Source organism: Catenuloplanes niger (assembly GCF_031458255.1).
GTDB lineage: Bacteria > Actinomycetota > Actinomycetes > Mycobacteriales > Micromonosporaceae > Catenuloplanes > Catenuloplanes niger.
Genome location: NZ_JAVDYC010000001.1, coordinates 9,068,082 through 9,124,561, shown reverse-complemented (window position 1 = coordinate 9,124,561; position 56,480 = coordinate 9,068,082). Strand labels below are relative to the sequence as shown.

50 protein-coding genes (2 of these 50 cut by a window edge) are annotated in these 56,480 nt (G+C 74.3%); 19 read left to right on the top strand and 31 right to left on the bottom strand.

The genetic code is table 11. The annotated features are described in order from the left end of the window. The 3 genes from J2S44_RS40055 to J2S44_RS40045 all read right to left on the bottom strand — a co-directional run. On the bottom strand, nt 1-1,357 hold the 5' portion of the coding sequence (locus J2S44_RS40055) for a serine/threonine-protein kinase (protein WP_310428400.1). 902 nt of this gene lie to the left of the window's left edge; the window shows 1,357 of its 2,259 coding nt (coding positions 1-1,357); the start codon lies at nt 1,355-1,357; the stop codon falls past the left edge of the window. 2 nt (nt 1,358-1,359) lie between these two features. Next, complete coding sequence (locus J2S44_RS40050; RefSeq protein WP_310428398.1) at nt 1,360-2,985, bottom strand: S1 family peptidase; 1,626 nt, start codon at nt 2,983-2,985, stop codon at nt 1,360-1,362. Nucleotides 2,986-3,125: 140 nt separating this feature from the next. Further along, a complete protein-coding gene (locus J2S44_RS40045; RefSeq protein ID WP_310428396.1) occupies nt 3,126-3,359 on the bottom strand; it encodes a DUF418 domain-containing protein in 234 nt (77 codons plus the stop codon). Between the two features lie 281 nt (nt 3,360-3,640). On the opposite strand from J2S44_RS40045, the gene J2S44_RS40040 reads away from it, so the two are divergent. The 3 genes from J2S44_RS40040 to J2S44_RS40030 are packed head-to-tail and all read left to right on the top strand — an operon-like array spanning nt 3,641 to nt 8,606. Beyond that, entirely contained in the window at nt 3,641-5,410 is a 1,770-nt protein-coding gene (locus J2S44_RS40040) for a flavin-containing monooxygenase (RefSeq protein ID WP_310428394.1), read from the top strand. Next, on the top strand, nt 5,407-6,936 hold the full coding sequence (locus J2S44_RS40035) for a hypothetical protein (RefSeq protein ID WP_310428392.1): 1,530 nt from the start codon (nt 5,407-5,409) through the stop codon (nt 6,934-6,936). The genes J2S44_RS40040 and J2S44_RS40035 overlap by 4 nt, the downstream gene beginning before the upstream one ends. Beyond that, the gene (locus J2S44_RS40030) at nt 6,933-8,606 is read left to right on the top strand and encodes an MFS transporter (RefSeq protein ID WP_310428390.1); all 1,674 of its coding nucleotides are present in this window, start codon (nt 6,933-6,935) and stop codon (nt 8,604-8,606) included. The genes J2S44_RS40035 and J2S44_RS40030 overlap by 4 nt, the downstream gene beginning before the upstream one ends. A gap of 84 nt (nt 8,607-8,690) precedes the next feature. Here J2S44_RS40030 and J2S44_RS40025 read toward each other — a convergent pair whose 3' ends face one another. Genes J2S44_RS40025 through J2S44_RS40015 form a run of 3 tightly spaced genes read right to left on the bottom strand, consistent with a single transcriptional unit; the run spans nt 8,691 to nt 11,707 of the window. Further along, nucleotides 8,691-10,298: a methyl-accepting chemotaxis protein gene (locus J2S44_RS40025; RefSeq protein WP_310428389.1), complete on the bottom strand. Its 1,608-nt coding sequence runs from the start codon at nt 10,296-10,298 to the stop codon at nt 8,691-8,693. A gap of 25 nt (nt 10,299-10,323) precedes the next feature. Further along, nucleotides 10,324-11,229 carry a cytochrome c oxidase assembly protein gene (locus J2S44_RS40020; RefSeq protein WP_310428387.1) on the bottom strand — a complete coding sequence of 302 codons (906 nt, stop codon included), beginning with the start codon at nt 11,227-11,229 and terminating at the stop codon, nt 10,324-10,326. 4 nt (nt 11,230-11,233) lie between these two features. After that, nucleotides 11,234-11,707 (bottom strand): DUF2243 domain-containing protein, encoded by a 474-nt coding sequence (locus tag J2S44_RS40015; RefSeq protein ID WP_310428385.1) that lies wholly within the window; start codon nt 11,705-11,707, stop codon nt 11,234-11,236. 236 nt (nt 11,708-11,943) lie between these two features. Between J2S44_RS40015 and J2S44_RS40010 the strand changes: the two genes are divergently transcribed. Continuing rightward, entirely contained in the window at nt 11,944-13,407 is a 1,464-nt protein-coding gene (locus J2S44_RS40010) for a PepSY-associated TM helix domain-containing protein (RefSeq protein WP_310428383.1), read from the top strand. A gap of 63 nt (nt 13,408-13,470) precedes the next feature. On the opposite strand, the gene J2S44_RS40005 is transcribed toward J2S44_RS40010, so the two are convergent. Together J2S44_RS40005 and J2S44_RS40000 are read right to left on the bottom strand one after the other, a co-directional pair. Next, nucleotides 13,471-13,953 carry a MarR family winged helix-turn-helix transcriptional regulator gene (locus J2S44_RS40005; protein WP_310428381.1) on the bottom strand — a complete coding sequence of 161 codons (483 nt, stop codon included), beginning with the start codon at nt 13,951-13,953 and terminating at the stop codon, nt 13,471-13,473. An 8-nt stretch (nt 13,954-13,961) separates the two neighbouring features. Further along, nucleotides 13,962-15,209, bottom strand: a complete 1,248-nt coding sequence (locus tag J2S44_RS40000) for an FAD-dependent oxidoreductase (RefSeq protein WP_310428379.1) — start codon at nt 15,207-15,209, stop codon at nt 13,962-13,964. A 142-nt stretch (nt 15,210-15,351) separates the two neighbouring features. On the opposite strand from J2S44_RS40000, the gene J2S44_RS39995 reads away from it, so the two are divergent. Continuing rightward, nucleotides 15,352-15,852 (top strand): nitroreductase family deazaflavin-dependent oxidoreductase, encoded by a 501-nt coding sequence (locus J2S44_RS39995; RefSeq protein WP_310428376.1) that lies wholly within the window; start codon nt 15,352-15,354, stop codon nt 15,850-15,852. Between the two features lie 67 nt (nt 15,853-15,919). On the opposite strand, the gene J2S44_RS39990 is transcribed toward J2S44_RS39995, so the two are convergent. Next, nucleotides 15,920-16,573, bottom strand: a complete 654-nt coding sequence (locus J2S44_RS39990) for a DUF4360 domain-containing protein (protein WP_310428374.1) — start codon at nt 16,571-16,573, stop codon at nt 15,920-15,922. Between the two features lie 462 nt (nt 16,574-17,035). Here J2S44_RS39990 and J2S44_RS39985 point away from each other — a divergent pair, with 462 nt between their 5' ends. Beyond that, entirely contained in the window at nt 17,036-17,680 is a 645-nt protein-coding gene (locus tag J2S44_RS39985) for a DUF4360 domain-containing protein (RefSeq protein ID WP_310428371.1), read from the top strand. A gap of 68 nt (nt 17,681-17,748) precedes the next feature. Here J2S44_RS39985 and J2S44_RS39980 read toward each other — a convergent pair whose 3' ends face one another. After that, the gene (locus J2S44_RS39980; RefSeq protein WP_310428369.1) at nt 17,749-17,925 is read right to left on the bottom strand and encodes a hypothetical protein; all 177 of its coding nucleotides are present in this window, start codon (nt 17,923-17,925) and stop codon (nt 17,749-17,751) included. A gap of 409 nt (nt 17,926-18,334) precedes the next feature. On the opposite strand from J2S44_RS39980, the gene J2S44_RS39975 reads away from it, so the two are divergent. Then, the gene (locus tag J2S44_RS39975; protein ID WP_310428365.1) at nt 18,335-21,442 is read left to right on the top strand and encodes an ATP-binding protein; all 3,108 of its coding nucleotides are present in this window, start codon (nt 18,335-18,337) and stop codon (nt 21,440-21,442) included. 51 nt (nt 21,443-21,493) lie between these two features. On the opposite strand, the gene J2S44_RS39970 is transcribed toward J2S44_RS39975, so the two are convergent. The 4 genes from J2S44_RS39970 to J2S44_RS39955 all read right to left on the bottom strand — a co-directional run bounded on the left by J2S44_RS39970 (nt 21,494) and on the right by J2S44_RS39955 (nt 27,291). Then, on the bottom strand, nt 21,494-22,357 hold the full coding sequence (locus J2S44_RS39970; protein WP_310428362.1) for a universal stress protein: 864 nt from the start codon (nt 22,355-22,357) through the stop codon (nt 21,494-21,496). 289 nt (nt 22,358-22,646) lie between these two features. Then, nucleotides 22,647-23,510 carry a universal stress protein gene (locus J2S44_RS39965; RefSeq protein WP_310428358.1) on the bottom strand — a complete coding sequence of 288 codons (864 nt, stop codon included), beginning with the start codon at nt 23,508-23,510 and terminating at the stop codon, nt 22,647-22,649. Between the two features lie 234 nt (nt 23,511-23,744). Further along, a complete protein-coding gene (gene ppdK, locus J2S44_RS39960; protein ID WP_310428356.1) occupies nt 23,745-26,399 on the bottom strand; it encodes a pyruvate, phosphate dikinase in 2,655 nt (884 codons plus the stop codon). A 19-nt stretch (nt 26,400-26,418) separates the two neighbouring features. Then, on the bottom strand, nt 26,419-27,291 hold the full coding sequence (locus tag J2S44_RS39955) for a universal stress protein (protein WP_310428354.1): 873 nt from the start codon (nt 27,289-27,291) through the stop codon (nt 26,419-26,421). A gap of 175 nt (nt 27,292-27,466) precedes the next feature. On the opposite strand from J2S44_RS39955, the gene adhE reads away from it, so the two are divergent. Next, entirely contained in the window at nt 27,467-30,127 is a 2,661-nt protein-coding gene (adhE, locus tag J2S44_RS39950; RefSeq protein WP_310428351.1) for a bifunctional acetaldehyde-CoA/alcohol dehydrogenase, read from the top strand. A 155-nt stretch (nt 30,128-30,282) separates the two neighbouring features. On the opposite strand, the gene J2S44_RS39945 is transcribed toward adhE, so the two are convergent. The 4 genes from J2S44_RS39945 to J2S44_RS39930 all read right to left on the bottom strand — a co-directional run bounded on the left by J2S44_RS39945 (nt 30,283) and on the right by J2S44_RS39930 (nt 33,307). Then, nucleotides 30,283-31,266 (bottom strand): NAD(P)-dependent oxidoreductase, encoded by a 984-nt coding sequence (locus tag J2S44_RS39945; RefSeq protein ID WP_310428348.1) that lies wholly within the window; start codon nt 31,264-31,266, stop codon nt 30,283-30,285. Between the two features lie 122 nt (nt 31,267-31,388). After that, on the bottom strand, nt 31,389-32,381 hold the full coding sequence (locus tag J2S44_RS39940; RefSeq protein WP_310428345.1) for an Acg family FMN-binding oxidoreductase: 993 nt from the start codon (nt 32,379-32,381) through the stop codon (nt 31,389-31,391). A gap of 2 nt (nt 32,382-32,383) precedes the next feature. Continuing rightward, a complete protein-coding gene (locus J2S44_RS39935; protein ID WP_310428342.1) occupies nt 32,384-32,653 on the bottom strand; it encodes a DUF1876 domain-containing protein in 270 nt (89 codons plus the stop codon). A 69-nt stretch (nt 32,654-32,722) separates the two neighbouring features. Further along, nucleotides 32,723-33,307: a hypothetical protein gene (locus J2S44_RS39930; protein WP_374727949.1), complete on the bottom strand. Its 585-nt coding sequence runs from the start codon at nt 33,305-33,307 to the stop codon at nt 32,723-32,725. Between the two features lie 196 nt (nt 33,308-33,503). Here J2S44_RS39930 and J2S44_RS39925 point away from each other — a divergent pair, with 196 nt between their 5' ends. Beyond that, the gene (locus J2S44_RS39925; protein WP_310428335.1) at nt 33,504-34,394 is read left to right on the top strand and encodes a universal stress protein; all 891 of its coding nucleotides are present in this window, start codon (nt 33,504-33,506) and stop codon (nt 34,392-34,394) included. A gap of 44 nt (nt 34,395-34,438) precedes the next feature. Continuing rightward, nucleotides 34,439-34,927 carry a universal stress protein gene (locus tag J2S44_RS39920; RefSeq protein ID WP_310428333.1) on the top strand — a complete coding sequence of 163 codons (489 nt, stop codon included), beginning with the start codon at nt 34,439-34,441 and terminating at the stop codon, nt 34,925-34,927. 51 nt (nt 34,928-34,978) lie between these two features. Here the strand turns inward: J2S44_RS39920 and J2S44_RS39915 are convergent, their stop codons facing one another. From J2S44_RS39915 to J2S44_RS39900, 4 genes are all read right to left on the bottom strand, one after another. After that, nucleotides 34,979-35,782 carry a nitroreductase family protein gene (locus tag J2S44_RS39915; RefSeq protein WP_445343967.1) on the bottom strand — a complete coding sequence of 268 codons (804 nt, stop codon included), beginning with the start codon at nt 35,780-35,782 and terminating at the stop codon, nt 34,979-34,981. After that, entirely contained in the window at nt 35,779-36,651 is an 873-nt protein-coding gene (locus J2S44_RS39910) for a universal stress protein (protein ID WP_310428331.1), read from the bottom strand. The genes J2S44_RS39915 and J2S44_RS39910 overlap by 4 nt, the downstream gene beginning before the upstream one ends. 139 nt (nt 36,652-36,790) lie before the next feature. Beyond that, complete coding sequence (locus J2S44_RS39905; protein ID WP_310428329.1) at nt 36,791-39,067, bottom strand: heavy metal translocating P-type ATPase; 2,277 nt, start codon at nt 39,065-39,067, stop codon at nt 36,791-36,793. Nucleotides 39,068-39,247: 180 nt separating this feature from the next. Then, entirely contained in the window at nt 39,248-39,628 is a 381-nt protein-coding gene (locus tag J2S44_RS39900) for an Hsp20/alpha crystallin family protein (protein WP_310428326.1), read from the bottom strand. A gap of 205 nt (nt 39,629-39,833) precedes the next feature. Between J2S44_RS39900 and J2S44_RS39895 the strand changes: the two genes are divergently transcribed. From J2S44_RS39895 to J2S44_RS39875, 5 genes are all read left to right on the top strand, one after another. Further along, on the top strand, nt 39,834-40,268 hold the full coding sequence (locus J2S44_RS39895) for a universal stress protein (protein ID WP_310428323.1): 435 nt from the start codon (nt 39,834-39,836) through the stop codon (nt 40,266-40,268). Nucleotides 40,269-40,368: 100 nt separating this feature from the next. Further along, nucleotides 40,369-40,746, top strand: a complete 378-nt coding sequence (locus J2S44_RS39890) for a hypothetical protein (RefSeq protein ID WP_310428321.1) — start codon at nt 40,369-40,371, stop codon at nt 40,744-40,746. Between the two features lie 92 nt (nt 40,747-40,838). Next, on the top strand, nt 40,839-41,300 hold the full coding sequence (locus tag J2S44_RS39885) for a pyridoxamine 5'-phosphate oxidase family protein (RefSeq protein ID WP_310428318.1): 462 nt from the start codon (nt 40,839-40,841) through the stop codon (nt 41,298-41,300). A gap of 123 nt (nt 41,301-41,423) precedes the next feature. Next, the gene (locus J2S44_RS39880; protein ID WP_310428316.1) at nt 41,424-42,404 is read left to right on the top strand and encodes an AraC family transcriptional regulator; all 981 of its coding nucleotides are present in this window, start codon (nt 41,424-41,426) and stop codon (nt 42,402-42,404) included. A 110-nt stretch (nt 42,405-42,514) separates the two neighbouring features. After that, a complete protein-coding gene (locus J2S44_RS39875; RefSeq protein WP_310428314.1) occupies nt 42,515-42,988 on the top strand; it encodes a GNAT family N-acetyltransferase in 474 nt (157 codons plus the stop codon). Between the two features lie 42 nt (nt 42,989-43,030). On the opposite strand, the gene J2S44_RS39870 is transcribed toward J2S44_RS39875, so the two are convergent. From J2S44_RS39870 to J2S44_RS39860, 3 genes are all read right to left on the bottom strand, one after another. After that, nucleotides 43,031-45,862: a DUF4132 domain-containing protein gene (locus tag J2S44_RS39870; protein WP_310428311.1), complete on the bottom strand. Its 2,832-nt coding sequence runs from the start codon at nt 45,860-45,862 to the stop codon at nt 43,031-43,033. 122 nt (nt 45,863-45,984) lie between these two features. Beyond that, nucleotides 45,985-47,451, bottom strand: a complete 1,467-nt coding sequence (locus J2S44_RS39865; protein WP_310428310.1) for a glycoside hydrolase family 16 protein — start codon at nt 47,449-47,451, stop codon at nt 45,985-45,987. A gap of 153 nt (nt 47,452-47,604) precedes the next feature. Beyond that, nucleotides 47,605-48,663 carry an alpha/beta fold hydrolase gene (locus J2S44_RS39860; protein ID WP_310428308.1) on the bottom strand — a complete coding sequence of 353 codons (1,059 nt, stop codon included), beginning with the start codon at nt 48,661-48,663 and terminating at the stop codon, nt 47,605-47,607. A gap of 54 nt (nt 48,664-48,717) precedes the next feature. On the opposite strand from J2S44_RS39860, the gene J2S44_RS39855 reads away from it, so the two are divergent. Further along, nucleotides 48,718-49,143, top strand: a complete 426-nt coding sequence (locus J2S44_RS39855; protein ID WP_310428305.1) for a MarR family winged helix-turn-helix transcriptional regulator — start codon at nt 48,718-48,720, stop codon at nt 49,141-49,143. Nucleotides 49,144-49,263: 120 nt separating this feature from the next. Here J2S44_RS39855 and J2S44_RS39850 read toward each other — a convergent pair whose 3' ends face one another. From J2S44_RS39850 to J2S44_RS39840, 3 genes are read right to left on the bottom strand one after another with little or no spacing between them, the layout of a single operon-like run. Further along, entirely contained in the window at nt 49,264-50,361 is a 1,098-nt protein-coding gene (locus J2S44_RS39850) for a PQQ-dependent sugar dehydrogenase (RefSeq protein ID WP_310428303.1), read from the bottom strand. After that, nucleotides 50,358-51,245 carry an SDR family oxidoreductase gene (locus J2S44_RS39845; protein ID WP_310428300.1) on the bottom strand — a complete coding sequence of 296 codons (888 nt, stop codon included), beginning with the start codon at nt 51,243-51,245 and terminating at the stop codon, nt 50,358-50,360. The genes J2S44_RS39850 and J2S44_RS39845 overlap by 4 nt, the downstream gene beginning before the upstream one ends. 28 nt (nt 51,246-51,273) lie before the next feature. Continuing rightward, nucleotides 51,274-52,011 carry an SDR family oxidoreductase gene (locus J2S44_RS39840; RefSeq protein WP_310428298.1) on the bottom strand — a complete coding sequence of 246 codons (738 nt, stop codon included), beginning with the start codon at nt 52,009-52,011 and terminating at the stop codon, nt 51,274-51,276. A 100-nt stretch (nt 52,012-52,111) separates the two neighbouring features. Between J2S44_RS39840 and J2S44_RS39835 the strand changes: the two genes are divergently transcribed. Next, nucleotides 52,112-52,720, top strand: coding sequence for a TetR/AcrR family transcriptional regulator (locus J2S44_RS39835; RefSeq protein WP_310428295.1), 609 nt, complete (start codon nt 52,112-52,114; stop codon nt 52,718-52,720). A 31-nt stretch (nt 52,721-52,751) separates the two neighbouring features. Here J2S44_RS39835 and J2S44_RS39830 read toward each other — a convergent pair whose 3' ends face one another. Then, nucleotides 52,752-53,951, bottom strand: a complete 1,200-nt coding sequence (locus J2S44_RS39830) for an FAD-dependent oxidoreductase (protein ID WP_310428293.1) — start codon at nt 53,949-53,951, stop codon at nt 52,752-52,754. A gap of 109 nt (nt 53,952-54,060) precedes the next feature. Between J2S44_RS39830 and J2S44_RS39825 the strand changes: the two genes are divergently transcribed. After that, entirely contained in the window at nt 54,061-54,537 is a 477-nt protein-coding gene (locus J2S44_RS39825; RefSeq protein WP_310428291.1) for a MarR family winged helix-turn-helix transcriptional regulator, read from the top strand. Nucleotides 54,538-54,565: 28 nt separating this feature from the next. Here the strand turns inward: J2S44_RS39825 and J2S44_RS39820 are convergent, their stop codons facing one another. Further along, the gene (locus tag J2S44_RS39820) at nt 54,566-55,039 is read right to left on the bottom strand and encodes a MarR family winged helix-turn-helix transcriptional regulator (protein WP_310428288.1); all 474 of its coding nucleotides are present in this window, start codon (nt 55,037-55,039) and stop codon (nt 54,566-54,568) included. An 85-nt stretch (nt 55,040-55,124) separates the two neighbouring features. Here J2S44_RS39820 and J2S44_RS39815 point away from each other — a divergent pair, with 85 nt between their 5' ends. Next, nucleotides 55,125-56,012 (top strand): alpha/beta fold hydrolase, encoded by an 888-nt coding sequence (locus tag J2S44_RS39815; protein WP_310428286.1) that lies wholly within the window; start codon nt 55,125-55,127, stop codon nt 56,010-56,012. A 169-nt stretch (nt 56,013-56,181) separates the two neighbouring features. Here J2S44_RS39815 and J2S44_RS39810 read toward each other — a convergent pair whose 3' ends face one another. Then, nucleotides 56,182-56,480, bottom strand: partial view of a TetR/AcrR family transcriptional regulator gene (locus J2S44_RS39810; RefSeq protein ID WP_310428284.1) — the 3' portion only. 277 nt of this gene lie beyond the right edge of the window; 299 of the gene's 576 nt are visible here — the last part of the coding sequence; the start codon falls outside the window, past its right edge; its stop codon occupies nt 56,182-56,184.

The following is a 56,480-nucleotide window of genomic DNA, read 5'->3' as shown; positions in this document are numbered from 1 at the left end:
CCGTCATGATCTCTGCCGGCTCCGGTGGCCGTTCCGCGCCGGCCGCCTCGCCGGGCGCGGTCCACCGGGTCAGCGGCGGCACCGATCCCAGGCCCGCGTCGATCAGCCGGGAGGTGGGCGCGAACCGGGCCGACGGCGACCGCGACTCGATGCCCTGCCGCAACCCGTTCAGCTCGTGCACCACGCCGGTGAGCTGCTCGGCGAACTCGGCCGCGTCCGCGAACCGCCGCTCCCGGTCCTCGGCGGTGGCGCGCCGGATCGCCCGCCGGAACGACTCGGCCGCGACCGATATCCCGCCCGGGTCCGCGCGCTCCAGCTCCGGTGACTTGTCGACGCCGGCGCTCAGCAGGTTCTCCAGGGTCTTGCCGAGGCTGAAGACGTCCGACCGTACGGTGGCGCCGTACTTCGCCAGCTCCTCCCTCGGCGGCGCGAACGGGGGCGTGAACGCGCCGCCGCGGCCCGGTGCCTCGGTGACGCCGCCGAGGTCGATCAGCACGATCCGGTCGGTGCCGCGCATGACGTTGTCCGGCTTCAGGTCGCAGTAGACCAGGCCCTGGTCGTGCAGGTACGCCAGGGCGGACAGGATCTGCAGGCCGTAGCCGAGCACGTGCTCCAGCGGCATCGCCACGCAGTCGACGTCGCGCCGGCCGCACCGGGCCCGGGCGCGCAGTGCCGGCACCCGCGCCTGCTGCAGCGAGTCGCCGTCGATGTAGTCCATCACGATGTAGCCGAGGTGCTCGTCCATCTCCGCGTCGTAGTGGGTGACCGCGTTGTAGATCCGGACGATGTTCGGGTGGTCGAGCCGGGTCAGGTACTGCCGCTCCCGGACCGCCATCTCGGCGGCCCGCGCGTCGTTCGTGTTGACCAGGCCCTTGAGCACCACGTACCGGTTGTCGAGGTGCTCGTCGCGGGCCAGGAACACCCAGCCGAAGCCGGAGCGGGCCAGCGGACCCTCGATCCGGTACTGGCCGGCGACCAGATCGCCCGGCTTCAGCCGCGGCTCCAGCGTGAACGGCTTGCCGCACTCCGGGCAGAAGCCCTTGGTCCGGGGCGCGCCGGACCCGGTGGCCGAGTTGAGCCGGCCCTGGCAGCCGGCCCGGCCGCAGCGGCGTACCGCGTCGAAGGCGGTGGACTGCATCATGATCCGGCTGGCCGGGTCGCGGGACGGCATGGTCGGCATCGTGACGATGCCGTTGACCGACCACGGCCGGCCCGCGGTGCCGCAGCCGGGCGCGCCGCAGCCGCCGGCCGGTGCGGACTGCGGTGCCTCCGGGAGCGGTCGGTGGTCGCACTCCACGCAGAAACCGGTCTCGTCGATCTCGCCGGTGCAGCCCGGCCGGTTGCATCTCATCGCCATGGCTACCGTCCGCCCTTGCCCCGGATCGCGGTCGCGTACTCGCGGACCGCCGTCTCCGCCGCGCGCAGATCGCACGGGTTCCGATGAAGCAGTCCGTACGCGACGCGGTGCAGCCGGTCGAGGTCGCGGTCCTCTGCGTGACCGGCCCGGATCGCCCGGTCCCGGTAGGCACCGAGCAGCTGCCGCAACTCGGTCCGCCGCTCGAGCAGCGCGTCGAACGCGGTCACGGACGCGGCCGCCCGGGACAGCGCCGCGGTGATCTCCTCCCGGAAGGAGGAGTGCCGGGTCCGCTGGGCGGCCTGCGCCCGCAGCCGGGTCGCGTCCCGAGCGGGGCGGGGCACGCCCGCGATCCGGCGCGCCGTGTCCAGGTACCGCTCCCACGTCGCCCGCTCCCGTGCCGCCAGCTCGTCCAGGCGCGCGTCCAGCCACGGGTCCGGCGGGACCGACTCGTAACCGCTGGCGGCCTGCTCCGCCGCGTGATGGGCGACCGAACCGCTCCGCCGGAAGATCAGCACGACGCGGATCCGTTCCTCCCGCGACTCGATGAGGTCCCGCAGCTCGTGCACCAGCCGCTCCGGCTCGTGCGCCTCGTCCACCCCGGACACCACGACGGTCATCGGTGGGGCACCGGCCGGGTCGTGCAGGTCCAGCCGGGACACGCCGGCCCGGCGCGCGATCAGCTCGATCAGCTCGTCGGCGCCGAGACCGGCCGCGTCCACGGCCAGGTCGACGCTGCCCGGCGGCACGTCCGGCCCGTCGATCCCGGCCGCCCGCAGCGCCGGTGCCTCGGCCCGGTCCGCGTTGAGCACCACCCGGTGCACGTCGACCGAGGCGGCGGACCCGGTGTCGCCGGCCACGACGACCAGCAGCGCCGGTGCGTCGTCCTCCTCGGCCAGCCAGCGGGCCAGGCGGTCGCCCGCGTCCGCCTGGCCGGGCAGCACGTCCGCGCCGCCGGTCGAGACCGCGATGCTGAGGAAACTGTCGTCGAGCGCGGGCGGGCCCTCGGCGAAACGGCGGATCATCGGCAGATAACCGATGATCGTGTCGACCGGGATCATCCAGGAGATCGCGACGCCCGCATTCGTGAACTCGCTGACCACCATGCCGATCACGCGCCCGGTCGCCGGGTCGACGACGCCGGTGCCGCTGAAACCGCGCTGCACCGGAACGCCTCGCCCGACCGGTTCCAGCTGCACCCACTCGCCGCACGGTCCACCGCGCGCCACCGGCCGCACGGCCGCCCAGACACCCGAGTCGATCGAGGCGGGAAAGCCGTACGCCAGCAGCTCCGCCGCGCCCGGCAGCGGCGCCGAGAGCAGCCTGGCCGTGCCGCGCCGGCGGGGCTCCGCGGCCCGCAGCAGGGCCAGGTCACCGCCGGTGCACTCGTCGCGCGGCACCCAGCCGCGCGGTGCCACGTCGGCCGGCACCCCGAGGTCACCGACCGGCAGATCGGCGAAGGTCACCCGCACCGGTGGCGGCACCCGGCCGGGCACCGGAAATGGATCGACGACATGCGCACAGGTCAATACAAGATCATCGGAGAGCAGAATTCCGGCACCGGCGGTCAGGCCGTCCCCGTCGCAGACACGCACCACCCACGGCGGCAGTGAGAACGCGTCGGCGGGCACGTCGCGACTCTATTCCGCGGGCGCAACCACCGCAGGAACACGCACCTCAGAATGGTGTCGCACTAAAGACATATCGAATAGGACATATACCTTTGCAATATGCCGTACCGGCGCCGTGATCGGCACATCGGAGCCGCGGATCACTCGTCGACGGCCGCGTGCGGCCGGCTCGGCACCGGCGTGGCCGGGGCGCGGCGCAGCGGGCGCCGGCACCACCGGGTGAGGCATCGCCAGGCCCACTCGGCCGGGCCGCACCGGGCGTGCCGCAGCCAGAGCGCGCTCCACCCGGCCTGGAGCAGGATGACGCCGACGACGGCGGGCAGGTCGTCGGCGCTGTCGATGCCGAGCGCCGGGCCGGCGAGCAGGAAGAGCACGGTCGCGCTCAGACAGCGCTCCGGGCCGCTGCCCGAACCGTACCGCGGCCGCCCGCTCGGTCACCGCGCCGGCCCGCGCCCGCCAGACCGACTTGACGGTCCCGCCCGGGCGGGTCACCGCGTCGCGCCATGATCGTCCACATCGGAGCACATCGACACCGGCCGGGCGGCGGCGCCCGGCGCCGTCGTGCCCCGGACCACACTCAAACTCAATCAGTTGACTTAAAGCGGTGGTCTTCGGTTGGCTGGACGTACCGGACCAACGACGCGAAAGGCCGCGAATGTCTGCTGAGCTGGAGTTCGACCCCGACGCCCTGCGCGAGAAGTACCGGCACGAGCGTGACCGCCGGATCCGCCCGGACGGCAGCGCCCAGTACCGCGGCGCCCGCGGCGAGTTCGGCTACTACGCCGCGGACCCGTACACCCCGCGGACCGAGCGCGACCCGGTGCGCGACCGGGTCGAGGCCGTGATCGTCGGCGGCGGGTTCGGCGGCCTGCTGACCGGCGCGGAGCTGCGCCGGGCGGGCCTCGAGGACATCCGGGTGATCGACGAGGCCGGCGACTTCGGCGGCACCTGGTACTGGAACCGCTACCCCGGCATCCACTGCGACGTCGAGTCCTCGGTGTACCTGCCGCTGCTGGAGGAGGTGGGCACCGTGCCGACCTGGCGCTACTCCCCCGGCGACGAGATCCGCCGGCACGCGGTCGCGATCGCGGAGCACTTCGGCCTCTACCGGGACACCATGTTCCACACCCGCGTCACGGAGCTGCGCTGGGACGAGACCGCGGCCGAGTGGCAGGTCCGCACCGACCGCGGCGACGACTTCCGCGCCCGGTACGTCATCGTGTCCAGCGGCACGCTGACCCAGCCGAAGCTGCCCGGCATCCCCGGCATCGAGTCGTTCCGCGGGCACACGTTCCACACCAGCCGCTGGGACTACGCCTACACCGGCGGCGACGCGGACGGCAACCTGCACCGGCTGGCCGGCAAGCGGGTCGGCGTGGTCGGCACCGGCGCCACCGGCATCCAGGTCATCCCGCACCTCGGCCGGGACGCCCAGCACCTCTACGTCTTCCAGCGCACCCCGTCGTCGATCGACGTGCGCGACAACCGGCCGCTCGCCCCGGACTGGACCGCCGGCCTGAAGCCGGGCTGGCAGCGCGAGCGGATGGACAACTTCCTCACCATCATCAGCGGCGGCCGGACCGACGTGGACCTGGTCGGTGACGGGTGGACCGCCACCGGGCACCTGCAGACCACGTACCTCACCGGTGCCCGGGCCGAGATGAGCGACGAGGAGCTGGAGCTGGCCGACTTCGCGAAGATGAACGCGATCCGCGCCCGGGTCGACGAGATCGTCACCGACCCGGCGACCGCGGCGAAACTCAAACCCTGGTACCGCTACATGTGCAAGCGGCCCGGGTTCAGCGACACCTACCTGCCGACGTTCAACCGGCCGAACGTCACGCTGGTCGACACCGCGGACACCGGCGGCATCACCCGGATGACCGAGACCGCGGTGGTGGTCGGCGACGACGAGTACGAGGTCGACTGCGTCATCTTCGCCACCGGCTTCGAGGCCGGGGTCTCCGGTGTCGTCTCCGGGACCATGCCGGTGTACGGCCGCGACGGCGTGCCGCTGCTGCAGACCTGGGCCCGCGGCCCGCGCACGCTGCACGGCTTCTACAGCCACGGCTTCCCGAACCTGTTCCACCTCGGCGCGCTGCAGAACTCGAACTCGGTCAACTTCGTGCACCTGCTGCACCAGCAGGCGGTCCACATCGGCGCCGTGATCGGCGAGGGGCGGCGGCGGGGCACCCGCTGGATCGAGCCGGCCGCGGCGGCGGAGGAAGCCTGGGTGGCCACGATCCGCGAGGTCGCGCCGGACACGCGCGCGTTCCAGGCCGAGTGCACGCCCGGTTACTACAACAACGAGGGCCGGCCCCGGCCGGTGAACAACTCCTACGGCCCCGGCCCGGTCGCGTTCCACGACCTGCTGCGCCGCTGGCGTGCCGAGGGCGGCTACGACGACGTGCTGGTCGGCGCGTGAGCCGCCGGCTGAACCGGCCCACGCCGCTGCGCGGGTCGAACGGCGCCGCGTTCGGCCCGGACGGCCGGCTCTACGTGGCGCAGTTCCTCGCCGGGCAGATCAGCGCCGTCGACCTGGCCACCGGCGACGTCGAGGTGATCGTGCCGCCCGGTGGCCCGGTCGAGGCGCCGGACGATCTCGCCTTCGCACCGGACGGTGCGATGCACGTCGTGGACCTGGTGCCCGGCCGGGTCTGGCGGCGCGCCACCGACGGCACGTTCAGCCTGGTCACCGACCGGGTGCGGCTGCCCAACGGGATAGCGTTCGCCGGTGACCGGCTGTTCGTCAACGAGATGATCCGGGACGGCCGGCTGCTGGAGCTGCGCGCCGGCGCCGAACCGGTCGTGCTGACCGGCGGGCTGGCGATGGGCAACGCCATGCAGACCGGCCCGGACGGCCGGCTGTACTACCCGCACATGATCACCGGCGAGGTGTACCGGATCGACCCGGACGGCGGCGAGCCGGAGTTGGTCGCGGCCGACGTGCACGAGCCGGTCGCGGTCCGCTTCGACCGGGCCGGCACGCTGCTGGTGCTGTCCCGCGGCGCGGCCGGCGTCGTCACCCGGATCGACCCGGACAGCGGCGCGCGGTCGCTGATCACCAGCGGCGTCGTCGGGCTGGACAACGCCGCGGTCGACGACGACAACCGCGTCTTCGTCACCAGCTTCGCCAGCGGCGGCGTCACCGAGCTGCACCCGGACGGACGCACCCGCGAGGTCGTACCGCACGGGCTCACCGGCCCGTGGGGGATAACGATCGACCTGGGCGGCACCGTGCACGCCGCCGACCACTACCGGCTGGCCCGCGCCCAGGAGCCGGACACGGACGTGGCCACCACGGAGCTGCTGCACTTCGCGCACGCCGTCGCCGCCGACGGTGACCTGCTGCACCTGACCTCACAGTACGGGCAGGTCAACACCTATGACCGACGATCCCGCACGGTACGGGCGAGAGCCGGCGGCCTGGACCAGCCGCTCGGGATAGCGGTCGCGGCGGACGGCGCGCTCGTCGTGGCCGAGTCCGGCGCGGGCCGGGTGCTCGCCATCGCCGCCGACGACACCGTGACCGTGCTCGCGGACGGGCTGGGCCGGCCGGCCGGCGTCGCGGTGCACGACGGCCACTGCTACGTCACCGACGAGGAGCGCGGCACGGTCGTCCGGCTCGCCGACGGCGTACCGCTGCCGCTGCTCGAGGGTTTGGACGCCCCGCAGGGCATCGCGGTCAGCGCCGGCCGGGTGTTCGTCGCCGAGACCGGGCGGCGGCGGCTCGTCTCGGCCGACGCGCGCACCGGCGGGGACCTGACCGCCACGGCGCTGCCCGCGGCCGCACCGCCGCACCGGCACCGGCCCGCACTGGTCGCGCACGGCCTGCCCGGTGTGCCGCGGCCGTTCGCCGGGCTCGCCGCGGCCACGGACGGCTCGCTGCATCTCGCGGCCGACGGCGAGGGCGCGATCCTGCGCCTGTCCGCGACCGGGGAACCGGCATGAGCACCGACCGGCGGCGGCTCCACCGGGCGCTCGGCGCGCTGCTGCTCGCGCTGTTCGTCTCCACGCTGAGCAGCACCGTCGTGGCCACCGCACTGCCGAGGATGCTGCTCGAGCTGGACGGCACGCCCACCCAGTACACCTGGGTGGTCACCGCGACGCTGCTGGCCGCGACCGCCGCCACCCCGATCTGGGGCAAACTCGCCGACCTGTACGCCAAGAAGTCGCTGCTCCAGGCCGCCGCCGCGGTCTTCGTCGCCGGGTCGCTCGCGGCCGGGCTCGCCCAGGACGCCGGTCAGCTCATCGCGGCCCGCGCGGTGCAGGGCGTCGGCGTCGGCGGGCTGCAGGCGCTGGTCCAGATCGCGATCGGCGCGATGATCCCACCCCGCGAACGCGGCCGGTACGCCGGGTACCAGAGCAGTGTCACCGCGCTGTCCACGATCGGCGGGCCGCTGGCCGGCGGGCTGATCGTGGACACCGGCTGGCTCGGCTGGCGCTGGTGCTTCCTCATCGGCGTGCCGTTCGCCGTCCTCGCGATGGTGTTGCTGCACCTGACCGTGCGGCTGCCGGTGGTGCGCCGGGCGGGCGTCCGCATCGACTACGCGGGCGCGACCCTGATCACCGCCGGGGTCAGCGCGCTGCTGATCTGGGTCTCGTTCGTCGGCGACGCGTTCGGCTGGCTGTCCTGGCCGACCGCGGCCCTGGCCGGTGGCGCGCTGGTGCTGCTCGGCCTGGCCGCATGGGTGGAGACCCGGGCCGCCGAACCGATCGTGCCGCCGCGCGTGCTGCGGCGGCGCGACACCGCGCTGGCCATCCTCGGCAGCCTCGCCGCCGGCACCGCGATGTTCGGCGCCGCGGTGTTCCTCACCCAGTACTTCCAGGTCGGTCGCGGGTACTCGCCGACCGAGGCCGGGCTGCTGACCATCCCGATGATGGCCGGCATCCTGGTCTCGTCCGTCGTCGGCGGCAACCTGGTCAGCCGTACCGGCCGGATCAAGCCGTTCCTGGTCACCGGCGCGATCGGGCTGGCCGCCGGGTTCGCGATGCTGGGCCTGGTCGACCGGGGCACGTCGCCGGTCCTGATCGGGGTCGCCATGGTGCTGGTCGGCGCCGGCGTCGGCCTGACGCTGCAGAACTTCGTGCTGGTCGTGCAGAACGCCGTCCCGCTGTCCGACATCGGCGCCGCCAGCGCCACCGTGTCGTTCTTCCGGTCGCTGGGCGGCACCGTCGGCGTCACCGTGCTCGGCGCGGTCCTGGCCCGGCAGGTCGCCGCGGACACCGCGGCCGGGGTGCCGGCGCCGGACGCCTACGGCGACGCCACCGGGCGCGTGTTCGCGATCTCGGCCGGTGTCGCGCTGCTCGGCGTGGTCGCGGCCGTGCTGCTCCGGCCCGTGTCGCTGCGGACCAGCCTGGACCTGCCGGACCCGCTCGCGACGGCCACGGTGGCCGCGGACGCAGCCGACGGCGCCCCACCGACCGGCACGACGGCCGGGAGCCGGACCGCGTCCGCGGGTGACGGCCCGTCCGGCACGACGGCCGGCAGCGGAGCCGCGCCCCCGGGTGACGGCCCGACCGGCACGACGGCCGGAAGCCGGACCGCGTCCGCGGATGACGGTCTCACCGGCACGACCGCCGGCAGCCGTGCCGCGCCCGCGGACGCGGCGGACCGCTGAGCGTCCACCACGCCCCGCGCGGCGGGTCCGGCGGTCCATCAGGACCGCCGGACCCGTGCCGGTGCGGTGGGCTGCCCCGGGAGGTCAGTAGACGAACCGGGACACCGACATGCGCAGGTCGTTGGACATCCGGGACAGCTCCGCGGCGGAGCGCTGCGCGTCCGCGACCGACTCGGCCGTGGTCCGCGCGTTCTCCGCGACGCTGTCGATGCTGGCGCTGATCTGGCCGGTCGCGCTCGCCGCCTCGGCCACGTTGCGGTTCATCTCGGCCGTGGTCGCGGACTGCTCCTCGACCGCGGACGCGATCGTGGTGGTGTAGTCGTTGATCCGGCTGATCACCTCCGCGATCTCCCGGATCGCGGTCACCGCCTGACCGCTGTCGTTCTGGATCGCCTCGACCCGGCGGGAGATGTCCTCGGTGGCCCGCGCGGTCTCCTGCGCCAGGTCCTTGACCTCGGTCGCGACGACCGCGAAGCCCTTGCCGGCCTCGCCGGCCCGTGCGGCCTCGATGGTGGCGTTGAGCGCCAGCAGGTTGGTCTGCTCCGCGATCGACGTGATCACCTTGATCACGTCACCGATCTGCCGGGACGACTCGCCCAGCGTGGCGATCGTCTGGTTCGTCGACTCCGCGACCGCGACCGCCTGCCCGGCCACCTCCGCGGCCGCGCCCGCGCTCTGCGCGATCTCGCCGATCGCGGCGCCCATCTCCTCGGAGCCGGCCGCGACCGTGGTCACGCCCTGCGAGACCTCCTCCGACGCGGCCGACACCAGGCGGGCCTGGCTGGAGGCCTCGTCGGCGTTCCGGGCGATCCGGTTCGCGATCGTCGAGGTCTCCTCCGCGGCGGCCGCGAGCCCCTGGGCCGCGTCGCCGACCGAGCCGATGACCTCGCGCAACTGGGTCTGGGCCCGGGTGAGCATGCGCGCCATCCGGCCGACCTCGTCGGTGGCGGGCACGTCCGCGACGACCGTGAGGTCCCCGCGTTCCATCGCGGCCAGCGACGCCTCCACCCGGGCCAGCGGCCGGACGATGAGCCGGGCGACGTAGAGCGCCAGCGCGATCGCGATCAGCAGGCCGACGACCAGCACGATGACGACCAGTCGCTGTGCCGCGTTCGCCACCGCCGTGTTGCTGTCCGCCTGCGCCTTCGCCCGCTCGGCCTGGGCGGCGTTCTCCGCGTCCATCGCGTCCGCGGCGGCCGAGATGACCGGCAGGAGGGTGGCGCGGTACTGGGTGGCGAAGCCGGCCGTGTCGCCGCGGTCGGCCAGCGGCATCAGCGTGTTCTGGGAGATGTCCAGGAACGTCGCGAAGTTGTCGGTGAACGCCTTCATCTGCGCCGGGTCGGCCGCGTGCGGCAGGTACTTCGCGACGCCGTCGGTGACCCGCGACTCCCGTTCCGCGATCTCCTCCTTCAGGTCGGCGCGGGTCGCCGTGGAGGCGACGCCGTACTCCAGCACCCGCCCGCGCATGCCCTGGAACGGCTGGTAGATCGCGGCCAGCTGGACCAGCGGGTCGACGCTGTCCGTGTACAGCGACCGGCTCTCCCGGTCCAGCACCTGCAACCGGCTGTAGCCGGTGTAGGCGATGGCCATGGCCGCGATCGCCATCGCCACCACGATCGACAGGATCTTCGTGTTGACCGGCAGGTTCGCGAACCAGTTCCGCGAGCGCGGTGCGGTGGTGCCGACCGACATGACGGGTCCCTTCGGTGAGTACGTACTACCGAGGCCCCATCGGACGCGACACCGCCCACCTGAGCGTTTCCGTGCCGGAACCGGCGTCGTCCGCGGTGCCGGCCGGCTGCGGCAGGCGCCACGGCACGCGGGGTGGCCGCCGGTGCGGGATGCGTGGCCTCGCCGGCCGGTCGCGGCGCCGCGGGTCCGCCGCCCGGTACCACTGCCGGCAGAACTCGACGATGAGCACCAGGTCGACGAGGTCCCCGCCGTAGTACATCAGCTGCGCACCGGCGCGGGCGTCACCGGCGAGCACGCCGGCCGGCGGGTGGCCGTAGAGGTGCTTGGCGAGGATCGCGTGCGCGGCCAGGAACGCGATCAGCGCGGCCGCCCGGACCCGGGGCCCGGGCCGGTGCGGCGCCGGGTCGACGCCGATGATCGCGGCGGTGAACAGGTAGCCCGCGACGACGACGTGGGCGTGCACCGCGACGTGCACCCACGGGTGTTCACCCATCGCCCGGTAGAGGCCGGTGGTGTAGAGCACCCACAGGCCGCCGCCGTTGAGCAGCGCGGCGGTGACCGGATGCGTGAGCGTGCGCAGCGGACGGCCGGCCAGCAGGTGCGACAGGGCCCGGGCGCGGGCGGGCGGCAGCGCCCGCAGGGCCAGCGTCACCGGCGCGGCGAGCACCAGCAGCATCGGGGTGATCATGCCCAGCAGCAGGTGCCCGGCCATGTGCGCGGTGAAGTCGTGGTGCGCGGCGCCGGCCGGCGGGCCGAGCAGCGCGGCGGCCGCGGCGACGTGCCCGGCGGCCCAGCAGGCGGTCCGCCCGGTCGGCCACCAGCCGCCGCGGCGGCGCACGGCCACCACGCCGAGCAGGTAGAGCAGCGCGGTGGCCGCCAGCACCACCGAGAAGAACCAGGCCGGTACGGGACCGGGGTGCGCGGGCGGCACGGCGTCAGGCGGGCCGGCGGCGGGCGCGCACGAGCAGCACCGCACCGGCGAGGACGAGCAGGGCGGCGATGACGTTCCACGTCCAGTCGTAGGCGGTGAGGTCGACGTCGTAGCGGATCTGGTGCAGTCGCATGACCTTGTGCTGCAGCGTGCCGTCGTAGAGCTGGAACCCGCCGGCACCGATCAGCAGGCCGCCCCACCAGCGCGGTGGGCTGACCGCGGCACGCCGGCGCAGGTCGGCGAAGAGGAACAGGCCCGCGACGGTGGCGAACCAGCTGAAGGCGTGGAACAGCCCGTCGGAGACCAGCCCGATCGCCGGCGTGGATTTGTCGTAGAAGTGGTGCCAGTGCAGCACCTGGTGAAATATCGCCTCGTCGACGAATGCGGCGACGCCGAGGCCGAGCAGCGCCCCGGAGAGCACGTTGCGGCCGCCGGACACGGTCGGCCGGGCGGTGGCGGTGCGGGCGGTGGCGGGCACGGGAAGACCTCCTCCTGCGGGCGGAGGAGTCGGTATGCCCCTCTCCCCTGTGGATAAACGAGTGCGGTGTGCCCGGGAACCGAATCGGCGCGCGGTACGACTACCCCGGCGGAGACCAGCACGTGACGCCGGTCTTCGCCGACGCTCCGGTGGTCGTGGGGAATCCGGGCGGTCGGCTGCCCCCGCCCGGAGGCCGGCGCCGTCGCGCCGGCGACACCCAAGACGAGGAAACGCCGATGTCCGTCACCCCCGAGGTCGCCGCGCCCGCTCCGGCCGCGGCACCCGTCCCCCGCCGCGTGAACGGCGGGTCCGCGCTCGGCGCGCTGCTGCTGCGCGTGCACTTCTACGCCGGCCTGATGATCGCGCCGTTCCTGGTCGTCGCGGCCGTCACCGGCCTGCTGTTCGTCGCCACGCCGACGCTCGACCGGCTCCTCTACGCGCAGGAGCTGCTGGTCGACGACGCGAGCGGTGCCACCGTGCCGGTGTCGCAGCAGCTCGCCGCCGCCCGGGCCGCACACCCGGAGGGCACGATCACCGGGGTACGGGTGAAGGGCGGCGAGTGGACGACGCACGTCGACTTCGCGGTGCCGGAGCTGGCCGCGGCCGAGAAGGTGCACACCGTCTACGTGGACCCGTACACCGGGGCGGTGACCGGGCAGCTGACCACCCAGTTCGGCTGGACGCCGCCGCAGGCCTGGCTGGACGTGCTGCATCGGGACCTGCACCTGGGCGCGGCCGGCAATCTCTACTCGGAGCTGGCCGCGAGCTGGCTGTGGGTGATCGCGCTCGGTGGGATCGTGCTCTGGTGGCGGCGCCGCCGTACCGTGCGCGGGCTCCTCGCTCCGGAACTGTCCGCCCGGCGGGGCGTGCGCCGGACCCGGGGCTGGCACGGCGCGGTCGGTGCGTGGCTGCTGGTCGGCCTGCTCGGCCTGTCCGCGACCGGGCTGACCTGGTCGAACTACGCCGGCGCGCACTTCGGGCTGCTGATCGACCAGATCCGCGGCGGCACGCCGTCCGTCTCGACCGCGCTCACCGGCGCGCCGGGCGCCGCGGCCGGCGGCCACCACGGCGGCGGCACCGCCCCGGCCACCGGCGCGGACCCGGCGGGCATCGACACCGCGCTCACGGTCGCCCGCGACAACGGTCTGGACGGGCCGGTCTCGATCGTGCCACCGGCCGACGCGAACACGGCGTGGAAGGTCAGCCAGACCGACACGCAGGTCCCGGAGCGGCTGGACAGCGTGGCCGTGGACACCACCACCGGCACGGTCACCGACCGGGTGGACTTCGCCGACTGGCCGTTCACCGCGAAGCTCACGAACTGGGGCATCAACGCCCACATGGGGCTGCTGTTCGGCGCGGTCAACCAGATCGTGCTGGCCGCGCTCGCGATCGGTCTGCTCTGCGTCATCGTCTGGGGCTACCGCATGTGGTGGCAGCGCCGGCCGACGCGCGACGGCCGGCGCGCCCTCGTCGGCGCCGCCCCGGCCCGGGTGGACTGGCGCGCGGTCCCGGCCCGGGCGGTGGTGGCCGGCATCCTGGCCGTGTTCGCGGTCGGCTGGGCACTGCCGCTGTTCGGCATCCCGCTCGCGGCGTTCGTCGTCATCGACGCGATCGTGGCCACGGTCCGTGACCGGCGCGGTGACCGGCGCGGCGCGCGACCGGAGACGCCGGTGTCACCGGCGCCGGCGGGCGGCTGACCGGAGACGCCGTGACCGCGGCCGGTGCGACCGCCGGCCCCGGTCGCCGCCCGCACCGGGACGTCAGGCCGGTCGCGGCGCGGTGTCGTGGTCGCGCAGGTGGTCCAGCTCGGCGAGGTACATCGCGCGCATCCGGTCGTAGTGCCGGACCAGCAGCGCGATGTCCTCGGCGCGGTAGCCCTCGACGAGCCGCTCCGCCCGCGCGGCGAAGCGCTCGTACGGCCGGTCCAGCTCGGCGGCCCGCTCCGGGCGCAGGGCGACTATCACCCGCCGCCGGTCGGCCGGATCGCGCTCGGCCGTCACGTAGCCGGCCTGCTGGAGGCGGCGGAGCATGCTGGTCACCGCGCCGGTGGTGAGGTTGGTCCGCTCGGCGACCTGCCCGGCGGTGGCGGGCCCGGCGTCGGCCAGGAAGTCCAGGCACTCCAGGTCGCTGACGGTGAGGCCGAGCCGCTCCGCGACGGCGTAGCGGAACACCATGGACAGCCGGGCGGCCTCCCGGCCGGCGCGCATCAGGTCGGCGATCGCGGCGGCACGCTCGTCGGGCATGCCCGCAATCATGCCTCCGGTACGGTGACCGGGTGCAGCCGAGGTAGCAGGCGGGTCAGCACCCAGTGCGGTGCGGCCGCGCCCCCGGTGAGGCGGCGCATCAGGCCGGCCGCGGTGTCGACGGCACGGAACGCGTACGGTGCCATCTCGTCCTGGTAGCCGGCGATCGCCTCCTCCACCGACATCGCGCCGGCTCGCGCCTCGACCAGCCGCCGGCCGAGCAGGGCGGCGTCGCGGAGCGCGGTGTTGCCGCCGTGCGCGCCGAACGGCGGCATGACGTGCACGGCGTCGCCCATCATCGTCGCCCGGGGCACCGCCCACCGTCGCGGGCGCCGGCCGGTGGCGAACAGGTTGAGCACGGTGGAGTCCAGCTCGGCCGTGTCGACCAGCCGCCGGATCAGCGGGTGGAAGTCCGTGCTCCACCGGGCCGCCAGGTCACGCAGCGCCAGCAGGTCGCCGCGGACGCCGGCCGGCACCTCGTCGCGCCGCAACAGCAGGCCCCACATGACGTAGTCGTCGCCGGTCGGCGCGTAGCCGCCCGGGGCCAGGCGGGCGAAGGCCTCGCGCGGGTTCTCGCCGAACCGCATGGAGGTGAAGAAGAACGCGCGGCCGGGCCGGTCGGCGAGGGCCAGGACCCCGCTGGTGCGCAGCGCGTCCGGGATGACGCTCACGCCGTCACGCCACAGCGGTGACCGGCCGTAGACGCCGGCCATCGGGGTGCTCTCCGGTTCCGCGTCCGGCATCAGCCGCGCGCGCAGCGCCGAGCCGACGCCGTCCGCGCCCACCACGACGGTCGCCGGGACGGACCCGCCGTCGGTGAACCGCAGCCGCAGACCGGCCGGGCCGGCGTCGTCCACCGCGACCGCGGACCTGCCGTAGTGGACGCGCCCGTCCAGCCCGGACAGCAGGATCGACCGCAGCGTCAGCCGGTCGACCTGGCGGGTCGCGTGCGGCTCGTCCTTGAACGTGATGGTGAACGCGTCCCGCAGCCGGCTGTCGGTGAAGCGCAGGTGGCCGCCGGGCTCGTCGCCGGTGGCCAGCGCCAGCCGGTACAGCGGGCGGGGCAGGCTCTCGCGCAGCGCGGCCAGCCCGTACCGGTCGAGGATGATCCGGTAGCCCTGCCGCCGGACGAAGGGGCCCGGGTCCCGCTCGTAGACGTGCACGTCGATGCCGGCGCGCATCAGGTACTGGGCGAGACAGAGGCCGGAGAGGCCGGCACCGGAGATCGCCACCGAGAAGTCGGTCGATATGCCCATGCGGTTATCTTAATGACTAAGATGTTTTCGGCAAGGCCGCCGGCATGCCACGCCGTCGGCGACCGGGCTCCGTCACCGGGCCGAACGGCCCTGCCCGGCACCCGCCGGACCCGGCACACTGCACCCGGCGAAGGAGGCGCACATGCGTCGATGGGTGACGGACCGGCTGTACGCGGCGAAGCGCCGGATGTACCCGCACGACCGGCCGGGGCGGCTCGCCCGGTGGCTGAACCGCCTGGACGCGGCCCAGTACGGCGCCGGCCTGCTGTCGCCCCGCCGGGCGGTGACGCTGGAGGTGACCGGGCGGCGCACCGGCCGGCCGATCTCGGTGCCGGTCGTGGTCGCGACGCTCGGCGAGGAGCGGTACCTGGTCTCGATGCTGGGCGAGCGGGCCAACTGGGTGCACAACGTCCGCGCGAGCGGCGGCCGGGCCGTGCTGCGCCGCGGCCGGCGCGAGCCCGTGCTGCTGACCGAGGTCCCGGCCGCCGAGCGCCCGCCGATCCTGCGCCGCTACCTGCGGCTGGCACCCGGGGCGCGACCGCACCTGCCGGTCTCGGCCACGGCGTCCGACGCGGAGCTTCGTACCGTCGCGACGGCCTTTCCGGTCTTTCGCGTCCGGCCCGATCCGGCGGCGCGCGATTGACACCCGGCGACGCGGAGGGCTCCGTGGAGCCCTCCGCGAGCGGGGACGAACCGACGTGGGTACGGCCTCAGCACCGCGTCCAGCTGAAGTTGAACAGGGTGTCGACGTCGCCCTCGCTCGAGTTCATCGACATGCTGCTGGTGCCGGCCGATCCGCCGGCGTCCACGCGCAGCTCGGTGTTGATGTTCAGGACGCGCTGCGCCGTGCAGGGCGTGTAGATCAGCACCGGGGCCACGTCCCTCGTCGACCAGTAGCCGCCGAGCGGGCCGGTGAAGGTCTGCTCGGTGCCGCTGTTCTCGGACGACCCCTGCCAGTAGTAGTTCGTGCGCTGCAGACCCGTCGCGCCGGGGTGGAGCCGGGCCCGGCCGCGGTACTCCGCCTCGGCGATCGCGAAGGTCCACCCCGCCGGCACCGTGATCAGGACGCCGATCTGGCAGTTCTTGCGACGCTCCGCCACGGCGGCGCCGCCACCCGCGTAGGCCACGAAGTCGTAGTACCTGATCCGGAAACCGGACTTGTCGGACTTGGTGATCACCGAGGCGGAGCCGGGCGGGCAGCCGGAGCCACTGGCGGCCAGCACCTCGACCGTGACGTTTCCGTCCGGGACCGCGTCCGCGGTCGCGTCGTCCGCGTGCGCCGGTGCGGACAGCGGCAGGGCCAGAACCGTACCGAGTGTTGCGGCGAGAACCGCGTATCTCGCGCCGGCGGGGTTTCTTCTCATTGCATTCCTTCCCGTTATGGTTACAAAATCAACCGGTGCCTCGCGGATGCCTCATCGCCAATCCGGCCCCCTCGCGCCGCCCCGTCAAGATTCATATGATGGGGAACGTCACCGCTCCGGCCGGTTGCCGCTAGAGAATGTATGCCGGACGGCACCCTCGGCACAAGCATTGGCGATAATCGATGTTGACGAAAGCCATGAAATCGATCCATATCGCAGTCCCAAGTGCGATAAACGGTCGTTTGCGCCCTTTTGGAAGCGACCGGCGGCACCCCTTGCCGATACCTTACGAGGTGATTGGTATACCAATTAACCCGCCTTTTGGTATACCAATTCGCCCCACGTCGGCGTCGCCATCCATTTACTGCACAATGCGACCAGAGTTCAAACATTGACGTGCATCTATGTCGCCTTTACCGTTGTCCCGGCGCGCGCACTGTCGTTCACAACGGAGGGAGTTCCATGCGTAAACTGCTGCAAGCCGGAACCGTACTGGCGCTGATCGCCGCCTCGCTGATCGCGGGCTCACCCGCGTCCGCCGGAAACATCCTGGACGATCCGCCCACCGACCACATCGTCATCGATCTCGTGGCGATGGCCGGTTCCGGCTGCCGGCCCGGCTCGGCGGCCGTCGCCGTCTCACCGGACAACACCGCCTTCACCGCGATCTACAGCGACTACCTGGCTCAGGCGGGCCCGGGCATCGCCACCACCGAGGGCCGCAAGAACTGCCAGCTCAACGTGCTGGTGCACGTACCTCAGGGCTTCACCTTCGCGATCACCAAGGTCGACTACCGCGGATACGGGCTGCTCCAGACCGGGGCCGTCGCCTCCCAGCGGGCCAACTACTACTTCCAGGGCATGACCCAGAGCACCTACATCAACCACGCCATCGCGGCGCCGCTCGACGACAACTGGATCGCCAGCGACGAGGTCCCGATCGCCGCGGTCGTCTGGCACCCCTGCGGTGAACTGCGCAACCTCAACATCAACACCGAGCTGAGGGTCTCGAAGGGCACCTCGACGGCGGCGAGCTTCGTCACCATGGACTCCACCGACGGCAGCATCTCCACCACCTACCACTTCGCATGGCAGCGCTGCCGGTAACGCGATCGACACGACAGAGGCGAGGGTCACCGGCCACCCGGCGGCCCTCGCCACCGCGCGTCACCGGATCAGGCGAGCACCGTGCCGCCGGTGACCCGGCCGGCGGCGGCACGCCCGGCGAAGGCCGGACGGACGCCGACCGCCGCCGCCGGAACCCACGATGACCGGATCAGCCCCGGTGGCCCGCCGGTGATCACGCCGACCGCCGCCGGCCGCACCTGAGCCGGGACGCAGACGTCGGCCACACGGCCGACCTGCCACGGTGCGCACGGGCGCCACGTCGGCCGGAGCACCGGCCCCGCGTCGACGGCGCGCACGTCCGGCACCGACTCCGCGACGTCGCGCCCTCCGCCGGGCCGGGATCCCACCGCACCGCTGGTGCCTCCGCCCTCGCTCCGCGGCGTTCTGCGCGACGCACTCCACACCGTCGCGACCGGCGCGGCCGCCGTTTCCGCAACGGGACCGTTTCCGCAGCGGGGCAGTGCGGTCGGGCCGGTCGGGAGTTACGCGTACGCCCGCATTCGATCATTCCGGGCCGCGGCGGGACCGGCCGCCGCCCACGCCGGAGGGAGGCCCTCGCCGCGAACGCACCGGAAGATGTGCGAAAGTCGGCTGGCCGGGTATGACACCACCGGCCAGAACAGGGGGTAACCGGTGACCGGCGATCTCTTCGCCTCGGGCGGCGAGACCGGGCGGCTGATGGCTGCCCTCGACTGGGCGCGCACCGACCTCGGTCCGGTGTCCGGCTGGCCGCAGAGCCTGCGCGCGGCGGTGCGGATCGTGCTGTCCTCGCGGTACCCGATGCTGCTGCTCTGGGGCCCGGACTTCACCCAGCTCTACAACGACGCCTACTCCGCGCTGATCGGCGACCGGCACCCGGCCGCGCTCGGCCTGGACGTGCGGATCACCCTCGCCGAGGGCTGGGACGTGCTGGCGCCGCTGATCAGCGACGCGATGGCCACCGGCGTCGCCAGCTGGGTCCCGGCGCTGCAACTGCTGCTCAACCGGTCCGGCTACCGCGAGGAGGCGTACTTCAGCGTCTCGCACGCGCCGGCCCGCGACGACGACGGCGTCACGGTCGGCGTGCTGACGGTGTGCAGCGAGGTCACCGAACAGGTCGTCGGCGAACGCCGGCTCCGCCTGCTGCGCGAGCTCTCGGTGCCGGCCGGCGCCGCCCTCGACGACGTCGCACGGACCTGCGCCGGCCTCTGCGACGTGATCGGCGAGCACCCGCTCGACGTGCCGTTCGCCGCCGTCTACCTGCGCGAGGGCGAGATCCTGCGCCGGGTCGCGACGACCGGTGCCGCCGCCCGGTCACTGCCGGCCGAGATCCACCAACAAGATCATTGGGGGGTACGGGCGGCAGCCTCGACCGGCACGGTCCAGGTGACCGAGGTCGGCGACCGGATCACCGTCCCCGCCGGGCCGTGGGGCGACCCGGTGCAGGTCACGTTGGCGCAGCCGCTGCCGTCGGCCGGGCCCGGCGAGCCGGTCGGCGTGCTGCTCGCCGGCGTCAGCCCCAGCCGCGCGCTCGACGACACGTACCGGTCGTTCTACGCGCTGCTCGGACAGCAGGTCGCGGTCGCGGTCCGCACGGCGCGCGCCTACCAGGAGGAACGCGCCCGGGCCGCCGCGCTGGCCGAGCTGGACCGGGCCAAGACCGACTTCTTCACCAACGTCAGCCACGAGTTCCGTACCCCGCTGACGTTGATGCTCGGGCCGCTGGCCGACGCGCTCGGCGACGACACCGCGCCGCTCAGCCCGGTCCAGCGCGACCGCGTCGACACCGCGTGGCGCAACGCCGGCCGGATGCTCTCCCTGGTCAACGACCTGCTGACCTTCTCCAGCGTGGAGGCCGGGCGCGCCCGCACCACCCCGGCCGGGGTCGACCTGCCCGCCGTCACCCGCGAGCTCGCCGCCGTCTTCCGCGCGGCGATCGAACGCGCCGGCCTGCGGCTCGTGGTCGACTGCCCACCGCTGCCCCGGCCGGTCGCGGTCGACCCGGAGCACTGGGAACGGATCGTCACCAACCTGCTCTCCAACGCCCTCAAGTTCACCTTCGTCGGCGAGATACGGGTGGCGCTGCACGCCGGCACCGACGCGGTCCACCTCACGGTCAGCGACACCGGCATCGGCGTCGACCCGGCCGAGATCCCGCACCTGTTCGACCGCTTCCACCGGGTGCGCGGGGCCCGGTCCCGCAGCCACGAGGGCACCGGCATCGGTCTCGCCCTGGTGCGCGAGCTGACCCGCCTGCAGGGCGGCGACGTCGCCGTGGACAGCGCCCCCGGCAAGGGCACCACGTTCACCGTGACACTGCCGTGGGCGGCCGTCGACGCGACGGACGTCCCCCGGACGGCGGACCCGCAACCGCTGGCGACGGCACGGGCCGCGGTCCGGGAGGCCACCGGCTGGCTCGACGACCACGACACCCGGTCCGCGCCGGGCCGGAACGACGCTGCCGCTGCCGGCGGTGCCGCTGCCGGCGGTGCGGGCGCCGCCGCGACAGCCGCGACAGCCGCGACAGCCGCGACAGCCGCGACAGCCGCGACAGCCGCGACCGTCGGTGGGCCTCCCGTGCACATCCTCGTGGCGGACGACAACGCCGACATGCGGGCTTACCTGACCCGGCTGCTGACCGCACAGGGCTGGTCCGTGCGGACCGCCGGCGACGGTGAGGCCGCGCTGCGGTCGATCCGGGACGACCGGCCCGACCTGCTGATCACCGACGTGATGATGCCCCGCGCCGACGGTTTCGCGCTGGTCCGGGCGCTGCGCCGGGACGAGACCACCCAGCGCCTGCCGATCCTGATGCTGTCGGCCCGCGCCGGCGACGAGTCCGGGGTCGAGGGCCTCGAGGCGGGCGCGGACGACTACATCGTCAAGCCGTTCACCGCGGCCGACCTGATCGCCCGGGTCCGCAACAGCCTCCGCCTGGCCCGCCTCGCGGCGGCCACCGGACCGCGTCCCGACTCCCCGGCCGGGCCGCCCCCGGCGACGCCCCGCACCGAGACCGCCGGACTCGCCGCGGCGACCGGTGCCGCTGAGATCACCGGTTCCGCCGGATCGACGGGCTCCGAACCCGGCGGTCCCACCGGGGCCACCGGCGCGGGGGCCACCGGCGCGGGGGCCACCGGTCCTGAGGCCGCCGGGACCGCTGGAGCCGCCGGGACCGCTGGAGCCGCCGGGACCGCGAACGGCAACGGTCCGGAGGCTGCCGGTTTCGCCGAAGCCGCCGGTTCCCAGCCCGCCGGTACCACCGAAGCCGCCGCGACCACGGCCGCCGGCCTCGCCGACGTGACCGGGCGCGGGTCGGCCGTCGCGATACCGGTCCAGGCCACGTCCGCGCCGGACGACCGGGCCGCCGTGCCGGTCGGTGACCTGCCGGACGCCGACGTCGTCTGGACGTATCCGCTGGCGCCGGGTGCCGCCGCCGCGGTCCGCAACGACCTGCGCACGGTCCTGCCCGAGGACACCATCGGCCCGGACCTGCTCTACGACCTGCAGATCGCCACGACCGAGGCGGTCAACAACGCCGTCGAGCACGCCCAGCAGCCCACCCGGCCGCACGTCGAGGTGCGCCTCCGCGCCCGCAACGGCCTGATCCGGATCGAGGTCCAGGACTTCGGCACGTGGCGGGCCCGCCCACCGGCCCGGGACCGGGGCCGCGGCGCGGTCCTGATGAACGCCTTCGGCGACGTCCGGGTCACCCCCTCCCCCACCGGCACGCTGGTCACCATCGAGCGCCGCTGGACGACCTGAGCCGCGCGGCACGGCCGGTCTCCCCGGATCGACGTCCTCGACCGCCGCGGATCAGCCGTGCGGGTGTGCCACGACGACCGGGCACGCGGCGTGGTGCAGCACGCGCAGCGTCACCGAGCCGAGCAGTGCGCCGGCCGGACCGGGCCGGCCGCCGACCACCAGCAGTTCCGCCTGCTCGGACGCGCCGGTCAGCACGGTCCGGACGTCCCCGGCGGTCACCTGGGCCTCGACCGGCACACCGGGGAACTTCTCCCGCCACGGCGCGAGCGCCGACTCCAGTGCCGCGAGTTCGTCGCGCCGGGTACGTTCCGGGTCGAAGATCAGCGGGGGTACGGTCGTGCCGCGCATCGTGCCCGGTTCGGTGTACGCGTGGATGACGCGCAGTGCGGCGCGGCGCTCGGCGGCCAGGCCGAACGCGGTCGCCAGCGTGTCCGCGGCGGCCGGCCCATGATCCACGCCAACCGTGACGGGCCCGGCGCGCATGTCCGCCTCACCACGGACGACCGTGACCGGGCACGGCGCGTGGACGGCGGCCTGCTGGCCGACGGAGCCGAGCAGCAGGCTGGCGAAGCCGCCCCGGCCCCGGCTGCCGACAACCAGCATGACGGCCTGCCGCGCGGCCGTGATCAGTGCCGCCGCCGGCCCGCCGACCGCGGCTTCGCAGCGGGTGGCGACGCCCGGCGCGATGCCGTGCGCGGTCAGGCGGGCGTCGGCCAGGACGGTCTCGGCGGCCTCCTCGGCGAGTTGGCGTTGACTGATGCCGCCGGTGAAGCGGCCGCTGGTCCAGTTCCAGTCGACCGTGGTCAGAATGCGCAGCGGGCGTCCGGACAGTCGCGCCTCGCGGGCGGCCCAGCGCACCGCCCGGTCGCCGCCGGCCGAGCCGTCGGTCCCGACGATGATCTCCCTTGGTGCCATCGCTCCTCCTCCTGCTCCGGGCACGGACTCGGCACCCACCGCGGTCCGCCGGTGAGGACGTCGGCGCTGGGCGGCCACGGGTGGCGCTGTCGGCGGACCGGCCGTGGTGGCGCCACCGTGGTCGCGTCACCGCGGCGTGACCGTCGTGGCCACACCGATGACCACGAGCGGCGGGCCGCGGTACGGACACGGCTCCCGCCGACCGCACCGCGCGGCCCGTGCCTCGTCCCATGCGTCACCCGCAGCGTGCGCCGGCGCGGCGAACATCGAACAGGGCCGATGGTCCCGGTTATCTGACCACGGCGACGGCGCACGGGGCGTGGTGCAGTAGCTGCTGGCTGACGGAGCCCAGCAGCGCGCCGCTCAGCCCGCCGCGTCCCCGGGAGCCGACGACGATCAGTTGTGCGGAGCGGCCCGCCTCCAGCAGCGCTCGCGCCGGGCTGCCGGTCCGGACCGTGGTGGTCACCGCCACCTTCGGGTAGCGCTGCCGGTGTCCGCGGAGCGCGTCGTCGAGCCGGTGCCGGTCGTCCTCGGTGGGTTCGCCCAGGTCGGCGGCGGGCAACCAAGCGGTGGGTGCCGGGGTGCAGGCGCGCACGACGCGCAGCGGTACGCGTCGCGCCTCGGCCGTGATGAACGCGAAGTCCAGTACGGCCGGTGCGCCGGTGGACTCGTCGACGCCCGCGACGATCGGTGCGGTCGTGCCCGCGTGCGCGACGACGTCCCGCACCACGACGACCGGGCAGTGCGCGTGCGCGGACACCTGGATGGACACCGATCCCAGGACGAGATGGGTGAATGCGCTGTGGCCGTGCGCGCCGAGCACCAGCAGCTCGGCCCCGCGGGACTCGTCCACCAGCGCGGCACCGGCGCCGGCGTGGCGCACCGCCGTGCTGACGCAGACCGTGGGGTGGGTCTTGGCCGCCTCCCGCAGTGCCTCGTCGAGCAGCACCGTCGCGGCGCGTTCCATCTCCGCCTCCGGTGGCACGGCCGTGCCGGGCACGAACGGGGCGGCGGGCATCAGCCCGGCCCACTCGCGGGCGAAGCAGAGCCGAACGGCCGCGCCGGTCCGTTCCGCCTCGTCGAGTGCCCAGATCCTGGCGGCGTCGGCACCTGGTGAGCCGTCGTATCCGACGACGATGGTCCTGATGGTCATGACAGCACCTCACGATCCGCGGGCGGCGTTCGCCGGGCGGCGAGCGCTCGGCGGCGCCCGGACGAGTCCGCCGGGTCACCTCCGGCTGCCGGGCGTCACACCGTCAGGGTCGCCGCCCGGCGAGGGCATCGACAGGGACCAAGGTCCCGGTTGCGGCACGGTTCCGCGCCCCGGGATCGATCACACCGGGACGGCCGGGCGAGGGCCGGCGCGCGGCCCTCGCCCGGTGTGTGTTCAGCGGCTGTCCGAGCCGCCGGCCGCACCGAGCACGACGGCACGGCCGGCCTCGAGGCGTGCGATCGGCACCCGGTACGGCGAGCAGGACACGTAGTCGAGGCCGGCGTCGTGGAAGAAGCGCACCGAGGACGGGTCGCCGCCGTGCTCGCCGCACACGCCGACGACCAGGTCCGGCCGGGTCCGGCGGCCCTCGTCGGCCGCGATCCGGATCAGCCGGCCGATGCCGCGCTCGTCGATCGTCTCGAACGGCGAGACCGGGAAGATGCCCAACTCCAGGTAGCGGCCGAAGAACGCGCCCTCCACGTCGTCGCGGGAGAAGCCCCAGCCCATCTGGGTGAGGTCGTTGGTGCCGAACGAGAAGAACCGGGCCTCCTCCGCGATCTCACCGGCCAGCAGCGCCGCGCGCGGCACCTCGATCATCGTGCCGACCGGGATCGCCGGCGCGCCCTCGACCCGGGCGATCACGGCCTCGGCCGCACGGCGTACGGCGGCGAGTTCGCGCACGTCACCGACGAGCGGGACCATGATCTCCGGGCGTGGGTCGCCACCCGCGCGACGGCAGGCCGCGGCCGCGGCCGCGATCGCCTCGACCTGCATGTCGTACAGGCCGGGCACGACCAGGCCGAGCCGGACGCCGCGCAGCCCGAGCATCGGGTTCTGTTCGTGCAGCCGGCGTACCGCGGTCAGCAGCAGCGCGTCCCGGCCGGGGTCGGCGCCGAGCGCCTCGGCTCGCGCCACCCGGGCGGTGAGCTCGTCGAGCGCGGGCAGGAACTCGTGCAGCGGCGGGTCGAGCAGCCGGATGGTGACCGGGAGACCGTCCATCGCGGCGAGGATCCCGGCGAAGTCGGCGCGTTGCAGCGGCAGCAGCGCCGCGAGCGCGGCCTCGCGTTCGGTGTCGTCGTCGCCGGCCAGGATCAACCGCTCGATCAGCGGGCGGCGCTCGCCGAGGAACATGTGCTCGGTGCGGCACAGTCCGATGCCGGTGGCGCGCAGCCGGCGAGCCAGCGCCGCGTCCTCGGGTGTGTCCGCGTTCGCGTACACGCCCAGGCGGGCGACCCGGCCGGCGTGGTCGAGCAGCCGGTCGACCGCGGCGACGACCGGGTCGTCGCTTCGTGCGGTGCCGTCGCCCAGGTGGCGCATCAGCGCGGACGGCCGGACCGGAACCGCCCCGGGGTAGATCTTCCCGGTCGTACCGTCGACGGAGATGACGTCGCCGGCGTGCAGGACCGTGCCGTGCACGGTCAGGGTGCCGGCGGCCGGGTCGATGTCCAGTTCCTCGGCGCCGCACACGCAGGGCCGACCCATGCCGCGGGCGACCACGGCCGCGTGCGAGGTCTTGCCGCCCCGGCCGGTGAGGATGCCGACGGCGGCGATCATGCCGGGCAGGTCGTCCGGGTTGGTCTCCCGGCGTACCAGGATCACCGGTTCCCGCGCGGCGGCGGCCGCCGCGGAGTCGAAGACGATCGCGCCGACGGCCGCGCCCGGGGACGCGGCGACGCCGGTGGTCAGCGCGCGGGGCGTGGCGGCCGGGTCGAACGCGGGGAACATCAGGTGCGCCAGCTGCGGTCCGGAGACGCGGCGCAGTGCCTCGTCGAGGTCGATGAGCCCCTCGTCGACCAGTTGCGCGGCGATCACGAACGCGGCCTCGGGTGTGCGCTTGCCGACCCGGGTCTGCAGCATCCACAGCCGGCCGTGCTCGATCGTGAACTCGATGTCGCACAGGTCCCGGTAGTGCTCCTCGAGCGCGTCCATGTTGGCCAGCAGCTGCGCGTAGCAGGCGGGTTGAAGATCGGCCAGGGCCTGCAGCGGTACGGTGTTGCGCACCCCGGCGACGACGTCCTCGCCCTGCGCGTTCGGCAGGTAGTCGCCGTAGGCGCCGCGGCGTCCGGTGGCCGGGTCGCGGGTGAACGCCACGCCGGTGCCGGAGTCGGGCCCGCGGTTTCCGAAGACCATCGCCATCACGTTCACCGCGGTGCCCAGGTCGTCCGGGATGTGTTCCTGCCGGCGGTAGACCTGCGCGCGCTCCGAGTTCCACGACCGGAAGACCGCGAGCACGGCCAGGTGCACCTGCTCGTGCGGCGCCTGCGGGAAGTCCCGCCCGGTGTGCCGGTGGAAGATCTGCTTGTAGGCGGCGACCACGTCCCGCAGCGCGTCCGCGTCCAGTGACTCCTCCGGGCCGGCGGCGGAGAGGACCTCCTCGAACGCGGCCGCGGGGATGTCGAAGACGGTGTGCCCGAACATCTGGATCAGCCGCCGGTACGAGTCCCACGCGAACCGGGCGTCGCCGGCGACCCTCGCCAGTCCCTCGACGGTACGGTCGTTGAGCCCGATGTCGAGCACCGTGTCCATCATCCCGGGCATGGAGAAGCGGCCCCCGGACCGCACGGACAGCAGCAGTGGGTGGTCCGGGTCGCCCAGCCGCCGGTCCATCCGCGCCTCCACGCCACGGAGGTGGTCCTCCACCTGGCGCATGAGTTCCACCGGCACGGCGCCGGTCTTCAGGTAGGCGCGGCAGGCGTCGGTGGTGATGGTGAAGCCGGGCGGGACGGGCAGGCCGAGGCGGGTCATCTCGGCCAGGTTGGCGCCCTTGCCGCCGAGCAGGTCAGCGGCGTCCCGGCTGCCGTCGATGAAGTCGTGCACGTACGTGGACATGGTGCGCACCTCCGTGGTCTCAGTGGTCGACGTCGGGTGTGGCCGGTACGGGTTCGCGCACCACCGCGACCGGGCAGGGCGCGTGGTGCAGCAGATGCTGGCTGACCGAACCGAGCAGCATGCCGGTGAAGCCGCCGTGGCCGCGGGTGCCGACCACGACCAGCTGGGCGTGGCGGGCGGCGGCGAGCAGCACGCCGGCCGGGTTGCCGGCGACCACCTCGGCGGTGATCCGCGTGCTCGGGCAGTCGACGAGGTCCTTGTCGAGCGCGGCCGTCTCGGCCGCCTGGACCGCGGCCGCGTCGAAGCCGGACGGCTCCCACAGCGGTGACGGAGGCGTCCAGACCCGGACCGCGTGCAGCGGCACCCCGCGCGACACCGCGGCCCGCGCCGCGAACCGCAACGCGATCCGGCTGGCCGGCGAGCCGTCCAGCCCGACGGCGACGTGGCCGTGCGGATCCGCGTGCCGGCGCACCACGACGACCGGGCAGTGCGCGTGCGCGGACACCGAGACGCCGGTCGATCCGAGCAGCATGCCGGTGAAGCCACCGTGTCCGTGGCTGCCGAGCACCAGCAGGCGCGACGTGCGGGACAGGTCCTCCAGCACGCGTGCCGGCGCGCCCCGGCGCACCGTACGGGTGACCGGCACGGCGGGGTGCGAGTGCGCGGCCGCCTCGGTGACCCGGTCCAGGACGGCCGTCGCGACGTCCATGGCGGCCTGGTCCGGCCAGCCGACCGGGTACGGCACCGGCGCCGGCACCGCCGGCGTGTCCAGCACGAGCGCCAGGCGCAACGCCGCACCGGTGCGGGCGGCCTCGTCCAGGGCCCAGTGCAGCGCGGTGCGCGCGCCGGGCGAGTCGTCGAAGCCGAGCGTGAGGTGGTCCGTGCGACTCATCGTGGCCTCCCTCCCGGCCACCGGAGTGGTGTCCGTCGATACGACCGTCCGCCGTCCGGCGCGCCGCGGGCAGGGCCGAAGGTCCCACCGGCGGGTACCGATCGCCGCTGACCGGAACGCGCCGGCGCGACAAGGCTGGGAACCGGCACCGATTGACGATGTGGAGTGATTCCGGATGACGACCGACGCGGTCATCGACGTCCTGGTCGCGCACGGGCTGAAGGCCCTGGCCGACTACGACGGTTTCACGCAGGAGCAGATCGACGAGATCGTGAAGAAGGCGTCCGTGGCCGCGCTGAGCCGGCACGCGGATCTGGCCCGGCGGGCGGTCGAGGAGACCGGGCGCGGCGTGTTCGAGGACAAGGCCGTGAAGAACATCTTCGCGTGCGAACACGTCACGAACCACATGGCCGGCGTCCGCACGGTCGGTGTGATCAACCGCGACGACGTCGCCGGGATCACCGAGATCGCGGAGCCGGTCGGCGTGGTCGCGGCGGTCACGCCGGTGACGAACCCGACGTCGACGACGATCTTCAAGGCGCTGTTGGCGCTGAAGACCCGCAACCCGGTCATCTTCGCGTTCCACCCCTCGGCACAGGAGTGCAGCGCCGAGGCGGCCCGGGTGGTGCGGGACGCGGCGGTCGCGGCGGGCGCGCCGGAGCACTGCGTACAGTGGATCTCCGAGCCGTCGGTCGCGGCGACGTCCGCGCTGATGAACCACGACGGCGTGTCGGTCATCCTGGCCACCGGCGGGAACGCGATGGTCAAGGCCGCCTACTCGGCCGGGAAGCCCGCGCTCGGCGTCGGCGCCGGCAACGTGCCCGCCTACATCGAGAGTTCCGCGGACCTCAAGCGGGCCGTCAACGACGTGGTGCTCTCGAAGAGCTTCGACAACGGCATGATCTGCGCGTCCGAGCAGGCCGTCATCGTCGACGAGCCGATCCTGGCGGCCGCGCTGGACGAGTTCCGCGCGCTGCACGCGCACATCGCGACGCCGGAACAGAAGACCGCGCTGGAGAAGCTGATGTTCGGCGTCGCCGCGGACGGCACGGACTGCGCCGGCGCGAAGCTCAACGCCTCGGTCGTCGGCAAGAGCCCGGCGTGGATCGCGGAGCAGGCCGGTTTCGAGGTGCCGCCGGACACGTCGATCATCATCGTGCCGGTCGACACGGTGGGGCCGGCCGAGCCGCTGACCCGGGAAAAGCTCTGCCCGGTGCTGGCGCTGCTCACCGCCCGCGACACCGAGGAGGGCATCCGGTTCGCCGAGCGGATGGTCGAGTTCCACGGCCTCGGGCACTCCGCGGTCATCCACACCGCGTCCGACGAGCTGGCCGAGGCGTACGGCCGCCGGGTCAAGGCGGTGCGGATCATCTGGAACGCGCCGGCGTCGCAGGGCGGCATCGGCGACATGTACAACGCGTTCCTGCCCTCGCTCACGCTCGGCTGCGGCAGCTACGGCCGCAACTCGGTCTCGCACAACGTCACGGCGGTGGATCTCATCAACATCAAGCGGGTCGGCCGGCGTACGAACAACCTGCAGTGGTTCAAGGTCCCGCCGAAGATCTACTTCGAGCCGAACGCGATCCGGTACCTCGCCGACATGCCGGACGTGCACCGGGTCACGGTCGTCACCGACCACACCATGACCAGGCTGGGGTACGTCGACCGCGTCATCTCGGTGCTGCACCGCCGCCCGGAGCGGGTGGCACTGCAGATCATCGACGACGTCGAGCCCGAGCCGAGCGTGGCCACGGTCGACCGGGGCGCGGACCTGATGCGCTCGTTCCGCCCGGACACGATCATCGCGCTCGGCGGCGGCTCCGCCATGGACGCGGCCAAGGTCATGTGGCTGCGTTACGAGCACCCGGAGGTCGTCTTCGCGGACATGCGGGAGAAGTTCTTCGACATCCGCAAGCGCGCCTTCAAGTTCCCCACGCTCGGCGACCTCGCGAAGCTCGTCTGCATCCCGACCACGTCCGGCACCGGCGCGGAGGTCACCCCGTTCGCTGTCATCACCGACACCGCGACCGGCAAGAAGTACCCCCTCGCCGACTACGCGCTCACCCCGAGCGTCGCGGTGGTCGACCCGGTGCTGGCCGCGGACCTGCCGGCCGTGGTCACCGCGGACAGCGGCTTCGACGCGCTCACCCACGCCATCGAGTCGTACGTGTCCGTCTACGCCAGCGACTTCACCGACGGTCTCGCGCTGCACGCGATCCGGCTCATCTTCGGTCACCTGTCCCGCGCGGTCCACGCCGGAGCGTCGGATCCGGTGGCCCGGGAGCGCATGCACAACGCCGGGACGATCGCGGGCATGGCGTTCGGCAGCGCGTTCCTCGGCATCGTGCACGCCATGTCGCACACGCTCGGCGCCACGTTCCACGTCGCGCACGGCCGCACCAACGCGATCCTGCTCCCGCACGTGATCCGCTACAACGGCAGCACGCCGACGAAGCTGACCGGCTGGCCGAAGTACGAGAGCTACCGCGCACCGGAGCGCTTCCAGCAGATCGCGCAGATGCTCGGGCTGCCCGCCGCCACCCCGGCCGAGGGCGTGGAGTCCCTCGCCGTCGCGATCGAACGGCTGCGCGACGAGGTCGGCATCCCCCGCTCGTTCCGGGCCGCCGGGGTGGACGAGCGGACGTTCCTGGAGTCGCTGCCGCAGCAGGCACTCAACGCCTACGAGGACCAGTGCGCGCCGGCCAACCCCCGCATGCCGATGCTCGACGACATGCAGGAGCTGATGCGCACCGCCTACTACGGCGACCGCACCACGGCCGCCGAGGACCGCGCACCGCGCCCGCGCAAGGCACGGACCGCCCGGACGGCGTCGTAACCTCCGATCCCGGTCGAGCGTTCCCGCGCGGCGGGCACGCTCGACCGGGCGCACCACCCCGACGGGTGTCGAGGTCTCCGCGATCGCGGAGACCTCGACCGGCGCGACGCCGGCCGGCCGGTTCCACGGGCGTACGGATCAGCGAGTCCCTGTCGTCACGGCACCGGCGCGCTGCGGCCGGGCGACAGACGGGCGACGACCTCGGTGAACTCGGCGGCCATCGACGACAGGGCACCTCCGTCGATTCCGGCGGCGGAGAGCACCGAGCCGAGGGCGTCGAGGTCCTTCGTGGCGGTTCTCGCGGCGTGGTCCCGGAAGGCCGGGTCGTTCGTGACCCGGCCGGCGAAGGTCTGCAGGCCGACGCTCGCTCCCGAGGAGGCCAGGATGGTGTCCGCGACCACGGCGCGGTCCAGGCCGAGTCGGTCGGCGGCCTCGAGGGCCAGCCCGGCGGCGGCCATGTTGGCGTACAGCAGGGACTGGTTGAGGACTTTGACCTGCAGACCCGCGCCTACCGGGCCGTGGCGGCGCACCGCGGAGGCCATGGCGTCGAGCATGGGGCGGGCGGTCTCGAAGGCCTCCTCCGGGCCGCCGACCATGATGGTCAGGTCGCCGGTGACGGCCCGCGCGCGCAGGCCACTGACGGGGGCGTCCAGCACCGTCACACCACGGGACCCGCATTCCTCGGCCAGGCCCTGCACGAGCCGGCCGGAGACGGTCGAGTGGATCAGGATGATGCCGCCGGGCGCCATGCCCGCGGCGATGCCCTCGTCACCGGCGACGACCTCGCGCACGTCGTCCTCGCTGAAAACGGCGACCCCGACGACGTCACTGCCCCGGCCGAGATCCGTGAGTGACGCCGCGACCCGGAACGAATCCGGTGCGAACTGCTCGAGGCTGGCCGCCCGCCGGGCCCACAGCGAGACCTCGAACCCGGCCCCGATGCAGCGGGCGGCCATCGGACCACCGATGTCCCCGACCCCGACGAAACCAATTCTTAGCGTCATATGCGCATAAACGATTCTTTCCGCTATCTGTTCATCCGAGTGATCGCGCTCACCACAGTTCCGCGGCCGCGCGGAACAGCGGATAAACGGTGAATCGACAGTCCCGCGAATGCGATCACCGGCTGGTGCGGACAACGCCGCTCGACGTTTTCCCGAGTACGTGGAACGCGAGCGGCGGGCGCACGGTCTATATGGCGCACGTGGTCCGGCCGGCACGACAGGACGTCGTGCCGGCCGCATCACGTGGTCGCGTCGCGTTACGGCGTCCGGCCGACCAGGACCTCGTCGACGCGGCGACGCGGTGTGGCCGGGCCGGGCGAGCCGTAGCCGAGGCGCAGGACGGCCTGCGCGTGCGGCCCGGCGCCGTCACCGCCGACGAGGTGCCGGAGCGCGGGTACGTCCAGGGCCTGGTTCATCGGCGTGACCGCGAGCCCGTGCACCGTCGCGGTGAGCAGGACTCGTTGCAGCGCCTGCCCGGCACGGATCCAGTCGTAACGGGTGTCGCCGGGCGTGGACAGCACCATCAGCGCCGGGAACCGCTCGAACCGCGCCGTGACCGGCCGGTACAGCTCCGGCCGGCCGGACCGGAAGTCGCGCAGCGGCAGTCGTGCGGCGGCGTCCCGCGGCGCGAACGCGGTGACCGGCACACCGTCGGTGCGCGCGGCCGGCCCGCCGGCCCAGGCCGCGATCTCGTCGCGGTAGGCCGGGTTGTGGTGCAGCGTTTCCGCCGCCGCCCGGGTCAGCGCCAACAGGCCGTCCCGGGACACCGGCGCACAGGCGGTCAGCCGGGCGCCCTCCGCGGCGGCGGCCGCCAGCAGATCCTGCTGGACGCGCCACGGGATCGCGGAGGTACGCAGCGGTGACCGGCTGGTGTGCCGCCGCCCGATCGCGGCGGTCAGCTCCCGGATGCCGGCGCCGGGCGGCGAGAACGGGCCGGGAAAGACGGTGACGAGCGTCTCCGGGTGCGCGGAGTCCGGCAGGATCCGCTGCACCGGCAGCCGGCCGCGGGCACGCATCGCCACCCGGAGGTTGAAGGCGGCGGCGCCGACGCTCATCGCGAGCTGCCGGCCGTCCGGGTCGATCACCCGCAGCCGGCGCCGCTCGTCCGCCATGACGTCGATCTCCGGGCCGTGCGCACGGAACAGCCACGGCTGGGTGTTGTGGACCGACACCGCCGCGATCGCGGCCGTCAGGCAGGCGTCCAGCGACTCCGGGGACAGGGCGCGCAGTGTGGTCAGCACCGGGCTCATGGCTACCGTCCCAGGTCCACGCGGGTGCCGAGCACGTCCTCGAGGTCACCGGCGGCCGTGACCAGCAGCCGGTTGCCGAGGTCGGCCAGGGCGCGGGCGACGGCTATCTCGTCGCCGACCTCGGGCACGCGGGGCTCGTCGGGATGGACCACGGCCGAGCCGTGGCCGACGAGTTGGTTGCTGTTCTCGTCGTACAGCTGCGCCTCGGCGTAGGTCTTCCGGTTCGTCTCGCCGATCAGGATCTCCACGCTCCAGCGCTTCGTCACGGACATGGCGTCCTCCTTCGTTCCGGGACGGCACCGGCTCGCCCGCCCGGTGCGCGAGCGAGCCGGTGCGCGCGGTCACTTCAGCCAGGTGTGGTGTCGCACGACGGGCAGCGAGGCCCACCACCGTCCGAGGCCGAGCGTGTCACCGGCGGCGATCAGCGCGAGGCCGGCCAGCAGCGCCGCGTTGATCAGGTGGTCGTCCATGAAGATGTTGTTCTCCGGCGGCAGCACGGCGGTCCACATCAGGACGTAGAGCAGCCCGCCGGTGGCCGCGGCGATGCGCAGGCCGATGCCGAGCAGCAACGCCACCGCGATGCCGGCCAGACCCGCCATGAAGAGCCAGTCGGCCCAGGCCGCACCCGCGATGTCCTGGTAGAAGCCCTGGAACGGGCCGGTGGCGCCGAAGGACAGGAACCCCTTCGTGGGGCTGCCGCCGTTGATCCAGGCGGCGGCCGGCTCGGTCTCGTGCCCGAGCCCGAACGTCTTGTCGAGGAACGCCCACAGGAAGATCCAGCCCAGTGCGAGCCGGATGCCACCGAAGACGTACCGGGCGGCTCGCTGCGCGGCGGTCTCCGCCTTCGCCGTGGTGGCGAGGACTTCGGCCGGGGGCTCGGGTCCACCAGCGGCCGGCCGTTCTGCCATCGCTGTCATGGTGCTCACGTCCCTTCCGGTGCGGATGACTGTTGTCACCATTGGACGAGGGTCGATGCGGTCCGGACAGGGCCGGACGGCCGTGCCGCGCGGGGTCCGGAGGTCCTCCCGCGCCGCACGTCCTCGGGTCCAACGGCCCTGTGCCGGCCGCGCGGCCCGCGCTTCGCTGGAGGTGAGCCCGTCCGGACGAGGCGAGGAGGCCGACATGACCACCCAGGAGACACGACACCCAGGCCGTCTCGGAACGATCAACCGGTTCCTGGGTACGGCCACCCGTCCCGCCCCACCGCGCCGGCCGCGCCCGCTGCCCGTCGTGCGGCACACCGTCGTCGTGGGCGCGGACGACACACCCACGGCCGCGATCGCCGTCGACCATGCCGCGATCGAGGCCGAACTGCGCGGCTGGCCGCTGTCGATCGTGCACGCTCAGCCCCGCGGCGTGCCGGAGGCGGACCGGGACCACGGCACCGCACTGCTGCGGCGACTCGCCGACCGCGCGCACGCCGGTACGGACGCGCTCTCCGTCGCGTCCCGGCTGGCCGTCGGCCCGCCGGTGAGCTGCCTGCTCGATCGGGCCTCCGCAGAGGACCTGCTGGTCGTGGGCGCCGGCCACACCCGGGCCGGTGGTCTGCTGACCGGTGCGACCAGCGACCAGGTGGCCGCCCGCCATCGCGGACCGGTGCTGGTGGTACGCATGCCGGGACCGCCCCGGGGCACGTCGTGGGCCGAACGCCCGGTCGTGGCCGGATACGACGGTTCGCGATGGGCGGACCGCGCGGTGCGGTTCGCCGTCGAGGAAGCTCGGTGGCGCGGCAGCGAGCTGGTCGTGCTGTGGTCGCTGCCGGCCTGGATGAGCCAGGCCGACGCCCGGATGCGGGCGGCGCGCCTCAGCACGGCGACGAACCAGGCCGGGGTGCGGACGCGGATCTCCCGGGTCGCCGAGGACCCGCGCCACCGCTTCGTCCTCGAGTCGGAGCGCGCGGCCGCGATCGTCGTCGGATCACGCGGTGTCGGCGGGCTCACCGGTCTGCTGCTCGGCTCGGTCAGCCAGGCGCTGATCCACGAGGCGCGGTGCCCGGTCTTCATCGTGCACTGAGCCGCCCGGCCCTCGTCATGCACCGAAGCAGCGGAGGAGGCGACATGCGCGTGATCGTGGGCGTCCATCGGTCGATCGCCGGTCTGCGCGCGCTGCGGACCGGCGTCGAGTGGGCACGCGAACTGGGCGTGCCGTTGCACGCCGTCCGCGCCTGGGAGGCCGAGGTGACCTACGGCGAGATCATGGCGCCGAAGCTCGATCGGGCCCGGCGGCGCGCCGTGCGGGACATCGCGGACGCGTTCGCGGACATCTCCGGCGGCGAACCGGCCGGCGTGACCGTGCGACGGGTCGTCCCGTTCGGCCGGCCGGGACCGGCGCTGGTCGCCTACTCCGTCCGCGACGACGACCTGCTGCTGGTCGGCCGCGGCCGGCACCTGCCGTGGCGGCCGTCGGTAGCCGGCTATTGCGCGCGGCACGCCCGTTGCCCGCTGCTGGTGGTGCCGCCGGACGCGCTGGGACGCGAGGCCGGGCGGCGGCGCGCCACCCGGCTGTTGCTGCGAGAGCTGTCCGGCCTGACCGGAACGTCCGCCTGACCGCCCGCCGTGACCGAAGGGACGGGCGGCCGCGGCCGCCCGTCCCTTCGGTCACGGCGGGGCGATGTCGAAGATCTCCGCGAGGGGGCGCCGGGCGGTGGCCGGCGCGTCACCGTCACCGATGGGGTGACCGACGCGGACCAACAGGTACGGGTACTCCGCGGCGTCCAGCAGATGCCCGAGGGTGGGCACCGGGTCGCTGAGGGTCGCGGTCGCGAGGCCCTCGCTGGTGGCCGCCAGCAGCAGCGCCGACAGCGCCTCCCCGCCGCGCAGCCAGTGCGCCCGGTCGTCGGCCGGGCCGTGCAGGAGCAACAGGGCGCCGCCGGGCCCGTAGCCGGTGCGGACCCCGGCCGGCACCTCCGCCGGGGTCAGCGGCCGCAACCGGCAGCCCTCGGCCCAGACGGTGCGGACCAGCCGGTGCAGGATCCGGTCCGGTAGCCGGCCCATCGCGTACGGCCGCCGGTCGGTGCGGCGCCGACGGATCGCCTCGAGCAGCGCCGCCGCGCGCGGGTCGGGCGCGTGCACCGCGGCCAGCCGCAGCCTGGCCAGCAGCAGCGGCTCGTCCGGCTCGGGCAGGCGGGTCACCCGCACCCGCCATCCGGCCGCCGCGATCGCGGTCCGGGCGTGGTGCAACACGGCACCACAGCCGAATGTCAGCAGCCGGCCGTCCGGATCCATGGCCGGAGCGCGCCCGGGGTCGGCCCGCAGCTCCAGTTCCGGGCCGCGGATGCGCCACCGCCACGGCTGCGTGTTGCCAGCGGACGGTGCCTGCGCGGCCTCCACGACGGCCAGCAGCAGCACCTGGTCGAGCCGTTCACCGGTCGAGGGTACGAGATCGCGGGCCATCATGATCACGGCCGGGCGATCAGGACCGGGCAGTCGGCGTGGTGCACGAGTTTCAGTGCCACCGAGCCGAGCAGCGCACCGGCCAGGGTGCCGTGCCCACGATGTCCCACGACGAGCAGCTGCGCGGCGCCGGACACCCCGGTCAGCACCGCCGCCGCGTCGTCCCGCACGACCAACGCCTCCACGGCCACCTGCGGGTACTTGTCGCGGCCGGGCGCCAGGTCCTCGTGCAGGGCGGCGCGTTCGGCCGCCTCCAGCCGCTGCGGGTCGTAGACCAGCGGTGAGACGTCGGCACCCCAGGGTGGAACCGGCACCGGGTAGGCGCGGATCGCGACCAGCGTCGTGTGCCGGGCGGCGGCCTCGGCGAAGGCCTCCTCGACCGCGTGCACGCCGGCCGGTGAACCGTCCGCGCCGACGACGACCGGGCCGTCGGCGCGCTCGGCATGACCCCGGACGACCACGACCGGGCGGTGCGAGTGCATCACCACCTGCCGGCCCACGGAGCCGAGCACGAGCCGGTCGAAGCCGCCGCTCCCCCGGTGCCCGACGACGATCCGCAGGGCGGACTCCTCGCCGAGCAGCGCGGCGACCGCCGATCCGGCGACCGCGTCGAGCGACACCGGGATGCCCGGGGCCACCTCGTTCGCGGCCTGCCGCGCGGCGCCCAGGATCCGCTCCGCCTCGGCGACCGCCGGGGCACGGAGCTGCACCGCGCCACCGAATCGGGCGGCCGCCCAGTTCCAGTCGTAGGCGTGCACGATCCGCAGCCTCGACCCGGACCGGTGTGCCGCGCGCGCCGCCCAGCGTACGGCCGCCTGCCCGGGTCCGGAGCCGTCCACCGCGGCCACGATCTCCGTCGTACCGGCGATATCCGTCATCACGTCCACCTCCACTCCCAGCGTCGGACTGCGATACGCACCGTGACAGTGCTCGACGGCACCCGGCACCGGGCCGAACGGCCCTGCCCGACCCGCCGGATCCGGGCCGCGGAGCCGACCCGCCGCCCGGCCCGCGGTCCTACCCGGACCGGCCGTCGGCGGCGGGGACGAGGCTGAACGCGCCCTCCTCCTCCTGGGCGTCGTGCAGGCGCAGGATGGCGTACAGGCCGTAGAGGAGGCGGCGCAGGTCGACGACGTCCTCCGGCTCGGCGTCGCCGGTCAGGCCGGTCAGGCAGCGGTCCAGGCGGTTGACCTGGTGCTCGATCTCGGCGTGGGTACGGCTCAGCGCGCCGACGGCCTCGGGGCCGAGCGCCCGGGCCACGATCGGCAGCAGCTGTGCCTCCTCGGCCCGCTCGTGCGGCAGCAGCTCGGCCTTGAGTTGTGTGGACAGGTCCCGGACCGGTGTGGTGTCGTACGGCGGGCCGGCCAGCGCGTCGGCGACCGACCGGACCCGCTCGATCAGGCCGCGGACCGCGCGGTGCTCCGCGTGCAGGCGCCGGGCGACCGCGGTCTCGGCCGGCGCGATCCGCGCCGTGCGCGCGCGGCCGGGCAGCAGTGCGGTCAGCGCGATGCCGATCGCGGCCACGTCGATCATTTCCTGGAGCAGCGCACCCGCGGCCGGCGGCAGGTGGCCGGCCGCGGCGGCCAGCATCGCGACCGCGGCCGCGCCCATGCCGGCGAACGCGGCCGTGAGCGCGACGGCCCGGCACCGGCGGGCGATCAGGATCGCGTCGGCCAGCACGTCGATCCGGTCCACGGTGAGCACCACGTCAGCGGTCTCCGCCGTCGCGGTCACGCCGCGGGCGGCGAGCGCGACGCCGAGGTCCGCGGCCGCGAGCGCCGGTGCGTCGTTGATGCCGTCGCCGACCATCACCACCGGGCCGGCGTGCCGCTCCCGGGCGACGACCGCCACCTTCTCCGCCGGGTCGCAGTCGGCGTGCACCGCGTCGACACCGACGATCCGGCCGACCGCCTCCGCGGTGTCCGTGCGGTCGCCGGTGACCAGCACGATCCGGTCGACGCCGGCCCGCCGCAGCGTGCGCAGCATGCGGGGCGCCTGTGGCCGGATCCGGTCCTCGAGGAGCAACACCCCCGCGGGTACGCCGTCCACGCCGGCGAACACGGCCAGGGAGCCGTCCAGCGCGGCCCGGCGGCGGGCCGACCGCAGCCAGGCCGGTGTCTCGCCGGGGGCGGCCCAGGCGAGCCGGCCGAGGCGGACCCGGTGCCCGGCGACGATCCCCTCGACGCCGTGACCGGGCTCCTCCCGTACCCCCGCGGGGTCCTCGGTCCTCAGTCCACGGTCCGCGGCCGCGGTCACGATCGCGGCGGCCAGCACATGCGCGGAGACCGCGTCCACGGACGCGGCCAGGCGCAGTACCTCGTCGCCGTCACCGCCGGGCGCGGTCACCACCCCGGTCAGCACGGGGCGGCCGGCGGTCAGCGTGCCGGTCTTGTCGAACAGCAGCACCCGCCCGGCGGCCAGCCGTTCCAGCGCCGCTCCCCCTTTGACGATCACGCCGGCGCGGGCGGCGCGGGACAACCCCGACATGATCGCGATGGGTACGGCCAGCAGCAGCGGACACGGCGTGGCGACGACCAGCACCGCGACCACCCGGGCCGGGTCCCCGCTGAGTGCCCACGCGGCTCCGGCCAGCACCAGCGTCACCGGCACGAACACCACGGCCAGCCGGTCTGCGGTCCGCACGGCCGGCGCGCTCGCCGCCCGGGCGCGTGCGACCAGGCGCACCACCCCCGCGTACGTCGAGGCCTCCGCGGTCGCGGTGGCGATCAGCTCCACGGCGGGGCCCGCGTTCACCACGCCGCTGCGCACGTCCGCCCCGGCGCGGTGGGACACCGGCATCGGCTCGCCGGTCAGCGCGGACTCGTCCAGCGACGCCGGCCCGCACAGCCGGCCGTCGACCGGCACGACCTCGCCGGTAGCGACGACCAGACGGTCACCGGCCGCGACGTCCCCGACGGGGATCTCGGTGCTGCCGGCCGGCGTCCGGCGGCGCGCGGTCCGCGGTGCCCTGGCCGCGAGCGCGCTCAGCTCCCGGCGGGCGCGCGCGGCCGCCCGTGCCTCCAGCAGCGCGCCGCCGGCCAGCATCATCGCGATGACCGCACCGGCGAACGTCTCACCCACGGCCAGCGCACCGGCCAGCGCAAGCCAGGCGATCACGTCCACGCTCGGCTCCCGGCGGCGCACCGCCCGGGCCAGGGTCACGGTCGAATACCCCAGGCCGAGCACCGCAGCTACGGCCCAGGCCACGTCCGCGAGCGGGCCGGCACCGGCCGCCCAGCCGGCGGCCCCGGCCGCCGTCAGCAGTCCGGCGAGGGCGAACAACACCGATTCCATCTGTCCAGTAGGCGCCGCCGGGCGCCGCCCGCCCAGGGACGGCGGCCACCCGCGGCCCGGGCCGTTCGGCCCTTCGCCGCATGCCTGCGCCGGTGCCGCCGGCCGGGACGGAACCGGCCGGCGGGTCGCGCCCCACCGGCCGGTTCCGCGGCCGCACACGGAATCAATGAGCCCTCACCGTCATGACGCTGTCTTGATCGGGATGGGTTCGCCGGCGGTCTGATTCTCCGCGACCAGGGCGCTGATCGTCAGGATGCCGGCCCGATAGCTCGCCTCCACCGTGTCCGGCCGCAGCCCGGCCGGCACCGGGACGGTGCGGAAGAACGAACCGTAGTGGAACTCCGACTGCGCCTTACCGGTGAACGCCTCCTTGCGCTCCACGTGAATCTTCAACACCTCGCCGGACAGCGTGACCTCGACATCCTTCTCGGGGTCGACACCGGGCAGCTCGGCACGGACGACGAACCGGTCTCCCTCCAGTTGCTCCTCGATCCTGATACCCGGTCCGGGGAACGGCGACCAGGACCACCTGAGCAGGTCGAGTGGGGTCAGGGTTGACATGTGCCACCTCCTCACGGTGCTTTCACCCCCAGCAGAACGCGCCACGCCGGTACGGGTCAGGGACTTTGGTCCCGACCTCCGGCACCCGGACCGGCGCTGGGCACAACGGGTTGTCTCCCGGGTCAAAAGACCCTGCCGGGCAGCCGCCGACGACCGCCTACTGGGGTCGGAACCAGTCATGCGTACCGGTGAAGGGGTGAGAGAGATGGAGAACCTGATCGTGGTCGGCGTGGACGGCTCGCCAGGCGGGCGTCGCGCGCTGGACTGGGCGATCGCCGAGGCCGCCCGGATCGGCGGTACGGTCCGGGCGGTGACCGCGTGGACCTGGGACGGCATCGACTCCGGGCCACTGACCGAGACGTCCCCGGCCGCGCAGCGACACCGCGCGGAGACGCTGCTGCGCGACGAGACCGACGCCGTGCTGCGGCGGGCGCACCCGCCGGTCACGGTGACCGTGGAGGCCGCGGAGAACGACCCGGTCACCGCGCTGACCACCGCGGCCGAGAAGGCGAGCCTGCTGGTGCTCGGCAGCCACGGCCACTCCGCGCTGCGACACCGCGTCCTCGGGTCGGTCAGCGACGGCTGCATCCGGCGCGCGCCGTGCCCGGTCGTGGTGGTGCCCACGGACCCGGCCGCCTGAGGTGACGGCCGTGCCCGCACCCGTCGGTCACGGTGCTCGTGAACCGGCGGTGCCCGGCAGACCGCCGGGCACCGCCGGACCACCGACCCTGGAGGTCGCCATGACGCAGTCGGCACCGTCGCCCAGCCCGCCGCGGCAGGCGGCCGTCCCCGGACCGGGCGGTGTCTCGGTCGTGCCGGTCACGCACCGCGGACGGCCGGTCGGTGCGTTCGTGATCACTACCGGCGGTGCCCGCTTCCTGCCGGTGGTCGACACCGGCCGGCTGGTGCTGGCCGCCTCCGTCGTGGCCGTCGCCGGCGCGGCCGCGGTCGCCGTCACCCGCCGGCCGCCCGGTCCCGCCATCCGTACCGTGAGCATGGGGCCCGGCGGCTGGATCAGCCTGCGTGGCCTGCCGGCCCGCTCGCCCCGCGCGGCGTCACCGGCCCGCCCGTGGTGGGCGCGGCTGCTGCGTGCCCGGCGCCTGGTGGCCGAACGCTGAGCCGCGCGTGGGCGGTGCCGCGGGCTTCGGTTCTGTCGAGGCGAGCGACGACCGCGCCCGTGCGGCGCGTCCAGAATTCGGAGGTGTAACCCATGACGAGCAACCGGGCGGTGTGGGCGGCGATCGGGCGTGCATCCTTCGCCGTCGTCAGCCACGTGACGCCGACGGGCGCGCCGCGGTCGAGTGGCGTGCTGTACCGGACCGACGGCGACCGGCTGTACGCGGTCGTCGCGCCGGACGGCTGGAAGGCCCGGCACATCGCCGGGGACGGCCGGGTCTCGGTCACCGTGCCGATCCGGCGCGGCGGGCTGCTGGCGCTGCTGGCACCGATTCCGCCGGCGACCGTCAGCTTTCCGGCGGAGGCGACGGTGCATCCCGGAACCGTCCTGGACCGACTCCCCCGGCTGGCCGCTCTCGCACCGCCGGAGCGCCGGGCGAGCTGCGCGGTCCTGGAGATCCGTCCGATCGGGCATTTCGTCACCTACGGCGTGGGCGTGTCCCTGTCCCGCATGCGGGACACCCGGCTGGCACGCGACCGGATACCGGTCCGATGAGGACCGGACGTCGCCGGGTGACGCGGCCGGACGTCACCCGGACGTGCAACCAGGCTGCCTTCCGGGATTCCCACCCGTGCCATACCGTGAGGGAATGGCTCCGTCCGGTGGAGTGTGGTCTCCGTGACAGATCCGGTCGTGGTGCGGGGACGCTGCCGGCGCTACCGGACCGACAGCATCGACGAGATGGCCGCCATGAACACCGACGAGTTCGGCAAGCTCGTCGCGGTGGAGGCGAACGCTCGTGGCGCGCGCTTCGCCTACCGGCTGGACGTCGCCGAGTTCGGCCCGCTGCAGCTGACCGATCATGCGGTGTCCGCCGGCACGCTGATCCGCAGCGATCGTGACGACTTCTACGGGGTGGTGGTCGCCGTCGACGGTGTCGTGTCCTTCGAGCAGGCCGGCACGCAGGTCGGAACCAGCCGCAGCCGGGGGGTCACCACCAGCCCGGGCCGCGGGACCCTGCGGATCCGCACGGCCGGGGGGACCCGGCTGCGCGGGCTCACCATCGACCGGGAGGTGTGGCGCGAGCAGCTGTCGGAGCTGCTGCAGCGCACGGTCACCGGGCCCGGGGAGATCGCGCCCGCCCTGGACGTCTCGGGCGAGCCCGGCCGCCGATGGGCCGAGCTGTTACATCTGGTCATGAACGATCTGTCGGCCGGCGGCCTGCTGACCACGCACCCGCTGACCGCGGCCCCGCTCAGTCAGGCCCTGCTCAACGGCTTGCTGCTCGCCGCCGAGCACGAGCACACGGCCCACCTTCGACAGCAGGCGGCGCCGTGCCGGCCGCGCGCCGTGCAGGTCGCGATCGACGCGATGCAGGCCGACCCGGCCCAGCCGTACACGCCGCGCACCCTCGCCGAGCTCGCCGGGGTCGGCACGCGAACACTGCAGGCCGGGTTCCGCACGCATCTGGGCGTCACGCCGACGGGCTACCTCCGGGACGTACGCCTCGACCGGGTCCATCGCGACCTGCGGTTCGGTTTCGCGGAGACCGTCACGGAGGCGGCGCACCGCTGGGGCTTCACCCACCTGGGCCGTTTCGCGGCACAATACCGGCAACGGTACGGCCGGTCCCCCAGCGAGACGCTCCGGCGCGCCTGATCCGGCTGGGCGCCGGGACCGGCTCGCCGCGGGGCCGGTCCCGCGGCCGGGTCGTGCCGCCCCGATCCACGCACGAGAGGAGCCGCCGCGCGATGATCACGCTCGCCCCCATGACCGACGCGCACGCCGATCAGGTGATCGGCATCTACGCCCTGGGCATCGCCACCGGCGACGCGACCTTCGAGACCGAGGCGCCGGACTGGCCGCGGTTCACCGCCGACCGGCTGCCGCAGCACCGGTTCGTCGCGCTCGACGGCACCGGCCGGGTGGTCGGCTGGGTCGCCTGCGCCGGCGTCTCGGACCGGTGCGTCTACGCCGGCGTGGTCGAGCACTCCGTCTACGTCCATCCCGCCGCCCGCGGGCGTGGCGTCGGGAAGGCACTGCTCCGCGCGCTGATCGACTCGACCGAGGCGGCCGGGATCTGGACGATCCAGTCCGGGATCTTCCCGGAGAACACCGCCAGTCTCGCCCTGCACGCCGCCTGCGGGTTCCGCGTCATCGGCACCCGGGAGCGCGTCGGCCGGCACCACGGCGTCTGGCGCGACGTGGTCGCCATCGAACGCCGCAGCTCCGCCGTCACCTGACACCGCCGCCATCACCTGACACCGCCGTAGCGCCGGCGCGGGTCACGCCGTGGCCAGCGTCAGGTCGCGGAGCAGCTCGGACGCCTCCACAGTGGTCAACGCGGCGAGCGGGGCGCGGACCGACTCGATCGCCTGCTCCGGCACGGACGTCGGCTGCCAGGCGGGTATGCCCGGGGTCAGGTCCACTTCGATCCGGCGGCCGCCGGGCAGGTCGCGGACCAGCGTGTGCTGCCAACCGCCGGCACCGGCCGGCCGTCGCCAGCCCGCCCGTTCCAGGCCCAGCAGCCGGCCGGTCTCCGTCTTCACACCGTCGAAGCGGGTCAGCGCCCCGGACGTACGCTCGCCGTCGGCCAGTGCGAACACCTCGCGGCCGAGCTGCGGGAACGGCTGCACGATCTCGTAGTCCGCGAAGATCTCCGCCCATCCGGCGTCGATGCCGTGCGCGGGGTGGGCCAGGCGCACCTCCGCGTCGTCGTCGAGCGGCACCGGGTCGTCGGCGGCGTCCGCGAGCGTGCGGTCCTCCGCGATCCGGAACGCGGTCCCGGCCGCGGTGACCCACAGCAGGCGGGAGCCGACCGGGAACAGCAGCGGGTGGGCGGTGAGCGCGCGCAGCTCCGCGCCGGTCCACGCGCGCTGCTCGGCCAGCGCGGACTCCAGCCGGCGGACCACCTCGGCCGCCGTCCTCCGGACGCCCTTCCGCACGTCCGCGAGCCGGCGGTGCGCGGCGGCGGCCAGCTCCGGGTCGTCGGCCGCGCCGGCCTTCGGCAGCGACCGCAGCCGCCGGCCGGACGCGTCGGCGACCCACGGGCGCAGCTGCCCGTCGAACCCGGCCGTGAACGCGCGCGGGCCGAAGTCCAGCGTGAGCGTGGCGTCGGCGCGGAGACCCCACGCGGGGGTGAGCCGGTCCGCGAGGCCGTCCGGGGTCGTGCCGATCGCGCCGGCCACGTCCGCCATCCGGAGCAGGGCGCGTTCGCGTACCGTGCGGGTCCGCACGGTCGTGGTGATCTCGTGCAGCAGCCGCAGCGCGGTGTCCGTGCCGATCCGGGCCAGCACGTCCACGCCCCGGACCGCGCGGGTGTGCGCGCCCGTGGACGGCCACGCGCGGATCTGCGCGGCGAGCTCGGCCGCGGTGCGGTCGTCGCCGAGGACCGCCTGGGCGTCGAGCGGCCACGGCTCCTTGGGCGGCGCGTCCGCGAGCAGCCAGGTCTGCAGCAGCGACCGGGCGAACGCGCCCAGATCGGCCGCGTCGCACGCGTCGCGGACCAGGTCCAGGCCCGCGTACGGCTCGCCGGGCTTGGAGATCATCAGCATCGTGAGCACGTGCCGGACCGCGTGCGCGGGCAGCACGCCGTGCGGTGTCCGGATCGGTGCCAGCGCGTCCGGGTCCAGCCAGGCCGGCAGGTCGGGGATCCTGGTGGGCAGCGCGTCGAGCGGGTCGGCGGCCAGCAGCGGCTCGATCTTCGTGGCAGCGGTCGGGCCGTACCCGGTGGCCGCGGCCAGCACCACGCCGCGGTGGCCCTCGGCGGCCAGCGTGTGCAGCGCGGCCGTGGCCTGCCGCCGCTCCGGGCCGGCCGGGCCGAACGCGATCGGGATCAGCGCGCGGGCCGCCGGCTCCGGGTCGCGGCGCGCCCGGTCCAGCACGGCCGCGCGCGGGCCCTTCAGCCAGGCGGTCCACCGGTCCCGGTCCGGCCCGCGCAGCCCGTCGACGGACGGCGGCCGGGTGCGCCGGCGCTTCACCGTCCACGGCGGCGTGGCCAGCACCGGCGGCAGCACGCCCGCCACCGGCTCGTCGCGCGGTGCGAACCGGGCGGCCAGCTCCGGCGGCAGCAGGCCGGCCACGTCCGGGTGGGCGCGCACGTGGCGGCGCAGCAGGTCGAGGTGCCGCGGCGACGGCGCGGGCTCGGCGGCGAGCAGCCGGGCGGCGCGGCGCGGGAACCGGGCGGCGGCCTCGAACGCGACGGCCGCCACGGTCGTCACGCCGAGATGGTCGAGCAGGTACCGGTACGCCCGGTCGGTCGGCAGCGCGCCGATCACCGCCAGGTACGTGCCGGCCAGCCCCTCCCGGTCGTGCCACAGGTACCGGTGTTCCTCGCCGGTGATCAGGTCCAGCGCCTCGTCCGGGCCGAGCGCGGCGACGACCGTGGCAAGCAGCGCCGGCGAGGACTCCAGCGACTGCAGCGACCAGCCGGTGGCCCGGAACACGGCGTCCAGCTCGGCCCGGTCGCGCGCGCACGCGGTCAGCAGCACGGTGCTGGAGTCGTGCCGGCCGGTCGTGGTCAGTGCGGCCAGCGTGTCCGCCAGCCACGGTGCGTCCGGCGCCAGGAACGACGCGACCACCCGGTGGCGCGTGCTGGCGGCCCGGCCCTCGGCCAGCGCCGCCACCGCCGTCTCGTACTCACCGGCGGGCGCGGCCGACATCGCCGCGCGCACCCGGGCGAGCACGCCGGCCGTCCGCTTCCCGTACCACTCGGCGTGGGGTGCGGCGTCCGCGCCCGGGCGCAGCACCGCAGGATTGGTGCTGCGCTTGACGAACAGCAGGCCGGCCATCTCCAGGCAGACGCGGGCCGCGAACGGCAGCCCGTGCTCGGCGATCCACGAGTCGGCCAGCACCCGCCGGAAGCCGTCGTCGACCGGCATCGCGGTGGCGATCACGGCCGCACCGAACGGCGTGCGCTCCCCGGCCAGCCAGGCCAGGCCCGCCGTCGTCACGTCCGGCGGCGTCTGCGTGCCGCCGAGCGTGGCCGCCGGATCTGCCCAGCGCCCGACCACGGACGCCACCCGTCGCGCGGCGTCCGGCGTCGGCGTCCAGGCCGCGCCGCAGCCGCGCCACGGGTGACCCGCCCACGGCAGGACCAGCGTGTCCTCGTCGGTCATCCCGTTGCACCCCCGTCGTCCGTACCGGTGCGGCAGACCTTAGCGCCGACCACCGACACGTTCGCCGCGCACGCACGCCGCGGGGCGAGGCCCACCCGCCCGGACCGGTCCGGGCGCGCCGGTCAGAACGGGACGCCGCCCTCGTAGACGCCGATGTCGCCGACGGTCATGGTGCGGACGGCCGCGGACCGGGCCGGGTCGGCGCTGGCGGCGATCGCGACGTTGAGCACGATGAAGGCGCTCTTGCCGAACGGCCAGGTGCGGCCGGACGCGGCGGCGTCGGATGCCCAGAACGTCATCGTCGGCTTGCGGTCGATGTAGAAGCGCACCACGTGCTCGTCGAAGTAGACGCCGTAGCGGTGCGCGCGGGCGTCGAGCGGCACGCCGAGGTCGACGGTGCCGCCGGCCTCGCCCCAGCCGTAGGGCATGTCCGTCCGCGGATCGCCGATCTTGGCCATGTGCATGCCGTGGTGGGCGATGGTCGGGGTGGCGCCGGCACCCTCGAGGATGTCCAGCTCACCCGAGGCGGGCCAGCCCACCTTCTTGACGTCCGCGCCGACGAGCCAGAACGCGGGCCAGACCCCGGCACCCACCGGCGCGACGATCGCACTCTCCACATAGGAGCGCGGCTTGATCGTCACCTTGCCGGCCGTGGTGAGGCGGGCGCTGGTGAAGTCCCGGGTGATGCCGTCCGTGCCCTTGGTGGTCTGCCGGCGCGCGGTGATGACCAGCCGGCCGGTGCCGTCGACCGCGGAGTTGGCGGTGCCGGCGGTGTAGGTCTGCAGTTCCCGGTTGCCCCAGCCGTTGCCGCCGGTCTCGTGGTTCCAGGTCGCGGCGGACGGCGCGGTGCCGGCCCGGCCGGCGAACGAGATCGTCCGGGTGGGCTTGACCGGGGCCCGGGCGGGCACGGCGGCCACGTGCTCCCGGACGGTCAGGCCGGTCACCTGGAACCGGAAGGCGCCCGAGCCCGGCAGGCTCAGGTAGACGGCGGTGTCGGCGCGGCCGGCCGCGGTGGCGGCGAACGTACGCGTGATCAGGTGCCAGCCGGTGTCGGTGTACTCGCCGTAGACCGCGGCGTCGGCGGGCCGGTGCTCGTAGTTGCCGTTGGCCAGCAGCATGCCGATCGGACGGCGGGCGCCACGCAGGTCACGGACCCAGGCCTGCATCCGGTAGGTCCTGCCGACGGTGAAGAAGGTGGTCGGGTTCCGCAGCGGGGCCAGGGCCATCGCCCAGTCGCCGGTGCCGCCGGCGCGGGAGATCTCCATGGCCGTGGTGGCGCTGAACGGCCCGCTCACCCCGCTGACCCGGCGCAGCGTCACCGGGCCGGCGACGGAACTCGCGGTCCAGCCGTGGGCGGTCCGAGTGACCGTCCCGTCCAGCACGCCCTCGGCACCACCCGAGGCACTGCCCGAGGCACTGCCCGAGGCGCCGCCTGCGACGGCGGCCGCGGCGGGCCGGACGGCGGGAGCCGTCCGGGCGGACGGCGTCTCCGGGAGCACGAGTGCGGCGACGGCGAGGACCGCGGTGAGCGTGGCACGCCGGGTGGCGGCGACCAGTCGGGTCCGGCCGGCGATGGGGTGCAGAGACAAATAGCAACCTTCGATGGGCGACAGGGGCATCGCTCAGCGCGATGCCTGCCTATCGGGGCGGCCCGGCCCCATCCAACCGAAGTACCGAACCCGCAACCCACACACACCGGATCCGCTCGCCGCCGCGTCACCCACCCGTCGCGGGCCGGCCGCCTACGGCCGGCCCGCCGCCTCCGGTGGGCCGGCCTCCGGTGGGCGGCCGGCCGGCACCAGCCGTTCCGCGCGTGCCCAGGCGCGCAGCGCGCGGACGAACCCGGACCGGTCGTAGCGGTGGATCACGTGGTTCGCGTCCGAGCGCACCAGCGTGGTCCGCGGCGCCAGCTCGGTCACCCGGCGCGCGTCATCGTCGTCGAGCGCGCCGACGAGCCCGTATCGGTCGAGTCGCATCCAGCGGGCGTGCATCAGCAGGATCGGTGCCCGCACGGCGCGCAGCGCGTCCGCGTGTGCGAACGTGCCGTACATCCGGCCGTCGACGAACGCGCGCGCGAAGTCCGGGTCGAACATGGACAGTGACCGGAACAGGTCACCGAACGACGCCGGCGCCCACCATGCCGCGAATCCCGAGGGCGCACCCGGATGCGCGCGTTCCCAGCGCCGCACGCCCCGGTCGATCAGCGTCACGGCCCAGTCCGGGAACCGTTTCACCCGCCGCGGCGAGACCGGCAGCTCCTGCCCGCGGAAGTAGTCGGCGAGCCGGCGGTCCGGCTTCTCCAGCACGGCGACCGCGTGCACGGGTCCACGATGGACGAACCGGTCGCGGTCGCGGAATCGCGGCCACTCCGCCGAGAAGACCGGTGCGTCCTCCAGCACGACGCCACTGACCAGGTCCGGTGCGTGCGCGGCGAGCCAGAGCGCGAGGATCCCGCCGGAGGAGTTGCCGCTGACGATCGCCGGCCGCCGCACCACGGTCGCCAGGAACGACCGGAGGTGCCCGCCGACCGCGTCCCAGGTGTAGCGGCCGGGGGTCCACGACGACGACCCGTGCCCGGTCACGTCGACCGCGAACACCTCGAACTCGCCCGCCAGGTCCGTGGCGACCCGCGCGTACGTCCGCCAGGTGCCCATCTGCGCCGGGAGCAGCACCAGCGGCGGCCCGCCGGCCGGCCCGCGCACGAAGCTGAGCGTCACCCCGTCGCCGACCTCGGCGAACTGCTGGGTGAACCCTCGCGGCACCGCCGGATCCAGCCGGCGCTCGAACGGATTACGCTCCATTCGTGGGAGTGTCCCACGAATTTGCCGGTGCGGACAGGCCGGTACCGTCGGCACATGGCATCGACCCTGCCGCCCCAGCTCACGGACAGCACGCCGTACCTGCTGACCCGCGCCGTCCGTAAGGCGTCCCGGCTCGCCGCACCGCATTTCGCCGCGGAACCGCTGCGCTTCCCGCACTACGTGACGCTGTGCTGGGCCGCCCACCTCGACGGCGCCACCCAGCGCGAGCTCGCCGGCGCGATGGACGCCGACCCCAGCGACCTGGTCACGGTCCTCGCCGCGCTCGAGGACGCCGGGCTGCTCACCCGCACGCCGGATCCGGCCGACCGCCGCCGGAACCTGCTCGCCGTCACCGCGGCCGGCCACGCCTGGCTCACCGACCGCCACGCCCGCGCCCGCGCCTACGACGCCGCGCTCTGCGCCACCACGCCGGACGACGGCGACGACCTGCGCGCCCAGTTGCGGGCACTGCTCGCCTAGAAAGAACCCGATCTTCCCGCTTCCGGCGTGGGCACGTTCCCAGTGCTCCCGCGGGCACCGGTCGGCCGCGGGCGGCCTCCCTGCACGTCCCGCGGCCGGTCACCGACGACCCGGCTCCGCTCAGCCGATCTCGACGCGGAGGATGCGGTCGTCTCCCGGACGGGGATCGGTGCCGCCCCAGGTGGCCAGGTCGGTGTTGGAGGTGAGCAGCCACAGCGAGCCGTCCGGGGCCACCTCGACGGTGCGGATGCGGCCGTGGTCGCCGGCCAGGTGGGCGATCGGGTCCGCCGTGGCGGTGGCCCCGTCGACCGGCAGCTGCCAGAGCCGCTGCCCGCCGAGCGCCCCGATCCACAGCGAGCCGTGGGCGTAGGCGACCCCGGACGGGCTCGCGTCGTCCGGATGGATGGTCGCGATCGGCGGTTCGCCGGTGTCGCCGGCGATCCCCTCGGTCGCGGGCCAGCCGTAGTCGGCGCCCGCCCGCAGCACGTTGACCTCGTCCCAGGTGCGGTGCCCGAGCTCGGAGGCGTAGGCGGTGCCGTCCGGCCCGAACGCGATGCCCTGCACGTTGCGGTGCCCGCTGGAGTAGATCGGCGAGTCCCCCGGGTTGTCGTCGGGGATCGTACCGTCCGTGGCGATCCGGAGGATCTTGCCGTTGAGGGAGTCGCCGTTCGCGGCGTCGGCGGGCTCGAAGGCGTCGCCGGTGCCGATCCACAGGTGCCCGTCCGGGCCGATCACGATGCGCCCGCCGTGGTGACGGTCCGCGGTCCGGATGCCGTCGAGCAGCACCCGGTCCACCGTGAGGGACGCGAAGTCCGCGCCGATGGTGACGGCCACGATCCGGTTCTGGTCCGGGCCGGACACGGCCGCGTAGACCGTGCGGTCCCGGGCGAACCCCGGTGAGGCCACGATGCCGAGCAGCCCACCCTCCGCGCTCACGCTGACGTCCGGGACGGTCCCCACGGTCTGCGCGTCCCCGCCGCCGGCCGGCACGCGCAGGATCCGCCCGGTGATCCGTTCCGAGACCAGGGCCGAGCCGTCCGGCAGGAACGTCAGCCCCCACGGCGACCGCAGGCCCGTGGTCAGCTCGGTCGGTTCGCCGAGCGTGGCGACGGTGCCGGCGGCGGCGCCCGGTGGACGGTTCGTGGTCGTGGACGGCTGCTGGGTGCAGCCCGCCAGGATCAGTCCGGCGCACAGGGCACCGATCGCCGTCCGCCTCATCGCTTGAGGGCCAGGGTCTCGGCGAACCCGAGGCGGCGGACGAACGCCTCCCGGGTCAGGTCGGCGAACGCGACCACGTGGTCCACGCCGGCGTGCGCGGCGTCGACGACCGTCCGGAACGGCTTCGCGCCCACCGGCAGTGCCAGCACCCGGGCGATCTCGTCCGCGACGTCCTGCGGGTCCGCCGTGGTGCCGGGCGCGAAGAGGTCGTCGTGGGCGGCGTGGGTGCGGGCGACCAGCGGGTCCAGCTCGCCGTACTGCGCGGTCACGCCGTCGTCGCTCGCGTGGCTGGCACCGCTGAAGTGGTCGGTGCCCTGCGGGATCGCGCCGGGCATCACGATCGTCGTCTCGATCCCGAACTGGGAGACCTCGTAGGAGGTCACCACCGCGAGGGAGTCGAACGCGGCCTTCGACGCCACGTACGGCCCGAGGAACGGCGGCGTGGTCACCGGGATGGTGCTGCCGACCCAGATCAGCACGCCGGACCGCTGCCGGCGCAGGTGCGGCAGGGCGGCCCGGTTGACCCGGTGCGCGCCGACCGCGTTGATGTCCAGCAGCCGGGTGAGATCCGCCGCGGTGAACGCCTCGACGTACCCGATGTAGAGGTGGCCGGCGTTCTGCACCACCACGTCGAGGCCGCCGGCCTCGTCGACGACGCGCGCGACCGCCGCGTCCGCGGAGGACTGCGACGTCACGTCCAGTTCCACGACGCGCAGCTCGCCCGGCTGCGTGTCACCGTAGGCGATCAGGTCGGCCGCCGCGGCGGCGTTCCCGCCGACCGGGTCGCGCATCGTGGCGTAGACGGTGTGCCCGGCCGCGGCGAGGGTGCGGGCGGTCAGCCGGCCGATGCCGGAGGACGCGCCGGTGATCAGGATGATGCTCATGGTGACTCCCGGTCCGTGCGGCCGCCGGTCAGGCGGCGCCGCCGTTGACGAAGATGGTCTGGCCGTTCACCCAGCGCGCGGGCCCGGCGAGGAACGCCACCGCCTCCACGATGTCCTCGGGCTCGCCCAGCCGCTGGTACGGGTTGTTGTTCGCGATCTGGGCGATCAGCTCCTCGCTCTTGCCGTGCAGGAACAGCGGCGTCGCGGTCGGGCCGGGCGCGATCGTGTTCACCGTGATGTCCTTGCCGCGCAGCTCACGGGCGAGGATGAGGGAGATCACCTCGACCGCGGCCTTGGACGCGGCGTAGGCGGCGTAGGCCGGCGGCCGCAGCCGGATGATCGAGGTGGAGAAGTTGATGATCGCGCCGCCGGTCCGTACCCGCTGCACCGCGAGCTTGTCCACGATGAACGTGCCGCGCACGTTCACCCGCTGGATGCGGTCGAACACGTCCAGATCGAGCTGCGCGAGCGGTGACAACGGCATGATCCCGGCCGTGTGCACGAGCACGTCGACGCCGCCGAACTCCCGCTCGGCCACGTCGAACAGCGCGGTGGCCGCGGCTTCGTCGGAGATGTCGCCCCCGGCCGCGACGGCGCGCCCGCCGGCGTCGGTGATGGCCCGGACGGCCTCGTCGGCGCGCTCCCGGTTGCCGTTGTAGTGCACGACGACGGCCATGCCGTCCGCGGCCAGGCGCAGCGCGCTGGCCCGGCCGATGCCGCCGGAGCCGCCGGTGACGATCGCGACGCGGTCGATGGTGTCGGTCATGATGACCCCTCCTCGTTATATGGACAGGAAGTACATTAGCTGCCGCCGCGGAAATGTACAAGCCGTCCACATGTATCGTGTTGCCGGGAAGCGAGGTGTCATGTCCGATCAGTTCGTGCCCGTCCGCCGGGGCCGTGGCCGCCGGCCCGCGGCAGAGGTCCGTGCCGGGGTGCTCGCGTCCGCGGGGCAGATCCTGATGCGTGACGGGCTGGCCGCGGTGACGTTCGATCGCGTCGCCAAGGAGTCCGGGTCGAGCAAGATGACGCTGTACAAGTGGTGGCCCTCCCCCGGCATGCTGGCCGCGGAGGCGTACTTCGCGCAGAGCGAGCAGGCCCTCGAGTTCCCGGACACCGGTGACCTGCGCGCCGACCTGACCACCCAGCTCACCGCGTTCGTCCGCCTGCTCAGCGACGGGGGAACGGGCAGCCGGGTGGCCGAGATCATCGGCGCCGCCCAGATGGACCCGGACCTGGCCCGCGCCTGGAAGGAGAACTACTCGGCACCCCGCCGCGAGCTCGCCCGCGCCCGCCTGCACGCCGCGCAGCAACGGGGCCAGCTCCGCGCCGACGCCGACCTGGAGATCATCGTCGATCACCTCTGGGGCGCCTGCTACCACCGGCTGCTCGTGCTCAAGGTGCCGGTCGACGAGTCGCTCGTACCCCGCCTGATCGACCAGACGCTGCGCGGCGTCACGCCCGCGGGAGCCTGACCGGTCACCGATCAGGCCCGCGGCACGGCGGTCACCGCACGCCCAGCGGCATCTCGGGCAGCGCCTGCCCGGTGCGCGCCACGTGGCCGATCCGGGAGGTCAGCCTCCGCAGCAGCGGCGCACTGCCGACGCGGGCCGCCAGGCGCAGCGCCCGCACGCCGGCGGCGGAGCGGGGATAGAACAGGCCGGGCGTACCCGGCGGCAGCTTCTGGGCGTCGTCGATCAGCGGCCGCATCCACCGCTCGTACCGCGCGAGGGCGCCGGCGTGGCCGCCCGGTCCCGCCTGGCCGAGGTACGCGGCCAGCACGTATCCGCCGACCATGGCCAACGACGTGCCGCCGCCCCCGAGCGGCGTGACGCACCAGGCGGCGTCGCCGGTGACGCAGACGCGGCCGCGTGACCACGCCGGCATCCTGATCTGGGTGAGGTAGTCGAGGTAGACGTCCGCGGAGCCGGCGAAGCCGTCCAGGACGCGCCCGGCCTGCCAGCCGGCGTCGTGGAAGGTCGCGCGCAGCTCGGCGCGGGCCTCGTCGGGCGGCAGGTCGGCGAGGTTCCGGTCCCGGCCGGTGAAGGCCAGCGTGGCTCGCGTGGTGCCGGCATTGTCCGGGCGCACGGTGATCTGCCGGCCGCCCGGGGCCGAGTACCAGCGCCACCAGCGGTCGTCGTCCGGCGTACGCGGGATGGTTCCGTAGGCCATGGTGAGACCGAGCCCGCGCCGCTCGACGGCGGAGCCGAAGACGAGGTCACGGGTGCGGGAGCGCACCCCCTCCGCGACGACCAGCAGGTCGTACCGCCGGGCCGGCCCGTCCTGCGGCGTCACCTCGACGTGCGATGCCTCGTGACGCACGTCGCGGATCCGGTCCCCGTATCGCACGGTGACGTTCCCGGGTAGCCGGTCGAGGATGACCCGGGCCAGGTCACCGCGCAGGATCTCGAGTTCCGCGGTCGGGCCGTCCGGGTCCTCGACGGGGAACCGCGCGATCGCCCGGCCCCGGTCGTCGAGGACGCTGGTGCCCTCCTCGGTCGTGCCGAGGCGGCGCACCTCGCCCTCCAGGCCCATCCGGGTCAGGACCTCCCGCGCGGCGCCGCGCACGTCGACGTTCTGCCCGCCGCCCCGGAACGCCGCGGCCCGCTCGAGGACCGTGACCTCCCATCCGGCGCGGCCGAGCCAGAACGCGGTGCTCAGTCCCGCGATGCCGGCTCCGGATACGAGTACTCGTGGTGCGGTCATGGACGTCTCCCGTCACAGCGGTCGCAGATAGCTTGATTTTCAAAATGCTTGATTTTGAAGCTACTTCGTGACTGCTATCTTGTCCACTGAGCGGGGGAGGAACAGGGCGATGGAAGAGTCCGCGGAGCGGGTGCTGGCCGCCATGCGCGCATGGGGCGTCGCCTTCAACGAGTTCGGCCGCCGGTTCGGCCGGACCGCCGGGCTGCACGTCACCGACGCCGAGGCACTGGTGCTGGTGGTCGCCGCCGAGGACAGGGGCACCCCGCTGACCCAGTCGGCCCTCAGCCGGCGCATCGGCCTGACCAGCGGCGCGACGTCGTCCCTGCTCAACCGGCTGGAGGAGGCCGGGCACATCGAGCGTCATCGCGACCGCGCCGACCGGCGGATGGTCACGCTGCGCTCGACCGAGGCCGTGCACCGCCAGGTCGACGAGTTCTTCGCGGCCCTCGGCACGGAACTCGCCGCGGGCATGTCCCGCTACGACCGCGAGACGCTGGACCGGTTCGCCCGCCTGGTGCAGGACATGACCGCGATCATGGAACAACGCCTCACACCCGCCGAGCCGGCCGCGCGCGACCCGCGCTGATCACACCCGCGACCGCGGGCCGCCCTGGTCAGCCGAGTTCCTGCGCCGCCCAGCCCGGGGCGTCGAGGTCGATCGGGGCGTCGCCGACGAACTGCGCGAGCTGACCCTCCAGCCGGACCAGCTCCGCGGCACCCAGGCGGCGCTCCCAGCGTGCGCGCACCTCGTCGAAGATCGCCTCGCCCTCCCGCATCAGCGCGAGCCCGTGGTCGGTGATCCGGACCTGGTTGCGGCGCGCGTCGGCGGGGTGCGGGCCGCTGGTGACGTACCCGCGCTCGGTGAGCACCGCGATCGTCTTCGCCGCGGCCTGCTTGGTGACGGCGAGCCGACGACCGAGCTCCGCGGCGTTGTCCGCACCCGCGCGGATCGCCCGCAGCGCGTACTCGTGGGACGGCCGGGCGTCGGGAAATCCCCGCGCGGCGAGCTCGCGGACCACCTCGTCCACCAGGTTGCGGTAACTGCCCAGCAGCAGGAGGGCGAGGTCGGCACCCGATCGGGACGGCATACGAGCAGTCTAGGGGCCGCCGTTGACAGAGACAACCTGGTTGTCTAACTTTGGGGCAACCAGGTTGTCTATTCAGGGAGTTCCCGTGCCCGTCCCGTCCCCGCTGCCCACCGTCGAGGGCATCACCCACCACACGGCCGACATCAACGGCGCCACGCTGCACTACGTGTCCGCGGGCACCGCCGGCTCCCCGATCCTGCTGGTGCACGGCTGGCCGGAGAGCTGGTGGGCGTTCCGCGCCGTCATCCCGCTGCTGGCCGCCACGCACCGGGTCGTCGCCGTGGACCTGCGCGGCTTCGGCGACTCCAGCGGCGGCAACGGCGACCACGACGCGGCCACCATGGCCGAGGACCTCCACCAGCTGGTCGCCCACCTCGGCGCCGGGCCGGTGCACGTGACCTGCCAGGACATCAGCGGCGGCCCGGTCTTCCAGTTCGCCGCCACCCACCCCGGCGACGTCCGCAGCCTCACCGCCGTCGAGACCACCCTGCCCGGGTACGGCATGGAGATGCTCGCCGACGTGGCCAACGGAGGCTCCTGGCACGTCGGCTTCCTGGCCACCACCGGCATCCCCGACCGGCTCCTGGCCGGACGCGAGCGGACGATGGTGGAGTGGGCCGTCTCGATGATGGCCACCGTGCCCGGGGCCGTCACCGACGCCGACATCGACGAGTTCACCCGCACCTACACCCACCCCGGCGGCTGGCGGGGCACCGAGGGGCTCTACCGCTCCGCGCTCGACGACGACGGCCGGACCCGCGCGCTCGCCGAGTCCCGGCCGCTGACCGTGCCCGTGCTCGCGATCGACGGCAGCAACGCCCCGTTCACCGAACGCACGATGCGCCAGGTCACCCGCGGCGACGTCACCGCGGTCCACATCCCCGGCGTCGGCCACCTCGTCGCCCAGGAGGCCCCCGAGGCCTTCGCCTCCACCGTCCGCACCTTCGTCGACCGCGTCGACCGGACCCGCTGACCGGCCGGTGGCGCGGACCGCGATCCGCGCCACCGCTTCGTCAGGAACCCACGACACCGGACGACGGACCGACACCGGACGACGGACCGGCATCGGCCGACGGACCGGCATCGGCCGACGGACCGGCACCGGACGATGGTGATCGCGGCGCCGGTCACCGGGCCGGCGTTCAGGTGAGGCAGCGCGGGGTGCGCAGGCCGAGGGTGCGCCGGCTGGCGTCGATCAGGTGCCGGCGCAGCACGTCGTCGTCGAGGCCGCGCGTCCGTGCGCTCATCCCGCCGGCGATCCCGGCCATCACCATGTCGGCTTTGATCAACCCGCCCACGCCGGGGTCGGTCTCGGCGAGCAGCGTGATCATTCGGTCGACCAGGTCGCCCACCTCCGTGCGGGAACGGAGCATCCCGGTGGCGCCGGGATCGCCGATCAGCATCGGAACCAGCATGCGATGCCGCACCGCGAGGTCGACGA

What these genes read in the sequence shown, in the direction of transcription:
- J2S44_RS39940 (WP_310428345.1), bottom strand. Translation starts at nt 32,381, where the DNA reads ATGAGCCCGGTGCTGACCACACTGCGCGCCCTGTCCCCGGAGTCGCTG.
- J2S44_RS39855 (WP_310428305.1), top strand. Translation starts at nt 48,718, where the DNA reads ATGGCATCGACCCTGCCGCCCCAGCTCACGGACAGCACGCCGTACCTG.
- ppdK (WP_310428356.1), bottom strand. Translation starts at nt 26,399, where the DNA reads ATGTCCACGTACGTGCACGACTTCATCGACGGCAGCCGGGACGCCGCT.
- J2S44_RS39820 (WP_310428288.1), bottom strand. Translation starts at nt 55,039, where the DNA reads ATGCCGTCCCGATCGGGTGCCGACCTCGCCCTCCTGCTGCTGGGCAGT.
- J2S44_RS39870 (WP_310428311.1), bottom strand. Translation starts at nt 45,862, where the DNA reads ATGACCGACGAGGACACGCTGGTCCTGCCGTGGGCGGGTCACCCGTGG.
- J2S44_RS39840 (WP_310428298.1), bottom strand. Translation starts at nt 52,011, where the DNA reads ATGACCGACACCATCGACCGCGTCGCGATCGTCACCGGCGGCTCCGGC.
- J2S44_RS39875 (WP_310428314.1), top strand. Translation starts at nt 42,515, where the DNA reads ATGACCGACGCGCACGCCGATCAGGTGATCGGCATCTACGCCCTGGGC.
- J2S44_RS39845 (WP_310428300.1), bottom strand. Translation starts at nt 51,245, where the DNA reads ATGAGCATCATCCTGATCACCGGCGCGTCCTCCGGCATCGGCCGGCTG.
- J2S44_RS39955 (WP_310428354.1), bottom strand. Translation starts at nt 27,291, where the DNA reads ATGAGTCGCACGGACCACCTCACGCTCGGCTTCGACGACTCGCCCGGC.
- J2S44_RS39970 (WP_310428362.1), bottom strand. Translation starts at nt 22,357, where the DNA reads ATGGCACCAAGGGAGATCATCGTCGGGACCGACGGCTCGGCCGGCGGC.
- J2S44_RS39885 (WP_310428318.1), top strand. Translation starts at nt 40,839, where the DNA reads ATGACGAGCAACCGGGCGGTGTGGGCGGCGATCGGGCGTGCATCCTTC.
- J2S44_RS40005 (WP_310428381.1), bottom strand. Translation starts at nt 13,953, where the DNA reads ATGCCCGACGAGCGTGCCGCCGCGATCGCCGACCTGATGCGCGCCGGC.
- J2S44_RS39990 (WP_310428374.1), bottom strand. Translation starts at nt 16,573, where the DNA reads ATGAGAAGAAACCCCGCCGGCGCGAGATACGCGGTTCTCGCCGCAACA.
- J2S44_RS40000 (WP_310428379.1), bottom strand. Translation starts at nt 15,209, where the DNA reads ATGGGCATATCGACCGACTTCTCGGTGGCGATCTCCGGTGCCGGCCTC.
- J2S44_RS40030 (WP_310428390.1), top strand. Translation starts at nt 6,933, where the DNA reads ATGAGCACCGACCGGCGGCGGCTCCACCGGGCGCTCGGCGCGCTGCTG.
- J2S44_RS39830 (WP_310428293.1), bottom strand. Translation starts at nt 53,951, where the DNA reads ATGACCGCACCACGAGTACTCGTATCCGGAGCCGGCATCGCGGGACTG.
- J2S44_RS39895 (WP_310428323.1), top strand. Translation starts at nt 39,834, where the DNA reads ATGGAGAACCTGATCGTGGTCGGCGTGGACGGCTCGCCAGGCGGGCGT.
- J2S44_RS39925 (WP_310428335.1), top strand. Translation starts at nt 33,504, where the DNA reads ATGACCACCCAGGAGACACGACACCCAGGCCGTCTCGGAACGATCAAC.
- J2S44_RS39920 (WP_310428333.1), top strand. Translation starts at nt 34,439, where the DNA reads ATGCGCGTGATCGTGGGCGTCCATCGGTCGATCGCCGGTCTGCGCGCG.
- J2S44_RS39935 (WP_310428342.1), bottom strand. Translation starts at nt 32,653, where the DNA reads ATGTCCGTGACGAAGCGCTGGAGCGTGGAGATCCTGATCGGCGAGACG.
- J2S44_RS39965 (WP_310428358.1), bottom strand. Translation starts at nt 23,510, where the DNA reads ATGACCATCAGGACCATCGTCGTCGGATACGACGGCTCACCAGGTGCC.
- J2S44_RS39995 (WP_310428376.1), top strand. Translation starts at nt 15,352, where the DNA reads ATGCGTCGATGGGTGACGGACCGGCTGTACGCGGCGAAGCGCCGGATG.
- adhE (WP_310428351.1), top strand. Translation starts at nt 27,467, where the DNA reads ATGACGACCGACGCGGTCATCGACGTCCTGGTCGCGCACGGGCTGAAG.
- J2S44_RS39900 (WP_310428326.1), bottom strand. Translation starts at nt 39,628, where the DNA reads ATGTCAACCCTGACCCCACTCGACCTGCTCAGGTGGTCCTGGTCGCCG.
- J2S44_RS39905 (WP_310428329.1), bottom strand. Translation starts at nt 39,067, where the DNA reads ATGGAATCGGTGTTGTTCGCCCTCGCCGGACTGCTGACGGCGGCCGGG.
- J2S44_RS39985 (WP_310428371.1), top strand. Translation starts at nt 17,036, where the DNA reads ATGCGTAAACTGCTGCAAGCCGGAACCGTACTGGCGCTGATCGCCGCC.
- J2S44_RS39825 (WP_310428291.1), top strand. Translation starts at nt 54,061, where the DNA reads ATGGAAGAGTCCGCGGAGCGGGTGCTGGCCGCCATGCGCGCATGGGGC.
- J2S44_RS40025 (WP_310428389.1), bottom strand. Translation starts at nt 10,298, where the DNA reads ATGTCGGTCGGCACCACCGCACCGCGCTCGCGGAACTGGTTCGCGAAC.
- J2S44_RS39910 (WP_310428331.1), bottom strand. Translation starts at nt 36,651, where the DNA reads ATGACGGATATCGCCGGTACGACGGAGATCGTGGCCGCGGTGGACGGC.
- J2S44_RS39890 (WP_310428321.1), top strand. Translation starts at nt 40,369, where the DNA reads ATGACGCAGTCGGCACCGTCGCCCAGCCCGCCGCGGCAGGCGGCCGTC.
- J2S44_RS40010 (WP_310428383.1), top strand. Translation starts at nt 11,944, where the DNA reads ATGTCCGTCACCCCCGAGGTCGCCGCGCCCGCTCCGGCCGCGGCACCC.
- J2S44_RS39860 (WP_310428308.1), bottom strand. Translation starts at nt 48,663, where the DNA reads ATGGAGCGTAATCCGTTCGAGCGCCGGCTGGATCCGGCGGTGCCGCGA.
- J2S44_RS40040 (WP_310428394.1), top strand. Translation starts at nt 3,641, where the DNA reads ATGTCTGCTGAGCTGGAGTTCGACCCCGACGCCCTGCGCGAGAAGTAC.
- J2S44_RS39835 (WP_310428295.1), top strand. Translation starts at nt 52,112, where the DNA reads ATGTCCGATCAGTTCGTGCCCGTCCGCCGGGGCCGTGGCCGCCGGCCC.
- J2S44_RS39850 (WP_310428303.1), bottom strand. Translation starts at nt 50,361, where the DNA reads ATGAGGCGGACGGCGATCGGTGCCCTGTGCGCCGGACTGATCCTGGCG.